Below are 56,606 nucleotides of genomic sequence, written 5' to 3' on the forward strand. Positions count from 1 at the left end.
GGACTTTTTGAAGCTAATGAAAAATCAACTCTTTAAAGCTATCTTCAATAAACCTATTAAACAACCTTATGAAACCTGTCTTTTATTCCTTATCGCCACTTTTCTACTATACTCGCGCGTTTAAAAGCCAAAAAATGGTACCCAACGACGGTAAGATTCAGTTGATGCCAAATACCATATAAAACGTGATAGCTTCGTTACTATAAAGGATACATTTTTCTGCGCAGGGTGTTTGACAGCGGGAAGCTTGTGCAACAAATATATATCGACACCAATCAAAATACACCCACTCGTAAATGGATTTGGGATTTAGATCATCAGGACTCTATTAATATAAAGAAATATCTCATCCATATAGCTAAAGGTAAACACCAACTGCAACACATCGAGCTACATAATTTCCCAACACAATGGCGGCCTGTATATGAATTTAGGAGTGACTATTAGGTGTACAACCCTTCGGATGGCGGATACAAAAGTACAATGATAGTTACAGATTCTTTAATGATACGTTATTACGGGTTTGATGGATATTATCCTATAGCTATAACATCATTTACCAAATGCCTTGATAATTCTGTTGTTATTAAATGTAAATACTACCCGGTTGCATAAGCGATGACCTTGAAAGAGGTAAATATATATGCGATACATAATCGTACAGGCTTGTCTATTTGGATTATGAACGACTCGCAATACGGCCGAGATACCATGTTAATGGTGCCTAAACAAGGAGAGAATAGCTATAATGCTATTACTAATGCTTGTTTTGAAGTAAGAGATGATGAATATGACTTCTCTGGAATAAATTTCAAAAAGCTACTTAGTAAATACCAGGAATACTAAACAAAAAAAGCCCTTCGATAACTCGAAGGGCTTTTTTGTTTTATGAATATCTTATTGATATTGAATATACATTGGGTAAGGCTTTTTCTTCAAAACCTCTTCAGGCGTCAACATATGATGTGGCGCTTTCTTGATATCGTTCTTATAAAATAATTTAAAGCCGGTAAACTGTACAGGTTCGTTATGAACAAAATAGCGCCAGGTGCCTTCTTTCAAATCTGGTTCGCCCCATCCATCCATATCTATCACTAACTGAATTTCCGGATGTAATTTGATGTTCTGGTAATTGGTTAGCATCTTTTTCGTAAAGCGGTGAACAATCAGGATTTTTGGCGGCAGGTTGTATTTTTTAACCAAACCAGCCAGATAACCTGATACATAGTTTACATCGGCGGCATCATAGGTGCCAATCTTTTTGCCTGGCAGGCTACCGTCTTTCATTGAAAATTCAGGATCCATACCGAAATGCACTTGCGGCATAATCAGGTACTTTTCTAACAATGGCAACTCGGCATGAATATTACTCAAAGCAACTTGCACGTCTAAAAACACAATTGCATGAGCCTTTTTGGCCAAGACCAATACACTGTCAATCTGTTTAAATGGCATACGGTTACGGTATTTACCGTCTTTGCCGGCATTGCCGCTAGCTACTACTGCTATATAATGTAAAGCAGGTTGTACTGGTGTTTGCGGATCAGCTTTTTGCCAATTTTTTACTTCGCCTTTTAACTTAGCGAGCATTTCGTTTGGAGGCAATTCTCCCAAAATCCCCATCTTTTTAGCGTATAGGTTTCCGTAAAAAGCAACCACACGTTTAAACGGTAAAATAGCTCCCGGCAATGGGTATGGTGCATTTTTTACCGGCCATTTACCAGTTGTATCACCGTGTGCCATGCGCTTCATCAATGAATCATATAGCTTTTTATCTAACGGAGGATAAACTACTTTAGTGGTCGTATCGCCAGGTGCTGTTGCTGCATTTTCGCCGGCCGTTGCTGCGGTTTTTGCTGTAGCGGCGGCAGCTTTGGCTGCAGGTTTTTGCGTGCAGTTAGAGAACAACCCTAACGATGACAACATTAATAATGTAGATAAAAATATATTTTTCATTTATGATTTATTTGCTTGTTATTATAGCGTTGTGAAGTATCGGCCCGATGGTATTGTACCAAGTACAAAATAACGCGATTTAATTTAGTCGATGGGGTTAAATTATCCACAAAACACCTATTTGTGTTTATAAAATTTGCCAAACACGCCCAGTGGTAATTTGATGCCCGATGTGGCTTGCAAATACAACTCGCCAATCTCCAGATTTTGAACTTTGGGAAATGCGCCTTTTATTAAATTTTCGACAATAACTGCCGAGAAACCAAGTGAATAAGTATTTAATATCAGGAAGTGTTCTTCGGGATCAAGTAGCTGTACTACGTCATGCATCATCTCGTTGATATGATCTTCCAATTTCCATTTTTCGCCGTTAGGGCCATGGCCATAAGCCGGCGGGTCGAGGATAATACCGTTATATTTTTTGCCTCGTTTTAATTCGCGTTTTACAAATTTCAAAGCATCCTCAACTACCCAGCGAATATCTTTTAAACCCGATAATTCCTGGTTCTCATTTCCCCAGGTAACCACCTGGCGGATGGAATCTACGTGTGTAGTATCAGCGCCGGCACCCCGGGCAATTAATGAAGCACCACCGGTATAGGCAAACAGGTTAAGAACCTTTGGATCGGGTGTTTTAAATTTTTTGATGTTTTGCGAAATATAATCCCAGTTTACAGCCTGCTCCGGAAAAATGCCCACGTGTTTGAAGGACGTTAGCGCTAATCTGAATTTTATGGCTGCCTCTGGATTTTTATATTCGACGTGCCAACGATCCGATGTCGATGGGCTTTTTTTAATCCACTCGCCCGAAGTTGCAGAACGACCTTTAAAGCGGATATGATGCAAACGCTGCCACTCAGTTTGGGGCAAAAGCTTATTCCAGACAGCTTGTGGCTCGGGGCGTATCAGTATTAAATTACCAAAACGCTCCAGCTTTTCAAAATCGCCGCAGTCAATCAGTTCATAATCTTTCCAGTGAGTGGGAGTAAGCAGTTGGATCATTGCCGTTTAGCAGTTAATAGATAATAATTTCGTGGCGCAAATATAGGCATTAAGGCCTACTTAATCGGCCTCGGGAGGGGGTATTTCTGAAAATGCTGAAAGCTAACTTGTAGTAACATGTTTGTTAGAATGAGCAAAAAATTTCTGTGCCAATAAGATGATCTGTATTTTTAATCTCTATTAATACCCAACGCTCGTGAAAATTTTAAATACATCTTTCAAACTGCTTTTGCCGGCTTTATTATTAACGGTTACAGCTAATGCACAGAAGCTGCCTAAAATACAAACCGCCAGTGTGCTTGCGCCTGCCAACACTAAAGTCGACGGCAAAACAACTGAATTTGGCAATAAATTCCAGGCTTTTAACCGCACTACCGAGGTATATTATACCCTATCAAACAGCGCGACTAAATTGTATCTAACCATACAATCAAATGAGCGCCGGATTGTAAAAAAAGTTATAGCAAATGGCATAACTTTAACTATCATGGCCGATCCGAAGCAAAGCAAAGATGGCTTAGCGGTTACTTTTCCTACCTATGGAAAATCTGAGCGGCCACCTTTTTATAATTTAAGAAACCCGTATTTGGAAGTAAAAGATACTACTGTTAATAACGCCATGGCCGACTCAGTTATGAATACTTACAATACAGATCTGACGTCAAGATTGAAAATGATCGGGGTTATTGGCGATCCCAATGTACCAGACAGTACCCTGTCTGTTTTTAATACTGAAGGCTTTAAAGCCGCCGGGCGTTTTGATCATAAACTGGCCTTTACTTTTGAGTTGGCTATACCGCTTAGCTTAATAAAGTTTGCTGCAGATAAGCCTGGCTATTTTAAATACACTTTGCAGGTAAATGGCCCTCCGGGCGATGTGCAGACCGATGGTAACAATCAATTATATTATATAGCCGGCGACGGTAGCCGGGTAAATATAGGCTGGCCGGGTCCTGATAACCTTGGTTTTTCTAATCCGACGAGTTTTTCGGGCGAATATACGCTGGCCAAATAACCCGTAAACAATTTGCCCGGGGAGCAGGTTAAATTAATGTGCGATAAATATTTTGTTTATGCCAATGCTTTATGTGTAAATTTAGTTTAACCAATTATCCCTCCAAATGGTGAAAATATCTAACTGTAAACTATTTAGTCTGCTGTTGCCTATGCTGCTTGTGTCTGCTTTTGTTAATGCTCAAAAGTTGCCGAATGTTCAAAAAGGCGGGTTACGTGCTCCTGCGAGCGTCAAAATAGATGGCAAAGCAACCGAGTGGAATAACGAATTCCAGGCCTATAATCACGCTATACAGGCATCGTACACTTTAAGTAACGATGATAATAAATTATATCTTGTTGTTAGCACTAACCGCAAAGAGATCATCAACAAAATAATAAACGGAGGGGTATCGCTGGTTATTAATAAAACTAAAAAAACTGTTGTTGACGCACCTTCAATTACCTATCCGGCTTATAACGATGATGAAAAGGCTATAATCCCGTTGAATGCGATATTTGATATACAACCCGGCGCCCCGAATGCTGATCATAAAATGGACTCGCTGGTAACCTCCAGCAATTCCACTTTAAATGATAAGACCAAATTTATACGCTTAAGCGGATTAAAAGAAGACGTAGACACACTAATATCGGTTTATAATAAAGACGGCATTAAAGCCACCAGTGCTTTTGATAACAACAAAACCTTTACGCTTGAAATGTCTGTCGACCTGAAACTGCTCGGGCTGTCTATAGACAACAAAACACCGTTTAATTACAATATAAGATTTAATGAAATTAAGCTGGACTATGTTCCGGGTGTTGACATTACCCGCAATACCGAAGGCGTAATTACCCAAATGAAAGTGAAAGATTTAAAACTCGCTAATTCTTACATCAGCGCCTTGTCTACTACCGATTGCTGGGGAACATACGTGCTGGCGAAGTAAGCTTTACAACTTAGCGCGCGCCGCCTGCATAAACTTGCTGGCGAACACGAAATCGTTTAACTCTTTATTGTCGGTTTTCGCAATGTCCTTGTTGCTGCCTTCCCACCATTTTTCGCCATTATGTAAAAAGATGATATGATCGCCTATGCCCATTACCGAGTTCATATCATGTGTAACCACTACGGTGGTCATGTTGTACTCGGTAGTTAATTCATTAATCAAATCATCAATTAAGATGGATGTTTTAGGGTCGAGGCCTGAGTTCGGCTCGTCCACAAACAAATATTTAGGCTGCATAGAAATGGCGCGGGCAATACCTACACGCTTTTTCATACCGCCGGATAGTTCTGCCGGATAGAGTTTATTTTTGCCGGCAAGATTAACACGTTCCAGGCAAAAATTAGCACGTTCCAGTTTTTCGGCATTGGTTTGCTTTGTAAATAAATTAAGCGGGAACATAATGTTCTCCTCAACGGTCATAGAGTCAAACAAAGCCGAGTTTTGAAACAACATACCTATGTGCGTACGGATAGGCACGCGCTGCTCAAAACTCATTTCGGTAAAGTTCTCGTTAGCAAAGTAAACAGCGCCTTTGGTAGGTTCATGCAAACCTACTATGCATTTAAGCAAAGTGGTTTTGCCCGAGCCGGAACCACCTATGATGAGGTTGTTTTTACCCTGCTCGAAAGTTGCAGAAATGCCTTTCAATACATGGTTCTCGCCAAATGTTTTATGAATGTCCTTAACTTCGATCATAGCATAATGCGGGTTATCACCAGATCGGCAAATAATATCATAACACAACTGTAAACCACGCCGCGGGTTGATGACTGACCAACCTCAAGGGCACCGCCCGAAGTATAAAAACCCTGGTAGGCACAAATAGAAGCAATGATAAATCCAAAAACTACCGCTTTAACTAAGGCTACTTGTACGGTTAGCGCATCAAAGCCATCACGCACACCTATCAGGTAATCATCTGGAGTAATGTCGCCAGATAAAACACAAGCTAAATAGCCGCCGCCAATACCTAAGCAGATGGACACTATAACCAACAAAGGCACCATAGTCATACTGGCAATGATTTTGGGCGATATTAAATAGCCGGGTGCATTTACGCCCATAATCTCCAAAGCATCGATCTGCTCGGTTACGCGCATGGTACCAATTTGCGATGCAATGCTCGAGCCTACGCGGCCTGCTAATACCAGTGCGGAGATAGTAGGACTAAATTCAAGAATGGTAGAGTCGCGCGCAATTTTACCTGCGATACTTGCAGATACCAGTGGGCTGCTTAACTGGAATGCTACCTGTATAGTAGTAGCCGCGCCTATAAAAATAGATATGATAGCAATAATGCCTAACGAGCCTAGGCCAATAGAAACCATTTCGCGCATAACCTCGGCCCAGTAAACACTAAATTTTTCGGGGCGACGGAAGCTTAATCGGAGTAAAAGAATGTATTTGCCTAAACTGTAAAACATGCTATCATAAGTAAACCGGGTTAAAAATACACTTAAAGTAGTTATTTAACGTAATGAGCGATTAATTGTTTAAAGCTAATTGCCGTATGTGAAATTTATCGGTAAAGTATAACTTACTCTAACAGCTACATTGTTCTTTTTACCGGGTAGCCAATTAGGCGATAATTTCATTACACGGATGGCTTCGTCAATATAGGCTTTTGGCGGCCCTGGTCGAGCCGCTATGCCTGATAAACTACCATCTTTTTCTATAACGAAATAAACAACTACTCTGGTTGAACCAGAACCATTGTTCGGAGCATTTAAATGCTTGCTTAAAAAACTTCCAAAAGCTTCCATACCGCCAGGAAATTGCGGCTGTTCGTCTATCTTTGAATATTCAAGTGGTTGATCTCCGAAATTGACATTGAAAATTATCGGCATGGTGTAAGCTACTCTAACCGGCTTATTGTCTTTTAAGCCAGGTGCCCAGGCTGGCGATGTTTCTAACACACGTTCCGCCTCATTTTTTAATGAAACACTGGGCCCAGACAACGCGTGTATCTTAGATAGTTGGCCGTCTTGCTCAACTACAAATTGAACATAAACTTTGCCTGACGTATAATTAGCCCTGTCAACTGCGGGATATTTGACATTGTCTGCTATAAACTTGCTGAATGTCTCTTGCCCATTAGCGAATACAGGGTCTATGTCTATGGTTCCGCTGGAATATATTTCGCCGGTTTTATCATATTCCCCATCCCGAACTTTGCGATTTAGATCTTCTGCGGGGTCTGTTACGTATACAATGCGTCTGCCGTTTGCAAGTGTATCAAAATGTAAATTTAAAGAAACAGGCACCCGCAGCGGACTATTATTTGCTGCTAACCCGGGTTTCCAGAGAGCTGATAGTCCAATCAATCTGGCCGCCTCGTCGCCAAACTCCTTTGAGGTGGCTTGTGTTGCTTTTAAATGCGTTAACGCACCATTTTTTTCTACAATTAAACTTACCTGGGCTTCTCCTTGATCCCTGTTTTTTACCACCTCATCAGGATATATTATATTTTCTTGTAAATATTGATCAAGCTCAGATGCATCACCTTTGTATGACGGGTTTGTTTTAGGATTAAGTATTAAAGAACCCGTTCTGTCATAAGTTGCGTAAGCGGTACTATCTTCATATGGTTTCCATTTGCCAAAAAGTTGTCCATCTTTAAGCGAAATTTGTCTTAATGGTATTTTTAGATCGGCATCGTAATCAATCAACCTGCCGTTGCCGTTTTTAGCAAAAGCGACACCAGTTGAATCCCAACATTCTACATATTTAAAAGTAAACGAAACCCTATGCTTAACTAAATAGGTTTTGCCGTTGGGAAAATATTCAGTTTCATCATCACCCTCATAACCGTTTTTATAGATATTTGATTTTGACTTGTTGCCATTGCTGAAATATTCAATCACTTCGCCATTGACCTTTCCATTTTGATAAGACATTGTTCTCATGCGATTACCGTTAGGGTAATAAGAAATTGCCGGCCCTTCTAACGTTAAATTTAGCGAATGAGATGTAGAAAATGCGGTCAGCTTAATTTTACCGTCTTTATAATATTCAAAAACAGGGTAACGATTGTTATCCTTTGCGCTTTTCGGCCATATCAATAATGAATACTCAGCACTATCCTTAACGGTAGCCCCGCCCTCGCCATTAAAATAATAAACAAGCGTATCAGATTTCGACTTCTGCGCGTCGGCATATTGGAACGCCATCAGCCCCAATAAAAAAACAGATAAGGTTTTGAACATAATATATTAAATACGCCTTTAATATAGCAGCAATTTTTCTTTTGATCAAGTAGTCTCAACCCCACCCAAATATTATTTCACCGACAATTATACCCCATTCCCCGAATAGTATAAACGCTATGTTTTAAATATATCTACTTTTATGATATGAAAAATGCATTAATAACCGGATCAACTAAAGGCATGGGCCGCGCAATAGCAATAGCATTTGCTAAAGAGGGCGTAAACCTGGCCATCAACTCGCGCAATGTTGATGACCTGGCCGCTTTTAAAACCGAGCTATTGCAGATTAACCCCAACATTAAAGTTTTTACCGCCGTTGCCGATGGCAGCAATCGCGAACAACTGTTACAGTTTGCAAACGGCACGCGAGAAAACTTGGGTCAGATCTCTATTATCGTCAATAACCTGGGTATGTATAAATATTCTAAAATATTGGCCGATGAGCAAGGATTGTTTGAACAGATGATCAATACCAACCTGATGCCTGCTTATGAGCTGTACCGCTTTTTCGGTGCAGACATGGTATCAGCACGTAGCGGTCATATCTTCAATATCTGCTCGGTAGCTTCTTTAAACCCGGTGGTTGAGGCAGGTATCTACAGTGTAACAAAGGCGGCGTTGCTAAGTCTCAACAACACCATGAGGCTGGAAATGCAGGAGCACGGCGTAAAAGTCACCGCGGTGATTCCCGGCTCGACATTAACAGACTCTTGGAAGGGCCAGGTGGTTGATAAAGACACCATGGTTTTACCAGAAGACATAGCATCGGCCATTGTAACTATTTATAAAATGAGTACAGGCGCCAATGTCGACCAAATAACTATAAAACCCGTAGGCGGGCAACTATAACCGATTTTAAAAATTACGATCATGGAAAAGAAATTAGAAAGAGACGAACAGCATAAAATGATTGCTGGTGTATGCTCTGGATTAGCAAACTATTTAAGCGTTGACATTACTATTATCAGAGCGGTATTTGTAATCTCAATGATATTACACGGCTCAGGTATCATCCCTTACATTATCCTCTGGATAGTGATGCCTAAAAAGAAATTTTACGGCTTTGGCCAGCCCGGCTTTGCGCCCGGTGTTGACTACACCGTGCCACCACAAAATGGCCCGGTTGACTATAGCGTGCCCAGTGGATTTGGCGCTGCGCCAATTGAAGCCCCACGCAGAAAACGCGATGCAAGCATTATTGTAGGATTAGCATTAGTTACATTTGGTGCGTTTTTCTTACTGGATAATTTTAATTTGCTGCCCGATTGGGATTTCGAGCGCCTGTGGCCGGTAGTGTTAATTGCACTGGGTGTTTTACTGGTGTTTACCCGCAGGGAAGCAAAACCATGGGAAAAAGCAGACTGGCAGGCTACAGAGCAACCAGCCACTGAAACTAAAACCGAAGAAAAAACAGAGGATACTCCTCCAACCGAATAATTATCATAAAAAAAGTAAGATCATGAGAAACGATAAAATAATTCCGGGCGTAGTCCTGATATTGATAGGAGCGATATTTTTGCTTCACAACTATGGTGTAATTCATTTTCATTGGGGTAACATCTTTCACCTGTGGCCAATATTTATTGTGATAGGTGGGGTAAACCTGATATTTGCCAACAACCGCACAGGCTGGGCTATGGTTATTAAATTAGGGGTAATCATTTTAGGCTTTGCGCTTATTGTGTTTGGTAACTTTGGCCGCCACACATTTTTCCCTGCTTATGTTTATTCTGACGACGATGACGACGATCATGGCAAAAGCATGATAACCAAAGTTTCTGGTAACAGCGAGTTTAACACACCGTTTGAGGCAAACGCCAAGGTAGTTACTTTAAATATTGAAGGTGGGGCCACCTCGTATCACCTTAGTGATACTACCGATCAGTTATTCAGCGCTTCTACCCGTGAGTTTGGCGGACGTTATGAATACAGCCACAGTAACGAAGATTCTTTATACACGCTAAACTTTAAAATGCGTGGTCATCATGGATTTAACCTTGACTTTGACTCTGAGAAAGAAAAAGGTAAGGACAGCACAAAAACCAATTCGGCTACTTTGAGATTGAATCAAAAGCCTGAGTGGAACATCAACTTGAACACTGGCGCTGCCGAAGTAAATTTCGACCTGTCAAAATTTAAAGTACGTTCGCTTAAAATAGACGGGGGGGCCGCAGAGTTTAATGTAAAAATGGGTCAGCCTTTAGAAAACACAAATGTCAGGGTAGAAACGGGCATGTCAGACGTTACAATTAGCGTGCCTACTACTGCTGCCTGCCATATAAAAAGCAGCACAGGTTTATCATCAACCAGTTACGACGGCTTTACCAAGGTATCTGACAATAATTATGAAACCCCGGGCTTTAGCACCGCGAAAAATAAAATGTTTATCAAGATTGATGGCGGCCTTGCCGACTTTAAAGTTAAGAGATACTAAGTCTCTTAACTTTATTTGGTTACAATAACATAGGTTTTAGCCAGGTTATCGTACCAGGCCTGACGGTGTATGCTAAAGAAAATACTCACAAAAGGTAACCAGATAGTGATAGACAACACTACGCCTAAATTGCGCAAAAACGCGCGGGGTACAGATAAACGCTGGCCGTCGATATCAACCACAGCTAATTTAAATATCTTTTTGCCGAGGCTGCCCTTTAAACCGGTGGCCTCGCAAATTGTATTATAGATTAAGAAACTACCCAGCAATATTAAAGACAGCTTGATCATTGAAGGGGGCACTTCCGAACCAAAGTTGTAGGTGGTTGGCAGTACAACAATGCCCGCACGGGTAGCAACATTCGCTACTATAATATACCAGCAAAAGTAGTCCACTAAAAATGCGCTTAGCCTTTTGCCAAAACTTGCCAGGTTATCTTCCGTAGGGAAATAAATTCCCTGTTGCTCAAAATAATCGTTAAGCTCGGGTAGTTCTGATGCATATTGTGGCGTATCGCTATCGCCGACAATGATTTCAGTATAGGTATCAATATCCAACTGCGATAGCTCATAAAACGTATATGGCCCTTTTTTCTCGTCGCCCTCAACCAGGTAATATTCTTTGTTCATGTTACTTGCAAAAATACAGCGAAAGGTAGATAAATAGTGCTATAATACTTTAGACTTTTAATTTTTACATTATCTGCAACAACATATTTGTAATTTTGCGTTTATGGATGCTTCTGCTATAAAATTATTGCCCGGCCGTTATTGTAATTCGTTAACCGAGTATTCGCGCTTTGTTACCCGTGAGGTAATGATTGGAGATGTTGGTATCGGGGGCGATAATCCTATCCGCATACAAAGCATGACCACTACCGATACCATGGATACCATGGGTACGGTAGAACAATCCATCCGTATGATTGAAGCAGGTTGCGAGTTGGTGCGGATTACTGCGCCGAGCATTAAGGAAGCTCAAAATCTTGCCGGAATAAAAAAACAACTACGCGATCGCGGTTATAACACGCCGCTGGTTGCTGATATCCATTTTACCCCTAACGCTGCAGAGGTTGCCGCACGTATTGTAGAAAAAGTACGCGTTAACCCGGGCAACTACGCCGATAAAAAGAAATTTGATCAGATAGATTATACTGACGCTGAGTATCAGGGCGAGTTAGACCGCATCTATAACAAATTTGCGCCATTAGTAAAAGTGTGTAAAGAGTACGGCACGGCCATGCGCATTGGTACTAATCATGGATCGTTGAGCGATAGGATCATGAGCCGCTATGGCGATACGCCGCAGGGTATGGTCGAGTCGGCAATGGAATTTATGCGGATGTGCGAGACGCTGAACTATTATAACCTGGTGATTTCGATGAAATCGAGCAATCCGCAGGTGATGGTACAGGCCTACCGCTTGTTGGTTGAAACCATGGTGGCCGAGGGTATGAATTACCCGCTGCACCTGGGCGTAACCGAGGCTGGCGACGGCGAAGATGGCCGTATCAAATCGGCCGTAGGTATTGGTACTTTGCTTGAGGATGGCTTAGGCGATACCGTCCGCGTATCCCTAACCGAAGAGCCCGAAGCTGAGGCACCGGTGGCGATTGCGCTGGTAGACCGGTATTCGAAGCGTAAAGCAGAAAGCGAAAAGCAAATAGCGAATAGAGAGCTTTTAGCTTTGGACTTTCAGCTTTCAGCTCATAACCCCTACGAATACAAAAAGCGAGAAACCTACGAAGCCAATGCCTTTATTGGCGGACACATGGTGCCGCGTGTGGTGGTTGATCTGTCCAGATCTAACTTAAAAGACGCTACTGTATTGGGCGATGCCGGCTATCTTTATTCTCCAATTTTGGATAAATATAACATGGCCGAGCAGTCGGTTGATTTTGTTTATTTCGGGGATGAACTGCCGTCGTTTAACCTGCCATCAAACTTAAAACAGTTATATAACTATTTTGCCTGGAAAAAGCTGGCCGATAAAACGCTATGCCATCCGGTATTTACTTTGCAGGAGTTTATTAAGGCCGACGATCAATCATCAGCCTTAAACCTGGTACGCTTAAAGCCTGCCGATATTGATTCGGATGCATTTGGATCATTGCCATTTAGCAACTCGCTCATTTTTGTTTTGGAGACCGATGCGCTGCATGGTATGGCTGATCAGCGATCGTTCTTTTTTAAGATGGAAGAACTCGGATTAGATGTACCTGTAATTATAAAAAGATCTTACACATTTGATACCCAAGACGCAGAACTTAAAACCCAGAACTTACAACTCTACGCCGGAACCGACCTGGGCGCTCTGCTGATAGATGGTTTTGGCGATGGCATCTGGATCGACGCTCCGGAAGTGGAAACCAAAGTAATTACTTCTACTGCTTTTGGTATTTTGCAAGCTACCCGATCACGTATTTCAAAAACGGAATATATATCGTGCCCAAGTTGCGGCCGCACGCTGTTTGATCTGATGGTTACCACGCAGATGATCCGCAGCCGAACCAGTCATCTTAAAGGATTGAAAATTGGTATCATGGGCTGCATTGTAAACGGCCCCGGCGAAATGGCTGATGCTGATTACGGTTATGTAGGATCAGGTACTGATAAGATCACGCTATATCGCGGTAAAGAAGCTGTAAAGAAAAACATCAGCGCCACCAATGCACTTGATGAGTTGATCGGTATTATTCGTGAGGATGGTAACTGGATTGAACCTGCGGAGGTTAATTAATCAACGGCAGCTACATTCGCCAGAGAGAAGCCTAATTTAAAGGCGTAAACTCTGCGAATAACTTGTCTGCTTCAGGGAGGCGGTTAAGCGGGGTATAAGTTGATACTTCTGCGTACTCACGCCACATTTGTTGCACCTGTGGGTGTTTATGTGCGGTTTTCATAGCCTGTTCAGATTTCCATTCAAAAACCTCTACTATGGTGCCGTCTTTTGTTTCTAATACAAATCCTTCTTTTTCTGTTGCTAAGCCAATTGTCCTCAAACAAGGCGAATGCTTCTTTATTAACGCTCGTAGCGTCTCTGCTTGGCCGGGGTTGGGCTTATAGGCAACTATTGCTACTCGTTCCATATATCTCTTCGTTGCTTTTTTTCAAAATTACGAATTTTAAAGCTAAGCGGTTGTTAAATTATTAATAAATTTAACGTTTCGTTGCAATAATAATGCCTAAATGACTTATTTATGTCATAAGTCATATTTTTTTAATGATTTTGTTTTAATCAGCTTAAATAACCTTTCCACCAATCAGAATTATAAGGTCCGTTAACTTCGGTAGGTTTACCGGGTTCGGGCACAAACAGTTCGATATTTTTCTGTTTAGCGTAATTTTCCAGTCGCTCAATGGGGTCAAACCAATTGTGCAGTGCCAGGTTAAATGTGCCCCAGTGTATCGGCATCATGAGCTTGCCTTTTAAATCCAGGAAAGCATTTGAGGCATGATCTGGCCCCATATGTATATCCGGCCAATACTCGCCGTAGGCGCCTATCTCCAGTATAGCCAGATCAAACGGGCCAAAGGTTTCACCGATATCTTTGAAACCTGGAAAGTAACCCGAATCGGCACCAAAAAATATGTTATGTTGTGACCCTTTGATTACAAAAGACGACCAGAGTGTTTCATTTCTTCCAAAGATGCCGCGACCGGAAAAATGCCTAGAAGGCGTTGCGGTAACCACCATATCATGATCAATCATGACGCTATCGCCCCAGTCTAGTTCGGTAATATAATTTCTAATAATGCCAAAGCGCTCCAAATGCCTACCAACACCTAACGAACAAAAGAAAGGTATTGTAGTTCCCTTAAAAAACTCGATGGTGGCTTTATCCAGGTGATCATAATGGTCATGCGAAATAATGATCGCATCCAAATGCGGCAATTCGCTCAGTTTAATTGGTGGATTAAAAAAGCGCTTTGGCCCCATCAGTTGCGTCATAGACACACGCTGGCTCCAAACCGGATCGGTTAAAATAGTATGCCCGTCAATCTCTATCAATAAACTGGAATGCCCCACCCAGGTAATACGCAAGCCATTTTTGGGCGGTGTTTGATAGCTGGATAAATCGGTTTTAAAGGGTCCGAGTGTTTTCTTAGGTACTACCTCATTTTTGTTGGAGGCATAAGCCTTGATCATCGGTATGATGTCGCCTGGCTTAACCTCGCCGGTTGGTATTGGATTTAAAAACTTGCGTCCTTGTTTCTTAGATGGAGATATCGGCATATTTTGATAGTAACGTCTTTAATAAATGAAAAAGCAGGGGACGAAGTTTTAATCTTTTCTGTTCAGTTTAATCGTTAAAGAATTGAATTGCCTGATCGCTAAAGTCGAGCAAGTGCGGTGGCAGACTATCTTTGCCATATGGATATGTACCGCCAAATGTGTGATCGCCGCCTTTTATAACAGAAAATTGGGCATCTGGTTGTGCTTTGTGTAATTCTTGGGCCTGACTAAGCGGCACAGTTTTGTCCTCGTCGCCATGCACAATTAACCATGGTTGCGTAATCTGTGTTGCCTTGGCATGGATATCCAGGCGGCCCGGGTTGCGATCCAAATCGTCCAACAAAGTTGATTTTAAGGGCATTTGCTGATTGGTCCTGCTGTTAAGCATATACATGATGCCTTGTAAGCGCCATTGCTCTTCAGCTTCTTTTGGCCAAAGGTTATTGAAACTTGATATAGAAGCCATAGTAACTAGCTTTTTGATGCGTTTATCTTCGGCAGTTTTAATAATGCTGATACCTCCACCCATACTATGCCCCATCAGGTAAACATGATGAGCACGAGAGATGGCTGTACCATTGCAGGCGAAGTCAATCACCGTATTCAGATCATCTAACTCGATGGAAAAAGTATTATCGGCGAAAGCTATAAGGTCGGTAAAATCGGTCGGGCTATCAGGAGTGGTGCCGTTATGGCTAAAGTTAAACTTTAAAAAGCGATAGCCATTTTCTGCAAAATGCCGGGCAAGCAGGTTATGCGTGCCCCAGTCTTTAAACCCTTTAAAGCCATGTGCAAAAATTACCAGCGGCGCAGTTTTGTGACGGCTGTCGAAGGTAAGGTCGGTTAACATAGCGCGGCCTTTACTGCCGGATAAGGTGAAGAATTCTTGTTTGATCATCGTATATAGTCAATATTACCACAATAGGTTGTATCAACCAAATTATAGACCATTTTTGATTGAGCTTGTTACAAATTACTTTTAGCGCTCCACCAAACCCAAACAATTAACACGGGTTGTAAAGCTAAACGGCCCCAGGCAACCAAAGGGCTAACCATTAACGTACCGAGTTTGACCGGTGCATCAATAACCATTTGTATGTGTACAGGCAAAAAGGCAATTAACATTAGGCCTATTGCCAGTGCAGCAAAACGACGGGTGATTTTGAAGATCAGCATTGCTCCAAACAATATTTCAAGAAACCCTGACAAATAATTGACAAAAACAGGAAATGGAATATAACGCGGAATAATACGGATGTAACCGGCGGGATGCAAAAAATGATTGCCACCTGCTATGATATAGGCAAGGATGAGAATTATGAGACTAATCTTTTTTGCCATTATTGTAAATTTGGTGGCTTAAGTGTACGGTTAGTTACGTTTTTGTTAGCTAAGCAGATGTTTAATTACAAACAAGGTAGTTATTTATAAACATTCTAAATACTACTGTATGACAAAGTCTTGACATAGGATGCAGATCAAGATGCTATTTTTGTTGGGTCAAATTTAAAAATGCTTTGAAGTATTTAAAGGTAATAGCTTTTACGCACAAACAGATAGAGCTGAAGGAACTGGGGAAGTTGGTGATCTGCGAGGAGAACTTAACGGATAAGCTTCACCAGGTTAAAGCCGAATTTGGTATTTCTGAACTTTTTTATGTAGCAACCTGTAACCGCGTTGAGTTTGTAATGCTTACTCCGCAAGTGGTTGACAAAGCATTTGCCCAGAAATTTATTGAGACATTAAATATCGGACTGTGCTCGCACCATACCGGGATATTTGTAGATGCCGCTTCTATTTATGAGGGCCGCGATGCATTGAACCACCTGCTGCGAATGTCATGCTCATTAGAAAGTTTGATCGTTGGCGAGAAAGAGATCCTTTCGCAACTACGAAAGGCGTACGACAATTGCCGTGAGGCAGGCCTAACCGGTGATGGATTACGAATGTTTATGAACTGCATCGTCAAAACTGCTAAAGAAGTTTACACCAACACCAACATCTCCAAAAATCCAATCTCGGTAGTATCACTGGCCTACCGCAAGCTTAATGACCTTAGGCTATGTTCAAATGCCCGCATCCTCATCATAGGTGCAGGCGAAACCAACCAAAACATTTCCAAGTATCTTCAAAAACATAAATTCAGCAATTTTGCTGTGTTTAACCGTACACTTTCAAAAGCTCAGAAGCTGGCTGCTGATCTGAACGGTGAAGCGTTTACACTAGATGCCTTAAAAGATTATAAAAAGGGCTTTGATGTGATCATTACCTGCACATCGGCAACAGAGCCTATTATTACTCCTGAGATCTACGCATCATTATTAGATGGCTGCACCACCAAAAAAACCATTGTCGATCTGGCTATACCTAACGATACCGCTCCCGAAGTTTTAGAGCAATTTCCGGTAAACTTTATCGAGGTATGTTCACTAAACGAAGTTGCTAAACGTAATATTCAGGAACGTTACCAGGAGCTTACCCACGCCGAAGCCATTATTGACGAAAACATTGCCGAGTTTTGCATCCAGCTTAAACAACGTAAAGTTGAACTGGCTATGCGCCAGGTGCCAGAGAAAATCAAAGAAATTCGCGACACCGCATTAAACACTGTTTTTGCAGAGGAAGTGCTCAATATGGACGCTCAATCGCGTGAGGTACTTGAAAAAGTAATTGCCTACATGGAGAAGAAATATATCAGCGTGCCTATGGTTATGGCTAAAGATATATTGATCAACAACAACTAATCTCCCTCCTTCCTTTCCAACATAAATTTTACTGATACCCTGGTGTTATGGCCATTATTTGCTTGTACATACCACAATTTGTAGCTGTTTTTGTGTGATATCCCATTACCGAATAAACTACCTGCGAATACCTGTAATGCTTAATGCACTTTCTTTTTCTGGACCTTTAAAAATGCCGGTGCTTACTCAGCACCGGCATTTTAATTTTTAATGAGCGGCAAATTGTCCCACCTGGTAACTGCCTCCCGGTACCCGGAATGCAATGTTGAGACGATTGTAAGTATTGATGGTGGTTGTAGCCAGCGTAATATCTATCAACTCCTCTTCAGAGAATTGTTGGCGGGCCTGCTCATAAACCTCCTCAGAAACTTCATTATTAGTTAAACGGGTAACGGCTTCGGCCCATGCCAGGGCAGCGCGCTCGCGGTCGGTGTACATAGGGCCCTCGCGCCATGCCGCCAGCATGTACAAACGTTGCTCGGTTTCACCTTCGGCACGCAGGTCCTTAGAATGCATATCCAGGCAATAGGCGCAACCATTTATTTGCGATACACGGAAGAGAATTAAATGTAAAAGTTTCTGCTCAACCGGCGATTTTGCCAGGTAGGCACCTAGTCCATATAATGCTTTCATAGCGCCCTGTCCTTTTTCAAAAAAATTAATACGTGGTTCCATTTGATATTTTTAATGATTTATACCACCATGACGACTAGTCTAGACAAGATTGGACAGGTATCAAAAAAAATACCGATTTTTTTAACAACTAATTCATGAAATCCATATTTTTAAAACCCTAAACCATCAGTAAATTAATTCGTTATCAATAGCCAATGAGCCTAAACCCTAAAAAATATGGAACTATTGTTAGATAAGTTAGACGCGCTGGAATACCTCATGGAAGAGATAAGAGAAAGCGCCCAACACATTGACGACCTCAGGTCAGACTTTTTATTAATGTCGGCCGATTATGAAGCAATCATTGCCTCGTTTAAAGATACCCGAAAAGTAAGGTTATATATCAATTACTATGAACGTTCGGTTCCGGCAGATTAACTGCTGCCTGCGTGTAGCACCTTTTCAAGTTTACAACTTCTTTTTATCGTTCCATGCATGATCGAAGTAGTATGCTGCACTGGCCAATTACTACCCGGCAATTATAGTGAGTTACCAGGCTACACTCAGCATTACAGCAAGCAAGTCAAAGCATCGCCAATCATCACATCTCCCAAGTTCCCTTTTTTTAAACAAACTGCATTTTCGCAGGTTATAATTTAAGCTTATAGCCCCTGATAAGCTTAACTAAACCAATACAGCTATGGGCTTTTTTGATAAATTGTTCAAGAAAAATGAACCGGAACATCCGGTTCAGGAAATAGACAAGGCAGCCGTCCCGGTGTATCCAATGATCAAGATGGGCGAGTGGCAGGGCATGTCTCTGGCAAAGTCACTACCTTTTGTAATGAATGGCGATCAGCTTGATCTGGCCATTGTATTTGCCCAGGATGCCGGCGACCGTTTCCAGTATATTTTAGAGACCGACCTGCAACAGCCTGACATAGCCGAGAACTTTAACCGCTGGCAACATAATATCAATGAGTATCCGTACGAGATTGAATTGGGCGACACCTTACAGAACCGGGTAATTTTCGCCTCGGGCGAGGATCATGCTTCCGAAAAAATACTGTCGGCTGCTTTTTTATCCGATGCCTGCCAGACCTTGAACACCGATAAGCTGGTTATCTCCATCCCGCGCCGCAGGTGTTTGATGATTACCCGTTACGACGAAGATTTTGAGCTGCTCGAAACTTTCTTCCGTCTGCATTTTATAGCCTGGCGCGAAGAAGACTATGGCAACGAGCCTATCACCGAAATGGTTTTTATAGCCGATAAAAACAAGGTACGATACGCAGTGCCCCTGGGTTTTCGCATAAATATCTATGAAAAAGACGGGCAGAAGGTGTTAAACTACGTCACTGCCGGCGAGTTGTTTGATGAAAACGACCAGATCAACTTCCAAAAGATAATGGAAAAGAACAAGATTCCGGTGTCGATTTAAAATATAGCCGCTGTTACCCCCACACAATGCCGCTATCGGTTTATTATTTTCTAAACGTATAAACAACATAAGCTGTTTTGTCACCTAAGGCAATTGGCGATTTTAAGGTCATGGAGCTTCCATCAACTTGCGCAACGTTTAGTTGGTAACCTTGCGCAATATGTTTCGCACTTTCGCCCTGAAACATCTTTTTAAACTGAAATATCGGGTTGTTTTTGTCTTGATCATTATAACTCCAGAATATGCTTTGCGAAGTGCCGTTAGCGAGGGTGTACGTACCGTTGCCGCTATTGGTAAGCTGCCATTTGCTATCAATAAAAGCTGCCGGTGGCGCCTGGTCAAATACATTTTGTACGGCACCCGGTAACAGGCCATCATAACTGATGTTAGTTAATGTCCAGGTACCGTTGATATGGCCGTGGTCTGCACCCACCAGGCTTTTTGTGGTTGAGCAAGCTTGTAAAATGAATACAAGAGATAAAACGCCAAGCGTTAATGTTATGATCTTTTTCATCCTGATTGTGTGTATTTAGATAACTTTAACATAAATCTTGCCAAGTAGTGTGGATACTATATTATTTCATCTCCAACCTGGTAATGTAGTCGCTGCGCCTTTGTTGGTGCTAACACCATAGGTGTTTGGAAGATCTATTTTTGTCATTTTGAGCATAGCGAAAAATCTTATACGTGCGATATAAACGCCGGAAAAGTATAGTGGAGCCTACCAATTATATAAGATTCTTCACTCCGTTCAGAATGACAAAAGGTTTTTTTTGAGTCTTCCGAACACCTGCGGTGCTAACACTAGCAAAAAACCAAAATGCGGGTGATCCAAAAAGACTTAAAAGTCAGAAAAAATGATCCAAAGTGATCCAACTGTTAAAATAGTTTTCTTTTAATTGATTGATTTTTAATGCAATATATTTTTAAAGTGATCCAATTGATCCACACTATTGCGTGGATCACCGCGTTAGGGATAGGAGCGGATACCGGCCCTGCGCCTTAAGGCCTTGAGCAGTATGAGCGGATAGCCCGGCCCGCTTCTATCAGCGGGAACGCGCCATGGTAATAAACCGGCAAAAACCACCATTAGCTTACTCAAAATTCACCTAATCTCTAATCACCAATCATTAATCTCAGGCCCCACTTGTCACTATATTTTCATAACATCAATTAATATGACAAACCTGCCTTTAAAAAATTAAATTTGCGGTTGCAAATAGATTAACCCTCTTGGACAGAACATTAATTATAGGAACACGCGGAAGCGAACTGGCGCTATGGCAGGCCAATTTTGTGAAGGATAGCCTGGCGAAAGCTGGTATAAACGCTGAGTTAAAGATCATTAAAACCCAGGGCGACCGTATATTGAACTTAAGTTTTGATAAGTTGGAGGGTAAGGGCTTCTTTACCAAAGAGTTGGAAGAGGAGCTATTGGCAGGCACTATTGACCTGGCTGTACATAGCCACAAAGATTTGCCGACCGAGAACCCACCCGGGTTGATCATTGCTGCCGTTTCTGAGCGCGAGGATCCGTCTGAGCTGCTATTGATATTGAAGGATTGTGTGGATGTGAAGCAAAAGCTGTCGGTTAAATATGGCGCTATCGTGGGCACCTCGTCTAACCGCCGTAAGGCGCAGCTGCTGGCTTATCGCCCTGATCTGGAGATTGAGGATCTGCGCGGCAACGTGCCTACCCGCATTAACAAACTGCGCGAAGAGAACTACGATGCTATTATGCTGGCCAAAGCCGGTGTGAGCCGTTTGGGTATCGATTTGAGCGAGTTTCATGTAGAAGAACTGACCCCTAACGAAATCGTTCCTGCGCCTGCGCAAGGGGCGCTGGCCATACAGATTCGCGAAAGCGACACCGAGTTATTTGAGGCGCTGCAAGTACTGCATCATGCTGATGTAGCCGAGCAATTGGCTGTGGAGCGCACCGTGCTGAAACTGTTTGGCGGTGGTTGCCATTTGCCTTTGGGCTGCTATTGCCGTAAAGAGGATGGTAGGTTCCAGGTGTTCACCTCGAAAGCCGAGGAAGGCGACCAGTTCCCAGACCGTTTATTCTTAGAGGCAGATAAAAGCGAAGGCTTATCTGAGCAGATTGTGGCTAAGTTTAACCCGGAACGTAAGTTGCCCGGCAGCGTATTTATATCGCGCGAGGTGAATGAGCAAAGCTACTTTAGACGCGCCCTGGAGAAACACAACATACAGATTGACGGCCGATCGCTGATCCGTACCGTGCCGGTGATTACCAAGCTGGATTCATACATATTAAAACATATCGACTGGGTATTCTTCTCGAGCAAGAACGCTGTGGAGTACTTCTTTCACCTGGACCCGCTATTGCCTAAAGACGTTAAGTTTGGCGTGATGGGCGCAGGCAGCGAAGAGATGCTGCGTCGCAAAGGACATTTTGCTGATTTTACCGGCTTGGGTAATGATTCGGCCGATGTGGCTGAGGAGTTTGCCAGGCTAGCTAATGGCACACAGGTGCTGTTCCCGGGTGCTGAGGAATCGTTAAGAAGCGTGCAAAAAGGTTTGTCTGCGGATACTAAAGTCATTGACCTTGCGGTTTATGAAACAGTATTAGAAGAGGAAATAGAAGGCTCTGGCGCAGATGTGCTGGTATTTACCAGTCCGTCAAACGTTGACGCCTATTTTGCCGAGAATTTATTGGATCCATACCAAAAAGTTATTGCTATCGGTAAATCAACCGGTGCCAAATTTGATGAAATGGGTGTGAAATACACGCTGCCTTTCTCGCCCGACGAAGTAGGGCTGGCAGAGGCGGTGTTTGGGCTGTAAGCAGCCCAGTCAATAGTCCATGGTCGATAGTCCATAGACTTTTATTTTAATTAAGATATTCAAACTATGGACCGTCGACTATGGACCATGGACTAAAATTATGTTACAACGACCAAGAAGAAATCGCAAGAGCGAAGTGATACGCCAGATGGTTCAGGAAACGCATGTGAATGCGGCTAATCTGATCTTCCCGCTGTTTATAGTGGAGGGGAACAACCAAAAGACGGAAGTAGCTTCGATGCCCGGAATCTACAGATACTCGATAGATAACTTGCTGCGCGAGGTGGAGAGCTGCATGAAATTGGGCTTGAACGCGTTTGACTTGTTCCCCAACATCAGCGAAGAGCTTAAAGATAAATACGCTACCGAAAGCCACCGCGAGGAAGGTTTGTATCTGCGCGCTATCCGCGAAGTGAAGAAAAACTTCCCCGAAGCTTGTGTGGTAACCGACGTAGCGATGGACCCTTACAGCAGCGATGGGCATGATGGTTTGGTAGAGAATGGTCACATTTTAAATGACGAGACTTTAGAGATCTTGGGCAAGATGTCATTGGCCCAGGCGCAAGCAGGCGCCGATATCATTGCGCCAAGCGATATGATGGATGGCAGAGTAGGCTATATCCGCAATGTGCTGGATAAAAACGGGTTTACTAACGTGTCGATTATGTCGTATTCGGCTAAATATGCCAGCGCGTTTTATGGTCCGTTTAGAGATGCGTTGAACTCGGCGCCTAAGTTTGGTGATAAAAAGACCTATCAGATGAACCCGGCTAACCAGCGCGAAGCGTTGATTGAAGCCAGATTAGACGAAGAAGAAGGCGCAGACTTCCTGATGGTAAAGCCGGCTTTGGCTTACCTGGACGTGATTAAACTGATAAAAGACGATACCGAATTACCGGTAGCAGCCTACAACGTAAGCGGCGAGTACGCCATGCTAAAGGCAGCCGTACAAAAGGGGTGGTTAAACGAACAGCGTGCGGTAACCGAGGTGCTTACCAGCATCCGCCGAGCCGGCGCGACAGCGATTTTGACCTATCATGCTAAGGAAGTGTTGGAGAATAAATGGTTATAGAGCTTAAAGCTAAAAGAATAAAGCTGAAAGCCTAACCAAGGAATAAATATAATAAAAACAAGCTTTAAGCTTTGCGCTTTCGGCTTTATGCTAATAAAATGCTTGACTCAATAAAAAAGATGTTTTCGAATGAGGGTGAAATGCCTGTAAGTACTACAGGTAAGCCGGATATCAGCAGGGAAAAATCAGCCGAGTTGTATGCTAAGGCTAAGACGTATTTCCCGGGCGGGGTAAACTCGCCGGTGAGAGCGTTTAAGTCGGTTTATGGTACACCGCTTTTCATCAAAAAAGGCGATGGCAGCCATATCTGGGATGCAGACGACAACGAGTTTATTGACTTTTGCTGCTCATGGGGGCCGTTGATTTTGGGACACAATCATCCAAAGGTTAAAGAGAAAGTAATCGAGGTAATGCAGAACGGTATGTCTTTCGGCGCGCCAACAGCACTGGAGAATGAACTGGCTGAACTGATTCTCAAAAACAATAAATATATCCAAAAACTGCGTTTTGTAAGCTCGGGTACGGAGGCTGTTATGTCGGCTATTCGTTTGGCTCGCGGCTATACCAAGCGCGATAAGATCCTTAAGTTTGAGGGGTGCTATCATGGCCACTCAGATTCGTTATTAGTAAAAGCAGGTTCGGGCCTGGTTACTTTTGGTGAGACATCTTCAGCAGGCGTACCTAAATCATTTGCCGACGAAACTATCGTCATTGGCCTGAATGATACCGAAGCTTTACAAAAAGCATTTGCCGAGTTCAAGGATCAGATAGCCGCTGTTATCATAGAGCCTATCCCGGCTAACAATGGCTTACTGTTACAAACCAAAGAGTATTTACAAGCGCTGCGGGATATCTGCACGGCCAACGGCACGTTGCTGATATTTGATGAAGTGATCTCAGGTTTCCGCGTGGGGTTTGAGGGCGCAGCAGCTTACTACCGGATCCAACCTGATATCATTACTTACGGTAAGATCATCGGTGGTGGTTTGCCGGTAGGTATGTATGGGGCATCTGCAGAGATCATGGGCCATATCTCGCCCGATGGTGGAGTTTACCAGGCTGGTACCCTATCGGGTAATCCGGTTGCTATGGCTGCGGGTATCGCTCAGCTGAGTGAGCTATTGCGTATGGGTTTCTATAAAGATCTGCACAAAAAAACAGAAGAATTTACCGAAGCCATCCAGCGTTTTGCTACCGCCAAAAGCTATAAATTTAAAGTGTTTAGTATTGGGTCGATATTTTGGTTTGCCTTTACAGATAAAGCAACTATTAGTACCGCTGACGAGATAGACCCAACCAGCATGGAGAAATTCAAGGTAATGCACCGGGAGTTGATCAATAGAGGTATCTATTTAGGTCCGTCTGGTTATGAGGTTGGTTTTATATCGTCGGCCCATACTAAGATTGATTTGGAGAAAGCAAAAAGAGCTATATTTGATAGTCTTGATTTGGTATTTAAGAAATAAGGTATGAAACGCTCTTTTGTAATCTTTTACGCACTGATAACTTACGCTTTGGCTGAGTTAGTATGGTGGGGGTATATGCTGGTAAAATATCAGCCTGACCGTATAGGTATGATCATGGGCGAGGGCATGGTGTTCATATTCGTTTTTGCTGTTGGCGCCGTCTATTTGCATAAATCATTTAGGCGCGAAAAGAGACTACAGGAGCAGAAAAAGAATTTCCTGTTATCGGTTACGCACGAATTGAAATCGCCGTTGGCTTCCATTAAGTTATTATTACAAACAATCCAAAAACGTGACCTGAACAAAGCACAGATCCTGGATTTTATAGATAAATCATTACTGGATATTGAGCGTTTGGACGATATGGTAGAGAACATGCTGCTGGCCTCAAAAATTGAGAATAGCTCGTACACTTTCCCTAAAGCGCATTTTAGTTTATCAGTTTTGGTAGATAGCATTGTCAATCGTTTACAGATAACCAAATGCGACGGTAATCAGCAGATTATCAATGCCGAGATTGAACCGAAGATTGAGATCGACGGCGATAAATTTGCGTTGACATCGGTAGTAACCAACCTCGTAGAGAATGCTATTAAGTATTCAAAACCTTGCGAAACGGTTGATGTGAAGTTATTCTCTAAAGATAATAAGGTTTACCTGCAAGTGGCAGATCATGGTATCGGTATTGCCGACGAGGAGAAACCCCGTATTTTTGAAAGATTTTATCGCGTGGGTAGCGAAGATACCCGCAATACTAAAGGAACCGGCCTTGGCTTATACATTGTAAAACAAGTATTAGATAAGCACGAGGCAAGCATCAGGGTCAAAGACAATCGCCCTGTTGGAAGTATATTTGAGGTTGTTTTTGCACTTACTTAAATCACAATATAATGCCTGGTAGAAAAAGAATTTTACTGGCCGAAGATGAAGAACATCTTTTAGAAGCCATTAAGCTTAACCTTGAGTTAGAAGGTTACAAAGTATCAACCGCTAATAACGGTAAAAAAGCTTTGCAAATATTTAAAGAAGAACGTTTTAACTTAGTTATACTGGACGTAATGATGCCCGAGATTGACGGTTTTGTGGTTGCCGAAACCATCAGACTGGAAAACTCTGAGGTGCCTATTATGTTCCTGACTGCTAAAAACACCAATGAGGACAAAATTGCCGGCCTTAAAAAAGGTGCCGACGATTACCTGACCAAGCCTTTTAACCTGGAAGAGCTGATTCTGCGTGTTAATAACCTGGTAAAACGTAGCTTAAAAGGCGATGATCTAAAAGAGTTTAACAGCTACAAGATCGGCGATAAAACTATCCATTTCAACTCGTTCGAATTAGTTAATGGTGATGGCAGCATCACTCCGTTAACTAAAAAGGAAACCATGTTGTTAAAGCTGTTGATCGAGCGTCGTAATGATGCCGTATCGCGCGAGCAAATATTGGAGACAGTTTGGAATTATGATGTTTATCCATCAACCCGTACTATCGATAACTTTATCCTGACTTTCCGTAAATACTTTGAACCAGATCCTAAAAACCCGGTTTACTTCCACTCAATACGCGGCGTTGGCTATAAATTTACAGATCAGCACTAATTAATGTTTACCAACAGGGCACGCATACTGGTTATAGGCGCTTTTATAATTATGCTGGCAGTTGGCATTCAACTGCACGTTTATGAAATAGCTGCTGCAATTGGAATGTTTATTTTACTGCTGATATGGGGCTACTTTAAACAGGGTACTATAGTACTGGCGGCAAAGGCTTTCCATAATAAGGAATACGAAAAAGCCGAAGTGTTGTTGCAACAGGTACCTAACCCCGTTTGGTTAAGCAAACGCCGCCGTGGCTTTTATGAGTTTATTTACGGCGGGATATGCATGCAAAAGCAGGATTTTACAGAAGCCGAAAGACATTATGAAATAGCTGCGCAATATCCTTTGCGAAATGTAAATGACCATGTAGCAGCATTGGTACATGTTGCTAACCTGAGTATAAGGCATGATGATTTTGACAAAGCAAAAGCTTATTTATCATTGGCAGATAAGCACGAAGAGAAAATAACCGCTAAATTGAAGGATGTAATTAAACGGCTTCATCAGGAACTTGATAAAAAATAGAATCAAGAGTCAAGAATCAAGAGACAAGACGAAAGGTCGCTCTTGATTCTTGACTCTTGGTTCTTGACTCTAAAAAATAATGAACGATTTATTCTTAAAAGCAGCATTTTCACAAAAAACCGAACGCCCACCCGTTTGGATGATGCGCCAGGCCGGCAGATTTATGCCGCAATACTGGGAAATAAAAAATAAGTACTCTTTCCTGGAAATGTGCAAAACCCCAGAGATTGCCGCAGATGTAACCATGCTGCCGGTTGATCTGCTAGGTATTGATGCTGCCATATTATTCTCTGATATTTTGGTTACCGGTGAAGCTATGGGCGGTAACTTAAGCTTTGAGCAAAATGTTGGTCCGCGGTTTGCAAACCCGGTACGTACTCAAAAGGATATTGATAATCTGAATACAGATTGCCTGGATAAGCTGCAATATGTGGCCGATGCCATTAAAGTTATTCAGCAACGCTTAAAGGGCAGTATCCCGTTGATTGGTTTTGCTGGTGCACCGTTTACGGTGATGAGCTATCTGGTGGAAGGTGGATCGTCAAAAGACTTTAAACTGACCAAACTGATGCTGCACAACGAGCCTGAAATGGCGCATCGGCTTTTATCAAAGATTGCTACGGTTACAGCGGATTATCTGAACTTGCAAATCGCTGCAGGTGTTAATGCTGTACAGATCTTTGATAGCTGGGCGCAAGCATTGGCTTGGGACGATTATACAGAATTTTCGCATCGTTATATCGTCGAGATCATCAGTAAACTAAATAGAAAAGATATCCCGGTTATTTCGTTTTGTAAAGGCAGTTCGGTTTTCGCGCCGTTAATGGCCGAAGCTAAACCGGATGTTATTTCTATCGACTGGAACGTTGACTTGCTGGATATCAAAAAGCGTTTACCGCAAGGTATTGCTGTGCAAGGTAACCTTGACCCGCATATTTTATATGCTGATAAGAAAGTAATCAAAGAAAGAATTTACCGCCTGTTCGACCGTATGAAAGGCGAGAACGGCTTCATATTTAACCTGGGTCACGGTATTATGCCCGATATCCCGTTTGATAATGTGAAGTATGCGGTAGAGGTGATAAAAGAGTTTAAATACTAATAAACTGTCATTGCGAGCGTAGCGTGGCAATCGCAAATATTGCATCCTTGCGATTGCTTCGTCGTCCCTCCTCGCAATGACAAATAAAAGTGATGTACCAATACGTATTAGCCATACATATCATCTTTGTAGTCTGCTGGATGGCGGGGCTATTTTATATGGTACGCCTGTTTATTTATCATACCGAAGCGCAGGAAAAACCCGAACCTGCACGTGCTATCCTTTCAGAACAATTCGAGATCATGGAGCGCAAGCTGTGGTGGATCATCGCCACACCGTCTATGTACCTGGTATTGGCCGCCGGTATTACCATGATTTGCCTGATGCCGGGCTGGCTGCAAATGGGCTGGTTGCATATTAAATTACTGTTTGTGGTTGGATTGATCGTCTACCATTTCATCTGCCAAAACAAAATGAACCAGATGCGACAAGGCATTTACAAATGGACCTCTACCCAATTGCGCCTTTGGAATGAATTGGCTACGCTTATCCTATTTGCCATTGTTTTCCTGGCGGTATTAAAAAACTCATTGAACTGGATTTTTGGGGTGGTGGGTATTGTTGCCTTCTCTGTTATCTTGATGATGGCGGTGAAAATCTACAAGAGGTTTAGAGAGAAGAAATAAGCACGCCGCCCGGCGCTTCCAGTCATAATTTCCTTCATTTTACCTATATTAAATAATTATTAAAAAATAATTGTAATCCCATGCAACCATTTGCGCCTAACTATCATCTTACCTGCAAATGATGTTATTGAAACCTACTTATACAATTGATGAATTAATAGCCCGAAGCAAGGCGGGCGAACGCAAGGCGCAGGAGCTGCTGTATAAGCAGCTTGCTTCGAAGATGCTGGGCGTTTGCATGCGCTACGCAACGGATAAGATGGAGGCCGAGGATATGTTGCAAAACGGGTTTGTTAAAATGTTTAAAAAGCTGGACGATTACAGGGGCGAGGGTTCTTTTGAAGGATGGGTAAGACGAATAATGGTACACAGCTCGATAGAGTATTACCGCAAACACCACAAAATGGTACAGGTAATGGATGTAACCGAAATGAGTAACGAACCCTCGGTTAACCCGGCAGCAATGGCAAACATGGGTGTGCAGGATTTAATGAGACTGATCAATCAACTGTCGCCGGGTTACAAAATGGTGTTTAACCTTTATGCTATTGAAGGTTATTCGCACCGCGAGATTTCGGAGATAGTGGGCATTACCGAGGGTGCTTCGAAGTCGCAGTTATCAAGGGCCCGCGTAATTTTAAAGGATTTGGTTTTAAAAATGGATGAAAAGAAATATGGATATGCAGGATAAGGATTTTGACAAGATATTTAACTCGAAGTTTGAGGATTTCGAGGTAGAACCATCACCAATGGTGTGGGACAACATAGCCGACGAACTAGACAATAAAAAAGGCAAACGCTCATGGATGCCTTACTTAAGCATAGCCGCATTATTAGCGGTGATATGTACTGCCGGTTTGTTGCTTTTACAAAAAGAAACAACTGGTGAACATCACCATAGCTATGCTAATTCTACCCGCCACGATACGGTGAAATCGCTTACGCAAACAGCTGCCCCAGTGGTAAAACAACCTGAGCCTGTTGTAGTTGACAGATCGGCTACTGACAGGGTTGCCTCAAACAGCAATCATCAGCATAAAAATGTATCGCCGGTAACTCATATAACTGAGCAGGTTACAGCTAAGAAAGAGGACGCTGTTAATAACGTACAAGCACCGAAAGCAAACCCACAACTAATTGCGCAAGTAACTGCGCCAATAAACGACCCGGTAAAGCCTATTATGCCCGATGTGCAACTGGCGCCAAAAACAATAGACATTGCTGCAACTCCGGTTGAAAGACCTGCGGTTATGGCTTCGGCGGGAAATCAGGAAAACGAGCCGGTTAAAAAGCGAGGTATCCACAACTTAGGCGGCCTGATCAATGTGCTGGTAGCTAAAGTAGATAAGCGCCAGGATAAACTGATTGAGTTTAGTGATGACGCTGATGATGACGCGGAAACAAGTGTTACCGGGGTGAACATAGGCCCTTTGAAAATTAAAAAACAATAATCAACACATATATATAAAGAACACAATCTAAATACGTACACAATATGAAACGTCTACTAATAGCTGCATTACTATGCAGCGCGGCAAGCCTCAGCTTTGCACAAAAATCAATAAACGTAACTACAACAACCGTTAATGGTAAGAAAACTACTACCACAACAAGGGTTAATGGTAATGATACTACTACCACAACAACAGTTAGCAGTACAGACAGCACCAAAACCAAAAGCCTACTTTATAGACACAAAGCCTCAAAATCATCGGGTTTTAACTTCGGTCTTACTTTTTCAAGATTTGATTTGGGCTTGACTACCTTGATTGATAACGGCAGTTTTACGCTATCGCCCAAAAACGATTTCCTGAGCTATCGTTCATGGAAGACAAGCGATGTAGGTTTTGATCTATTGCAATTTGGTTATCGCTTTAACCCTGGCTTCAAAGTGTATTTATCAGCGGGTTTCGACTGGACATTGATCCGCCTGCGTAAAGACATCACCATACAAAGAAACGCACCTGTATTGACTTACGTTACAGACAGTATTCACTTTAGCAAAAACCGGTTCTCATCTACTTACCTGCGTCTGCCTTTATCGTTCGAGTTTAGAACCCGTGAGTATAGCGATGGCAAACGTTTTCGTTTCATTGTTGGTCCGGAAGCTGGTTTATTGCTAGGTGGTCGTGTTAAGCAAATTAGTGATGAAAACGGTAAACAAAAGTTTGACGACGACTATCACTTTACCAAAGTACAATACGGAGCTTTTACCCGCATAGGCTATGGCTCGGCAGGTTTGTTTGCCAAGTATTACTTTAACGATATGTTTGAGGATAGTCCAGAACAAGCTGGCTTGAAGAAATTTGCGATAGGCTTAACCTTTGGCTTCTGATATTGAAAATAATCAACCCTGCATATATAAAACGAGAGGCGATTCAATGGATCGCCTTTTGTTGTTGATAATAATATATAAGCCATAACTCAAAGGCTTCTATCTTTGCCCTATGAGCGATATGTCTTTCTTACAAGCTTTAGCGGTTACCAAAACATATCCCGGCCAGCGTGTGGCAGGGGTAAAACGGATCAGCCTTAATATAAAGCCCAATAAGATCACCGCCATTATAGGCGAAAGCGGCAGCGGTAAGAGTACCCTGTTGCGTTTGCTGTATGGTTTGCTATCGCCGGATGAAGGTAGGGTGCAGTTTAAGGGCGAGCGCATCTGGGGACCCGAGGAAAAGCTGATCCCCGGCCATGATGCCATGCGCATGGTAACCCAGGACACCGACGGACTAAACGTTTACGCCAAAGTGTGGGACAACATTGCCGTGCTGATGCCCAATACCGACATAGCCGCCAAAGAAGAGCGTACCACGCAGGTACTGCAGCAACTCAATGTTTTAAAGCTGGCCGACAAGCAAGCCATTTTTTTAAGCGGTGGCGAAAAGCAACGCGTGGCTATTGCCCGTGCCTTAGTAACGCAACCCGAAGTTTTATTACTTGACGAACCCTTTAACCAGGTGGATACCTCGTTTAGAGAAGGGCTGCAGCAGGATATTCGCCAAGTGGTGCATGACACCGGGTTAACCGTGATCATGGTATCGCATGACCCGGCCGAAGTGCTTTCTATGGCTGACGAGCTGATTGTACTGAAAGATGGCGAGGTCATTGAAGCCGGCCACCCTAAAGAATTATATCAAAATCCGCAGAACCTATATACCGCTAAACTGCTGACCAATTGCAATGTATTGAGCCAGGACGAGGCCAGGCAATGCGGTATTAACACCAAGGCTGCCGATGTTGTGATTTACCCCGAATGGGCCACGCCAACCAACAGTTGGACGCGCAAGGACTGGACCGTTAAGCAAGTGCTTTTTAAAGGCAGTTATGAAGATCTGTTAGTTACCAAAGATGATATTACCCTGCGTTTATTAAACGACGAACCGGATAAATACAAGGCAGGCGATAAGGTGCATGTCAAGATCAACAGGTACCTGGAGTTTTAAGGACAAGTGATCCACGTGAGAGTGTGGATCAGTTTGGATCAGCTGGATCACCTTGAAAATGCAAATCATTGAAAACCAGTATATAGTATTAAAACTAGTTTAATAGTTGGATCATTTTGGATCAGTTTGGATCACTTTTCATGACTTTTATGTCTTTTTTGGATCGCCCTATTTTTTGTTTTTTTCGCAGTGATACTTTAGACCAGGCGCCCGTTACCCCCTTTTTTTCCAGACGCTAATATCCGGGTAAAATAGGTTATTCTTTTTTAAAAACGCTTTAAAACAGTTTAAAACGTTTAAAAACATTTTAAATATACGGGTTGATCAAAGCAACAAACCCATCCACATCATCAATCATCATTACCACCCGCGTCACTGCTTTAGGCTTGCGGTAAATGCGTTCAATGTTTACTGGTTCTTTAAAGGTAAGCAAGACATTATACGTGCTTTTCATTGGTCCGCCTTTAAAGCAATGTTCGTCGGGGGTGTAGCTGTCCATTATTTTTTCTGCGGATTGGATATTGTTCAGGTCTATTAATGCCCGCCAGCGGATGCCGATGCGTAATAATAGTTGCTGATTTAAAACTAGTACCGGGCTTTTTACCATGGCAGAAAAATCGCCGATGATCAATATAAAACTGTAAACAGTTAAAGCCGTCACTATGATGGCCCAGGTATGGCTGTAATGATTTAAAAACAAGTGGAACGCCACCGTTTCTATAATGCCTACACACAATATTACACCAAACAAGGCACCATAGCCGCTCTCACGGTGATTGCTGAATGGTTTAATTTCTGACGATACTGCTTGTGGCTTCATCCAAAACAATAGCCCGAAGCGTAACATGGTAACTTCTGTCGCCAGGAACTTTACAGCGGGATGATTGCCCAGCGCCGCACCCATGCTTTGCTTTAAGTTATACGCGAAGTCAGGGATTTGATTTTGTAACGCTCTGTATTCTCTTTTTATCTGGCGAATCTTACTGAGTGCGTAAACAATTACGCCGATTTCCAGTCCGGCGCTTAGTTTTCTGAGTTGAATAATATAAGTACGCTGATGTGCGGGTAAAATTAGATAGGCTACACCGCAACAAATGCTAAACACTAAAACAATGCTCCACTTTCTGACCTTACCGGGGCGAATCAATAAAAAATAATAGATCACTGGGATAGTAAATACAATGTCGCCCAAAAATGCCGTGGCAACCAGGTCGCGTTTGATGGGATCTACATGATGCACTATAAATGAACCGACAATTAGTACAGCGAGTGCAGCTAACAAGGTAAACCAAACGTTTTTGTGAATAGTGTTAATGGATAGTGTCATACCACCGAATTTTGAGTGTTGATGCAAATATGGTGAACAATGCAACAGGGACAAAAACAAATCTACTTAAACCTATATTATATCTATAAACAAACACTTTACCACTATGAAAAACAAATTGTTACGTCTGTTACTGCTTGGAGCAGTAATCGGCATTTTGGGCACCAGTTGCGGCGCACCGCGCCCGCTGGCTGCACCACCTGCGCCGCCGGCACATCCGGCACCGTAAATAGAATGTCCGCTTTGTTAGCTACAGGGCGGACATTTTGGTTTCAGGACGTTAAATATTTGCCTAACTTCATTTAACCATGAAAAACCTTATCCTTCCATTATGTCTAATTTGCCTTTTTGCCGGCATCGCGCATGCTCAAACTACAAATACCGATACTGCTTTAAAATTCAACTTTTATGTTACAGCTTTTGAAAACCACTGGGTGGTATTAAAAAAGCCTGATACAGCACGCTATTACACTTTTGGATATGTTTATATAGAAAGCAAAAAAGGCTTTATGTTTAAGCCGGCCGGGCAGTTTGAAATTAATAAACGGCATAAATACATATTACATCCCGGCAAAATAGGCCGGTATATGTTTAGCCCGGGCGAGATAGATCAATCTTTTGCGCCTCGGATAATCCGGCATCAGGATACCCTTGGCATACAGAATAACAGGCAAATATGGCCCACGCTCGCCGCTATTTTACCTGCAAAGCACTTTAAGGAACTTAAAATAGAAGTCACACCAAAATGGATAAAACCTTATTATACTTATTCCGATACACTTGAGCATAACTACCGCTGGGGATGTTATCACACAGAGGAGATTGACCCTGCTGTCGGAATCGATTATTTGGAAAAAGTTTATAAAGTTTCGCCTCATTACAAAGGCGTAAAGGTGCCTATGGATAAAGTTTCCTGGATCAATCACCAGGGGATTGAAATGAAATTGGGCCAGGCTTACAATGATACACAACAATACGGTAAGGCTATTAACTTATTGAATACGGCCATATTAAACGATCCGACTTACATCCCTTTTTATCAGGAGCTAATCAATACCTATTTTAAAAAAGAAGATTGGAATATGGTTATAGCAACTGCTAATCGAGGACTATCAACTTTGACAGCGGTCGAAAAATCAGATCAAAAACGCGACTTAGCAGCATGCATAGCTAAAAGTTACGAAGAATTGAAAAACGATGAACAAGGTAAATATTGGCGTGCAAAAAGTTTGGAATATAGTCTATGCCCCGGTTGTGTTTATTAATTGTGGATTTGCGTTAAGGATAGAAGCGGATACCGGCCCGTGATTAACACCTGTGGCGTATGAGCGGATAGCCTGGCCCGCCTAAAGGCGGGAACGCCATTATTGATCACTATCCACCTGGTGTATAAGCTTCTTCCCTATGCCGGGGTAACAAATCATTCCTGTATTACATAGCCACTCGTTTATCTACCTAAGGTAAAAGACGCAAAATATTGCGTCTCTACATAGTCTATATAATTGCAAAACCTCATTTCTGTTTAACTTAATCTACCCATCCCAAAAAATATCAAAACTTTTTTAGCCTAACCACTTGAATATCATAAAATAACTCCGTACTTTTGCAGTCCCGAAAACTGCCCACCAATGTAGGTGGCGGCGGGGTAAGAAAACAAAAACATAAGAAAGCAAGAATGCCTACTATCAATCAATTAGTTAGAAAAGGTAGAGTAGCTCTGGTTGACAAGAGTAAGTCGCCAGCGTTGGACAGCTGTCCACAGCGAAGAGGAGTATGCACCCGCGTGTATACCACTACCCCTAAGAAACCAAACTCAGCAATGCGTAAAGTTGCCCGTGTGCGCTTAACCAACGGTAAAGAAGTAAATGCTTATATCCCTGGAGAAGGTCACAACTTACAAGAGCACTCTATTGTGTTGATCCGTGGCGGTCGTGTTAAAGACTTACCAGGTGTACGTTACCACATCATCCGTGGTGCATTAGATACTTCTGGTGTTGCAGGTCGTAACCAACGTCGTTCAAAATATGGTACTAAACGCCCTAAACCAGGTCAAGTTGCGGCTGCACCTACAAAGGGTAAAAAGAAATAATTAAAGGAGGATAGTAACAATGAGAAAATCGAAACCAAAAAAAAGAATCCTTCTTCCTGATCCAAAATTCAATGATATTTTGGTAACCAGGTTTGTAAATAACATGATGTTTGACGGTAAAAAGTCTACCGCTTATACTATATTTTATAACGCAGTTGACATTGTTGAGAAAAAAACCAGCGAAAGCGGTTTAGATACCTGGAAAAAGGCTCTTAACAACGTTATGCCTGCAGTTGAAGTTAAAAGCCGCCGTGTTGGTGGTGCTAACTTCCAGGTACCTACCGAAGTTCGTCCGGAGCGTAAAATCGCTTTGGGTATGAAATGGTTAATCAGCTATGCTCGTAAACGTGGTGAAAAAACCATGATGGAGAAATTAGCCGGCGAGATCATCTCAGCAGCTAAAGGTGAAGGTGCAGCAGTGAAAAAGAAAGAAGATACGCACAAAATGGCTGAGGCTAACAAAGCGTTCTCTCACTTCAGATTCTAAAAAACTAATGAATGAATTAGTGAATTAGTGAATGAGTGATTTGTTGAAAAGGTAACATTATCCTAATCATTAAATTGCTTATTCGCTAATTCACTCAATCACTCATTCAGTAATTAAAAAAACAATATGTCAAGAGATCTTAGATATACAAGAAATATAGGTATTGCCGCTCACATTGATGCGGGTAAAACAACTACCACCGAGCGTATTCTTTACTATAGCGGCGTTAGCCACAAAATAGGCGAGGTACACGAAGGTGCAGCAACCATGGACTGGATGGCGCAAGAGCAGGAGCGTGGTATTACCATTACTTCGGCTGCTACTACAGTTGGTTGGAAATACAGAGGCCATAACTACCATATCAACATTATTGATACCCCGGGACACGTGGATTTTACCGTAGAGGTAAACCGCTCGTTACGTGTATTGGATGGTTTGGTTTTCCTTTTTAGTGCGGTTGACGGTGTTGAGCCTCAGTCTGAAACTAACTGGCGCCTGGCTAACAACTATAACGTTGCCCGTATTGGCTTTGTTAACAAAATGGACCGTAGCGGTGCAGACTTTTTAAATGTTGTAAAACAGGTAAAAAGTATGTTAGGCAGCAACGCAGTGCCTTTGCAGTTACCAATTGGTGCTGAAGAGAACTTTAAAGGTGTGGTTGACTTAATTAACTGGAGAGGTATTGTTTGGAATGAGCATGATAAAGGTATGACCTTTACTGAAGTGCCTATCCCTGACGATATGATCGAAGAAGCTACCGAGTGGAGAGAAAAATTGTTAGAATCAGTAGCTGATTATGATGAGTCTTTAATGGAGAAATTCTTTGAAGACCCTGCTTCAATTACCGAGCGCGAGATTTTAGATGCATTGCGTAAAGCAGTGTTAGATGCTAAGATTGTTCCTATGGTTTGCGGTTCGTCTTTCAAAAACAAAGGTGTACAAACTATGCTTGATTATGTGATGGAATTGCTTCCTTCACCTATGGACGTTGAAGGTATTATTGGTACTAACCCTGATACCGGCGAAGAAATTTTGCGTAAACCATCAGAAAAAGAGCCGTTTGCAGCTTTAGCATTTAAAATTGCAACCGATCCTTTCGTAGGTCGTCTATGCTTTATCCGTGTTTACTCTGGTAACTTAGAAGCAGGATCATACATACACAACATGCGTTCTGACAGTAAAGAGCGTATCTCTCGTATATTCCAAATGCACGCTAACAAGCAAAACCCAATCCCTAACGTAGGTGCTGGTGATATTGCTGCGGTAGTAGGCTTTAAGGATATTAAAACAGGCGATACCCTTTGCGACGAGAAATTCCCGATCATATTGGAGTCTATGAACTTCCCTGATCCGGTTATCGGTTTAGCTATTGAGCCTAAAACTCAGGCTGATGTTGATAAATTAGGTATCGCTTTAGGTAAATTATCTGAAGAGGATCCTACGTTCCACGTAAAATCTGACGAAGAAACCGGCCAAACTGTAATTTCAGGTATGGGCGAGCTTCACTTAGATATTATCATGGACCGTTTAAAACGCGAGTTTAAAGTTGAGGTTAACCAGGGTGCGCCACAGGTAGCTTTCAAAGAAGCTATCACAGGTTCTGTACAACACCGCGAAACATACAAGAAACAAACCGGTGGTCGTGGTAAATTTGCTGATATACAAGTTGTATTATCACCAAATGACGACGGTAAAGAAGGTTTAACCTTTATCAACGAAATCTCAGGTGGTTCAATCCCTCGTGAGTTTATTCCATCTGTACAAAAAGGCTTCGAAGCTTCTTTGGCAAATGGTGTGTTGGCAGGTTACCCGCTAACCGGCTTAAAAGTACGTTTGATAGATGGTTCATTCCACGCTGTCGATTCGGATGCATTGTCATTCGAGTTAGCTGCTAAGATGGCTTACCGCGAGGCTTTGCCACGTTGTAAACCGGTATTGCTTGAGCCGATCATGAAAATTGAGATCTTAACTCCTGAAGAAAACATGGGTGACGTTATTGGTGACATGAACCGTCGTCGTGGCCAGCTTTTGGGTATGGACAGCCGTGCAGGTGCTCAAGTAATTAAAGCTACTGTACCACTTTCAGAAATGTTTGGTTATGTAACCCAGTTACGTACCATTACATCTGGCCGTGCTACTTCAACCATGGAGTTTGATCACTATGCTGAAGCGCCACGTAACGTACAGGACGAAATTGTTGCTAAAGCAAAAGGCAGAAAAGCTGCTGGTAATAACTAGTAATAAAATTAGTTGATTGGCGATTAGAGATTTTCGCCAATCAATTATTAAATAAATAAACAACCGGTCGCCCTAACAAATAGCTCTTAGGATTGACCTCAACAAAAAACAAAATGAGCCAAAGAATCAGAATCAAATTAAAATCTTACGATTACAATCTGGTTGATAAATCAGCTGAGAAGATCGTAAAAACAGTAAAGCCAACAGGCGCTGTAGTTAGCGGACCACTTCCGTTACCAACCGAAAAGAAAATTTTCACTGTTTTGCGTTCACCGCACGTAAACAAAAAAGCACGTGAGCAATTCCAATTATGCTCTTACAAAAGACTATTGGATATCTACAGCTCAAATTCAAAAACTGTAGATGCGCTGATGAAACTTGAATTGCCTAGCGGCGTTGAAGTGGAGATCAAAGTGTAACTGTACCGGAAGATCCGAAATTAGAATCGAGAGTTTAGAATCAAGATTCAAGATAAAATTAAGCCATCCGATTTTCGGGTGGCTTTTTTGCTGGATGACACTTTTATAATTAAAATTGAAAATTTGTATATTTGATTATGAGCACTTATTTAATAACACCGACCGCGGAACAGGAAAAGCTTATAGCTGCTTTCTTAGAAGAACAACACATCCCTTTTTTCAAAGAAGATGAAACATTACCGCAGCATGTTTTAGATGGTATAGAACGTGGACAGAAAGATTTTGAAGCAGGGCGATTTATACCATTTGATGATTTTAAAAAAAAATATCCAGCCGAATAATTAATGACGTTTAATGTAGTTTTCACCAACGAGGCGGATGATACATTTGATTCAATAGGGCGTCAAATATTGGAGCGATTGGGCAAGCCGGAAGTTCTGAAATTTAGAAGTCGCGTTTATAAAGTTGTAGAGACTGTACGCCGGTCTCCCTTGATTTTTCAAGTTGCTGGAAATACGGATAAAGTACGGAAAGCGGTTATACACGGAAATTGCTCTATGTTTTACCAGGTGAAAGATAACTTAATATCAATTCTGTTCTTTTGGGACAACAGGCAAGACCCAATATTAAAATAAGTATTCTTGGATTACCCCATTCCCACCAACAGCCAGCAAACCATTGCCCCTGTAAACGTATTCAAAAAATTAACCAGGTTATTGCCAATTAAACCACGCCGTTCTAATGCGGCGCCTAAAACAGAATCTATCAGATTGCCAACTGCACCCGCCAGGGCGATCCAACAAAACACTACACTCCACCCTAAACTTATCGAATAAATTGCCGCTATCAGCATCGCACCAATCAAACCAATCAGCGTACCTTCTATGCTGACTACGCCATCCAGTCCGCGGGTATCTTTTTTAAAGGTTAGGATATTGAAAAACCTTCGGCCGTAAACTGTCCCGAGCTCTGAAGATAAAGTATCAGCAGTAGCCGCGGCTAAGCTGCCGGCAATCATTACCTGTACAAACACCGAGTGCGCTGGCGACTGCCATGCCATTAACCCCAATATAGCTGATATGCCGCCATTGGCCAAAACCTGCCATGCGGTACGCCTGCCTTTATTTTTTTCGGCAACGCCTGTTAACGTCTTTTTGTCGATTTGCCATTTGGTGGCCCATAAACCTAGTATGAAAAATGCAGCTAATAAGATAAGCCCTGTAACGCCGGCACCTTTATAGATAAACACACCAACGATATCGCCAACTACCGCCCCCGTTCGTGTTAACTTACCGGTACGATAGCTCAATACAGCCGCAATTAACAGGATTGTATAAACTGAAACGTCAGCTAGTGTCATAGGTCTAGTTTTCGTAAAAATATCTATTAATGATATATCTTTAGAAAAATAAAACAGAGCTTCTGGGTTTATTCTGGTTTAAAACAGCTACGTGCCGCACACAATGAATTTTCGTAACAAGCTTCTCGCCCCAATTACAACGGTGCCTGCTGCATTGCAAAACGCACATTTCGCTTCACTGGATGGACTTAGGGGAATAGCAGTTTTAATTGTGGTGTTTGCACACCTGGGAGGCAATCATTTACTTAAACCATTTCATTTGTCGGTAAATAGCCGCACGGGTGTTGATCTGTTTTTTGTTTTAAGCGGATTCTTAATCACTAGTATTTTACTCAAAGAACGAGTAGCCAAAGGAAGTGTGTCTTTGCAGCGGTTCTATATTAGGCGCATTTTTCGTATTGTTCCTGCGGCTTATGCGTTTCTTTTCCTAGTGTGCCTGTTAAACCTCTTTCTACCCTTGCACATCGGATTAAGAGATTTTCTCGCGTCGCTTTTTTTTCTGAAAAACCTGCCGATGCCGAATGAGCCTTTTACCGCGCATTTTTGGTCGCTTGCTGTCGAGGTTCAATTTTATATCATATTCCCTTTTTTGCTGGTAACTAACATTAACCGCTATATAATCATTGCCTTGACTTTAGTTATTGGGATCACTGTAATAGCTATCTGCGCCGAGCATATTTCTATAACAGCTCAATATCCCGAAATTAGGTGGTTAGTTAAACTTAGCCGGTATGCTTTCTGGAAAGGGCCTGTTATCATTTTAATAGGCTCACTGCTTTCCATACTAATGTTTAAGGGCATCATTAATATCAAAGCAATATCGAAACCTGACCTTATTGCAGCTTTACTAATCATGATGGCTTTAGTAATTACAGCAAATAGCTTTGTCTCTTACACCAGATATCTTTCTGAGATTGTGGCCGCTCTATTATTTGCAATAACTATTTTGATAAGTCTGAAAGGAGGTTGTTTTTTGTCCTCGACCTTCTTAGTCAAGGTGGGTGTCATGTCTTACAGTATTTATATATGGCAAGAATTATTTATTGGCACCCATGCCTGGCAACCCTGGCTAAAGTTTATGGCCGGGTATCCGGTGGCAGAGCTGATAATAATAAAGCTGGTATTGTTAGCGGCATTAAGCTTTCTATCGTATTACTTTATCGAACGGGTTTTCCTCCGTATCAAAACCAAATTCGAATAACTAATATTCGTCGCTGTTTTCAAGAAAGTCTTGCCATACGCCCTCCAGTTCGTGTACCAACTCGGGGCGAATGGATATGCCCGATGCCTGCGGTGTCCAGGTTTGTGCAGCCAGGTTGCCGGTTTTCAATATCTCAAGAGTAAGTATGGGTTCTTTCTCAGGATTGAGCAGAGTATCAATGGCAATAGTAATACGATGATAATGCCGCCCTTTACGAAAAGCCAGGTAAGGCTCTGAAGCAATGATACCAGACGCAAAAATACCTTTAGGCTCAACACCTACCCGAACGATGTAGGCACGGTCGCCGGGCTGAATGGTTTTGTGGCTGGCCACGCTCCAGTTATCTTCGAGTTTGCCGGTGTCTTTAAGTTTTTGGATATCGGCATCGATGTCGGCCCACTCAAATTTGATGGGGTTCCATCCAAAAAGATAGGCTTTCATTTTGGCGATTTATATGAGAACTTATCCGCGTCCGGTTAGCTCGTCCAACTTATTGCGCTCGGTCTGCAGTTCGCGCGCCAGTTTCTTTTCCTTTTCGTTGGCTTTTGCCTTGAAGGTTTTAAACTCTTCTTCCAGCTCGTTATATAAGGTAGTACGGTAAACAGCTTCTTTACGGTAACCGCCAGATTGCGAAATAACCACACCCGCAATAATAGCAATGATGAGTACCAAACCCCACATAACAATATTATACGTGCCTTTTGCAAACGCCATTCCCAGGAAACTGATCGAGTCGGTTTGAGAAAGTGCTTGCTCTTTTGACGCTACGTCTGCTTGTAAACCGGTGGTGGTTTTGGTTTGATCGGCAATTTTATCGTTTGCTGCTTTTAATTGGTTGCGGACACTATGCAGCGTATCTGTATAACTCTTCCACATAGCAGCAACAAAAGGTTTTTGGTAATTATAGACTTTAGTTAGCAGGTATTGATATTGACCATAAAGGCTTTTGTCAATTTTGGGTGTAGCCTGCGTAGCTACCGTGTCAGGTTTTGCAGCAGGTACAGGCGCTGCAACCTTTACCGGAGCGGCGGCTACAGATGCCGCTCCCTTGGCAGGCGTTGTAGTAAGTCGTTTCAGGCTATCGGCTTTTTGTTGGGCGCGATATGTTTTGGCATAAGCGCCATAGCCATATCTTGAGTAAGGTTTACCGGTTTTAGGATTGATAGGGACACTCCCCGGTTTGGCAGTGATTACAGGCTTTGTAGCCGGCACTTTTTTAACAACTGTTCTTTTAACACTGTCCTGGGCTTGAGCGGTGGCTAAATAACCAACCAGCATCAGTAATACCAATGGTAGTTTTAACATGAAATAGTTCTTCATAAGGGTAAAATTATGCAATGATATATTAAAAACACAGTAAAAAAGCGCTTTTATTGCAGGTTTCGAGCATTATACGTATGATGAATGCAATCCTTTGTACGCATTTTTGCTGCGCTTAGTTATATTAGCAGCATGAATATCGGAATAATAGGCTTGGGGGATATGGGGCGGTTATATGCCAGGGCTTTTGCAAAAGCCGGCTATACGGTTACCGGGTGCGACTTACCCGCCAACAGGCAGCAATTAGAGCAGGAGCTTACGCCTTTTAACATTAAAGTGTTAGATAGCGGCAAAGAAGTATCGCAAATTAGCGACCTGATTGTCTATTCGGTGGAAGCCGAGCGGATTGAGAAGGTGGTGGCCGAATACGCCCAATTCACCAAGCCGGGTGCCATTGTTGCCGGGCAAACGTCGGTGAAAACACCCGAGATCCTGGCTTTTGAAAAGTACCTGCCTCAAAGCGCACAGATCATTACCTTTCATGGGATGCATGGCCCGGGCTTTGAGCCTAAGGGGCAGACATTGATACTGATTCCGCATAGGGCCGATGCTGCAGCACGGCAACGGATGATTGACCTGTTTACTGCCATAGGTTCTGAAATAGCCGAGATGGCCGACTACCACGAGCACGACAAGATTGTTGCCGATACCCAGGCAGTAACCCACGTAGGTTTTGAAAGCATGGGCACCGCCTGGAAAGAAGCCGGTTTCTTCCCCTGGGAGAATGCGTCGTACATTGGTGGCATTGATAATGTGAAGATCCTAACCACCCTGCGCATATTCAGTTACAAGGCGCACGTGTATGCCGGCCTGGCGATATTGAACCCATACGCCCGCCAGCAGGTAAGGCAGTATGCGGTATCTGAGTCGGAGTTATTTAAGCTGATGATCCAGGAGGAGGAGGCCGCGTTCCGCGAACGTTTATACCGTGCGCGCGACTTTGTGTTTCACGAAAGCCGCAAGCCTATTATGTTAAATGATAAGGTAATGAAAGAGTTCTCGCTTGGGAAAGATCATGATAAGCAGAAGCCAAACTCGCACTTAAGTATATTGAGTATGGTTGATGCCTGGTATCATTTGGGCGTTAATCCCTATGATAACCTGATCTGCCAGACCCCACCGTTCCGGCTACGATTGGGTATTGCAGAATACCTGTTTAAAGACGAACAACTATTGGAGGAGTCTATCCAGGCCGCGCTGTATGACAAAACCATCCGTGGCGATGATCTGGAGTTCCACTCTGCGGTGCGTGAATGGTCGTCTATTATAGGTTATGGCGATATGGAGGGCTACAAGAAGCACTTTAATGATGTACAGGCTTTCTTTAAGGACCGACTGCAGGAAGGCAATCGCCAAAGCGCCGAGCTGATCAGAAGGTTAATGACCGAGTAGCACTGTTTTGTTTCACGTGTGTATGCAACAGATGAAACAAGTGAAACAATGTTTTTGATCAATGTATTGATAAGCAGTATTTTGCGAAAATACAGTGAAACAAAATGAAACAACAAAAATGACTTATCGGTCATTTTTTGTTTCACGATTGCGATTTTTTTGAACGATAAATACCTAAACCATGAATAAGTTTAACGAGAAATTTAAGCTGATATTCGTCCCTTTTTTTCTGATTGGTGCGCTTACTATTGCGGGATACACTTTTTTGCATTGGCTGTTATGCATTAAAACAACAATAGTTACAGTAGATGAAGATGTAACCAATTTTTTTATTCCGTTTGCACTACCATGGATCCCGATGCTGATCTGGTTAATGCCGAAACTAAAATTACTTAACCTCAAAAATAAGAGCGGAAAAGGCGACCCGCTTATGGGCTACCTGATGGTGGCTTGGTTTGCCATCGGGCTACCTACAATTATAGCTCAGGAATATCTTATTACTGCTACCGGAACGCTGACTAGTATCGACAACATCGGGCAGATCAATCAACAGCCGTTAACTAAGTATTACACACTTAAACATTACTATATCGATAAAAGGTTGGTGAGGGTAAAACCGGTATTTGAAGTTAGTGGCAAATACAATGAACATTTTGACATGAGCATATATGCGCCATGCCCTATTTATGATAAAAATTACCATCCGGCATCTTATACAATAACAAACAAAACCCAGCAAAACAGAGACACATCGTTTAAAAAGATACCGGCTAACCTGCTAATCATAGTTAATGGCAAACCAACATCGAGGGAAGAGTTCGTATCTATCCCTCCGAATGAGATTCAAACAATAAATGTATACAAAGGAGCGGCAGCAGTTGCTTTATATGGCGATGCAGCTAAGAACGGCGTACTCACTGTAAGGCTTAAAACCAATAATTTTGAACCACTGGTCGAAAAGAATATGCCCGCCCCCTTGGCATGGTTAGCTGTTAAATATCAAAAGACCATCAGCAATAGACTATCGTCACAAGAAAAAGACGATAGTTATAAACAGTTTGCTAAGAAAAGCCAGGATGATTTTAGTTCAAAGCAATTAGAAGACTTTGTTTACCTGGATAGAATTGGCGCAGGTAAAGATTTGAGAAACTATATAAAAGCAGTTAAATTGGGAGCCTCGGATAACATACCGCTAATCATTTTATCGCCGGTAAATGAGCCGTTTGCCAGCAGAAACGGCAGCAAATTGCCGTGGATATTTGGTTCTTTCGGTATCGGCGCAGCTTTGTTCCTGATGGGCTTGCTGTTTAAACCATTAAAATCGGGCGATTTGGTTACAATAGCAGAGAAAGAACGCAAAAGGTCCAAATTAGATCTTCAATTCTTTAAGATTTTTTGGCCCCAAAAGACTCATTTTGCTACCTCGCTTATTATTGATATCAATTTAGCGATATTTATTATAATGGCTTTATCGGGCTTAGGTTTTATGACCTTTAGCGGTGATGACCTTTTAAAACTCGGCGCCAACTATCGGCCGTATGTAATTGATGGCCAGTACTGGCGATTGATAACGAATATGTTTTTGCATGGCGGTTTCATGCATGTGTTTTTTAATATGTATGGATTACTCTTTGTCGGGATATTTTTGGAGCCTTTACTGGGGCGTAACAAGTTTGTGTTGACTTATCTAATCACAGGGATAATAGCAAGCTTCGCCAGTATATTGTGGCATCCCAATACGGTGAGTGTGGGTGCCTCAGGCGCTATATTTGGCATGTATGGTATTTTCTTTGCACTGCTTACTACTAGTTTATTTCCGAAGGATTTTCAAAAGTCTTTCCTCATAAGCACTTCGTTTTTTATAGGCTATAACTTATTATACGGGCTGACTGGGGGCATCGACAACGCTGCACACATAGGAGGCCTGGTAAGCGGATTCGTCATCGGCTATATCCTATATCCCGGGTTGAAAAGCAAATCGACAGAAAAAGATACGGAACAGCTGCTGGATGAGTTGACGGGTAAAAAGAAGGTGGAGACAGTGGATGGGGAGTAGATTCAGCCTACCGCAAGCTAACTTATAATCCGCGTCATGCCGAACTTGTTTCGGCATCCCATCAGGTACAATAAAGTATTGTTATCATTTACTTTTCAAGTGGGATGATGAAACAAGTTCAGCATGACTATTCCTTCAGCACGCTCACTTACTCCCGCAACCGCTCATCCGTATAAGTAATCTCCGTACGGCCGTGCTTTATGGGTTTGCCACTCTCGTCAACTGCTACAAATACAATTTTGTCTATCGTCAGGATGGTTTTCTGGGTGATTTTGTTGCGTACGGCGCAGGTTAGGGTGATAGAGGTGTGCCCAAAATGAATAGCCTTAATGCCCAGCTCAACAATATCGCCCTGGCGCGCCGAGTTGATGAAATTAATTTCAGACATATACTTGGTAACGCAGCCGGTGGTGCCCAGCTGTATAATGCTGTAAATAGCGGCTTCTTCGTCAATCCAGGCCAGCAGGCGGCCGCCAAATAATGTGCCGTGTGCGTTCAGGTCTTCGGGCTTAACCCATTTACGTGTATAAAAATTCATGTGGTACTAATTATACCGCAAATATAGCTAGTTATCGTCATCATCCATATCTACATCCTTGCCCGTGGCAGACCATTCTACCCTCAAATCATTGATAGTTTGGGTGGTGGCGCCTATCTCGGCGCGGTATTTTACCTGGTCGCGGTCTCTAAACTCCTTATATAATAATATATACAACTTACACTCCTGTAATATCAGCTTTGATTTAATAACGGCTATTTGCTTCTTTTTTTTAGGCAAGGTAAGCCTGGCAAAACGGTACGCTATGCCTTTAAGTGTATCAATTTGTGGCAGCGCTTTCTGGTTAAGCGTCATCAATACGGTATCATGGCCAATGTTATGGTTGCCATAAAAGTCGCGTTCTATATCGTCAGACAGTCTTTGAGTTTCATGGGTCAGCGCTCTCATTTCCCTGAGCTGGTAAATGGGAGCAAAGGCCAGGCAGCAACCGGTATAAATTACAGTGACAGCCGTAGCTGCCAGCGTTAATACATTTTGCTTCTGATTTTTCAAACCCAGGTAGGCCAGCCAGCCAAATAAATAACCCGATATCAACCCACCAAAATGTGCCGCATGGTCCACTTGTTTTCCAATAGGGATAATACTGTAGGCTACAAATATCGAGGTGCTTATCAATAACGCCCTGCGCGCACTGGCTTCGTAAAATTTAGTGCTTAGTAAAGCCAGTAAGATCCCAAACAAACCAAATATAGCGCCCGATGCACCAGCCGCCACGCCGTGGTCATGCCATACTACCGATGTTATGCTGGCGCAGATACCGGTGAGTAAATACAAGATCAGGTAATTCCATTTGCCCAGCTTTACTTCAATGAGCGAGCCAATGTAAATCAGCACCACCATATTACCGGCAAGGTGTAGTAATGAGAAATGCGAAAATATGCTGGTAACCAACCGCCAAACCTGCCCGCTTAAAACCGGGTTGCGGCTGCTAAAGCCAACCGATAGGTACAGGTTTTCGATGGTATCATTAAGGTGTCTGAAATAATGAAAGTTTCCGTTAAGACCGCTATGGTGCCGCGCTGCATTAAACAAGCCCGCATAAAACAAGGCTATCATAATTATACGCGTCAAAAAGAATGCTGCAATATTAACCAGTACTAAAATGGGCGTTATAAAATATCTTGACCGGGGCGTAAAAGCCGCGAAGAAATCGCGTAATTTTTCCTTATAACCCATAGGCGGGTCGGTAAGCGAGATAAACTGATTGTCGGGGATGCTATCTATCAACTGCTGGGTGGTTTCCTGCAGCGTATCTTTTAAGTGATATTCTACATACTCAATTTCGCCGTTTAGCAGCAACTCCAGGTTTTTGGCGTTTTTACCATAGTCGGTAAAAAACATCTGGTAGCCTACGCATTCACTTTTAATAACCACGTTATTGCCAACCATGCGGGCAGAAACCTCTTCGGCATAGCTTTCCCATGATATTGGCGTGTAGCCTATAATGCCGTCGTGGTCAAAATAGCCAATGCGCCAGCCCAGGTTATTGAATGCATGGTATAGTAAGGTTAGGTAGTAATCGGCGCTATAGTCGCCCAGCGGAATGGTAATTACTTTACGTGGTGATATGCCCCAGCCTATTCCTGAATCGCTGTGCGGAATGGTAATTAATTTACGTGGTGATACGACCCTGGCCATAATTGGTTAGTGACAACTTTGATAAATATAACTGATTTGGCTTGTTGTGCAAAGGCGTAGCGGTGATTTTAGAGAATGTTGAATTAGGGCGTTTCCGCTGATAGAAGCGGGCGGGCTTTCCATTCATACGCCTGCGAGGCCTTAATCACGGGCCGGTATCCATTTCAATCCCTAACGCAGGGGGACTCACCCCGACTACGCTGCGCTGGTCAACCCTCTCTTCCGCAAGCGGGAAAGAGGGTTTTTTTAATATCGAATAATGAATTTTGAATATCGAAATTACCCCTTCATTATTCATTATTCAACATTCGGTATTCGATATTTCAACCCTCTTTCCGACGAAGTCGAAGAGAGGGTGGTCGAGCGAAGCGACGACCGGGTGAGTCCCCCGCGTTAGGGGTAGCAGCGGATACCGGCCCGTGACTAAGGCCTGCGCAGTATGAGCGGATAACCCGGGCCGGAGGCAACGTCATGGTAGAGATAGATAATGTTGTCATTGCGAGCATAGCGTGGCAATCGCAAGGAAGTAGGCTGTAGCGCGTGCGATTGCTTCGTCGTCCCTCCTCGCAATGACAATAGTATTATTAATGGTTTCACCAAACTTTTTCACCCACACATTTAAAACCCCGACATTTCCGCCGCCAATTACTTAACAAGCCTTGTTAAATAGTGATGCTTTATGGGTGCCAACCCCTCATATAATCAACTTTTTAAAGCTTTTAAATATTTATGAAAAAATAACTTGGTAACTATTTGACAATTAAAGTAAAGTTGCTATCTTTGCCGTCCCTTTACGGGGGAAATAATATGCCTTGAACGAAGCCCTACTGCTTCGATGGGCAATAACACATAAAGAAATGTCAGGAATAATTGGTAAAAAAGTAGGAATGACCAGCATATTCGACGACTCAGGGAAAAACATCCCTTGTACAGTTATCGAAGCTGGCCCTTGCGTAGTAACACAAGTAAGGTCTGTTGAAACAGACGGTTATGCAGCTATACAGCTTGCATATGGCGAGAAAAAGGAGAAAAACACTTCAGCTCCGTTAAAAGGCCATTTCCTTAAAGCCGGAACAACCGCAAAACGTAAACTTGTTGAATTTAAAACTTTCGAAGATGAAAAAGCTTTGGGTGACACTGTTACCGTAGAGATTTTTGCTGAGGGAGATTTTGTCGATGTAGTGGGTACGTCAAAAGGTAAAGGTTTTCAAGGTGTGGTTAAGCGTCACGGTTTTGGTGGTGTGGGTATGCAAACTCACGGTCAGCACAATCGTTTACGTGCTCCGGGTTCATTAGGTGCTTCATCTTGGCCATCAAGAGTATTCAAAGGTATGCGTATGGCAGGCCAAATGGGTAATGAGCGCGTTAAAATTCAAAACTTAGAAGTATTGAAAGTATACGCAGAGCAAAACCTGTTAGTAGTTAAAGGTTCCATCCCAGGGGCTAAGGGTTCATTCGTTATAGTGGATAAATAAGATGGAAGTTAAAGTATTAAACGTATCAGGTAAAGAAACAGGTGCCAAGGTGCAGCTTCCTGAAGCTATATTCGGTATAGAGCCCAATGATCATGCAATCTACTTAGACGTTAAGCAATTTTTAGCTAACCAACGTCAGGGTACGCATAAATCAAAACAACGTAATGAAATTGCAGGTTCAACCCGCAAATTATATAAACAAAAAGGTACAGGCGGCGCCCGTGCCGGTAGTGTAAAATCTCCATTATTTAATGGTGGTGGCCGTGTATTCGGTCCGCAGCCCCGCGATTACAGTTTCAAATTAAACAAGAAACTTAAAGTGTTGGCTCGTTACTCTGCCTTATCATACAAAGCTCAGGAGAGCAATGTATTGGTTTTAGAAGATTTTAGCTTTGACTCGATCAAAACTAAAAACTACATAAACCTGGTTGCAGGTATTAACGCTACTGATGTGAGAACATTATTGGTATTGCCTACAGCAAATAACAATGTGTATTTATCAAGCAGAAACCTTAAAAAGACCAAGGTTATTACAGTTGACCAAATTAACACTTATGATGTGTTAAACGCTGGTAAACTAGTGTTGACAACCGGTGCTGTTAAAATTTTGGAGGAAGCATTAGCTAAGTAATATGGAAATTTTAAAGAAACCCTTACTTACTGAAAAAGTAGCTCAATTAACTGAGAAGCTTAACCGTTATGCTTTTATAGTTGACCCGCGGGCTAACAAAATTCAGATCAAAACAGCAATCGAAGCCATGTATGGCGTTAATATTACTGCTGTTAACACAATGAGATACGTTGGAAAACTGAAAAGTCGTAACACAAAAGCTGGTCCTGTTTCAGGTCGCTCTGCTACTGTGAAAAAAGCGATCATCACGTTGAAAGACGGTGAAACAATAGATTTTTACAGCAATATATAATTAAGACATGGCAGTAAAGAGATTTAAACCGGTTACCCCGGGTACCCGCTTCAGAGTTGATGTATCTAACTCGGATATTACAACAAACGTTCCTGAAAAGTCGTTGGTTGTATCGGTTAACACCAGATCAGGTGGTCGTAACCACAGCGGTAAAATGACTATGCGCTACCTGGGTGGTGGCCATAAACAAGCATACAGATTAATTGATTTCAAACGCAATAAATTTGACATCCCTGCAAAAGTTGCTACTATCGAGTATGATCCTAACCGTTCTGCACGTATAGCCCTGCTACACTTTGTAGACGGTGAAAAAAGATATATGATCGCTCCGGAAGGTTTAACCGTTGGCATGACCGTAGTGTCAGGCGAATCGGTAGCACCAGAAGTGGGTAACACCATGCAATTAAAGTCAATACCTCTGGGTTCAATCATTCATAATATTGAATTGAATCCTGGTCAGGGTGGTGTGATAGCACGCTCTGCAGGTACTTACGCACAGCTTTCAGCACGTGATGGCAAATACGCTATCATCAAATTGCCTTCAGGCGAAACCCGTATGATCTTAGCTACTTGTTTAGCTACTATCGGTACCGTTTCAAATGGCGAAAGAGCAAACGCAGTATTGGGTAAAGCTGGTCGTAACCGTTGGTTAGGCCGTCGTCCAAGAGTTCGTGGTGTAGCCATGAACCCGGTAGATCACCCTATGGGTGGTGGTGAGGGTAGAGCCTCAGGTGGTCATCCACGCTCACGTAAAGGTTTGTTAGCTAAAGGCTACAAAACCCGTGACAAGAAAAAAGGGTCTGATCGTTATATCATTGAAAGAAGGAAGAAATAATAATGGCACGTTCAATTAAAAAAGGACCTTATATTGACCATAACCTAGACAAAAAAGTCTTGACGTTAAATGAGTCAAATAAAAAATCGGTTGTAAAAACATGGTCACGTCGTTCCATGATTTCTCCTGATTTCGTTGGTCATACATTCGCGGTACACAACGGTAACAAATTTATACCTGTGTATGTAACAGAAAATATGGTTGGTCACAAGCTGGGAGAGTTTGCGCCGACCCGTACATTCCGCGGTCACGCAGAAAAGAAAAAATAAGCAATGGAAGCAACAACTAAAATCAAAAAGTCTGTATTGATCAGACAACGCAAGGAGCAAGAGAAGGCTCAGCAAGGTGGCGCTTCTGTTGCGAAACTGCAGAATTGTCCAACTTCACCACGTAAAATGCGTCTGGTGGTTGACCTTATCCGCGGTATAGAAGTTGAAAAAGCGTTAAACACTTTGAAATTTCTGAATAAAGAAGCTGCAATTCGTGTTGAAAAACTTTTAGTATCAGCCATCAAAAACTGGGAAGCTAAAAACGAAGGTCAACGCGTTGAAGACAGCAACTTAATTGTAAAAGAAGTATCAGTAGGCGGTGGTCGTCAAAACAAAAGAATGCGTCCGGCTCCTCAAGGTAGAGGTTACCGTATCCGCAAACGTTCAAACCACGTAACGCTAATTGTAGGCTCTAAAAACGATATCAACTAATAAAATGGGACAGAAAGCACATCCAATAGGTAACAGATTAGGAATCATCAGAGGTTGGGATTCTAACTGGTTCGGTGGCAACAACTACTCCGATAAATTAGTTGAAGACGAAAAGATCCGCAAATACTTATCAGCGCGTATTAATAAAGGTGGCGTATCTAAAGTAGTTATCGAACGTACTTTAAAACGCATCACGGTAACAATCCACACTGCCCGTCCGGGTATCGTGATTGGTAAAGGTGGTACCGAAGTTGATAAAATCAAAGAAGAGTTGAAAAAACTGACTAAAAAGGAAGTTCAGATTAACATCTTCGAGATTAAACGCCCAGAGCTTGATGCACAACTAGTTGCAGAAGGCATAGCAAAACAACTTGAAGCACGTATCTCTTTCCGTCGTGCCATGAAAACTACAATTGCTTCAACCATGAGAATGGGTGCAGAAGGAATTAAAGTAATGACATCAGGCCGTTTAGGTGGCGCTGAGATGGCACGTAGCGAACAATATAAAGAAGGAAGAATTCCATTGCACACTTTCCGTGCAGACATTGACTATGCATTGGCCGAAGCCTTAACTACTTATGGTAAAATAGGTGTTAAAGTATGGATTTGCAAAGGCGAAGTTTATGGCAAACGCGATCTATCTCCAAACATTGGTGGTACAAGCAGCGCCAGCGGTAAAGGTGGACGCCCTGAAGGTGGTGCCGGTTTCGGTAACGATCGCAGAGGTGGCAATGAAAGAGGTGGAGAACGTGGTGGAGAGCGCAGAGGCGATCGTAAACCAGGTGGTAACAACAACCGCCCAGGTGGTGGTGGCCCAAACAGAGGTGGCAATAATAACAGCCGCCCGGGTGGTGCTCCAAGAAGATAATAACAGAAGTTAGAATTAATATATCGAATACGATATAAAAGCTTAAGAAAATGCTACAGCCAAAAAGAACGAAGTTCAGAAAGATGCAAAAAGGCAGAATGAAAGGTTTAGCCACTCGTGGTGCCGAACTGTCATTTGGATCTTTCGGTGTAAAATCACTCGAAGCCGCCTGGATCACCAGTCGCCAGATCGAGGCTGCACGTATTGCTGTAACACGTTACATGAAACGTGAAGGCCAGGTGTGGATCAGGATATTCCCTGACAAACCCGTAACCAAAAAACCAGCAGAGGTACGTATGGGTAAAGGTAAAGGTGCTCCGGAATATTGGGTAGCGGTAGTTCGCCCCGGAAGGATCATTTTTGAAGCAGAAGGTGTGCCTTTAGAAGTTGCAAAAGAGGCATTACGCCTGGCAGCTCAAAAGCTACCGGTACAAACAAGATTTGTTGTACGTAACGATTATGTACAAGCATAAATAAAGATTGTTGTAGGTTATAAGTTGTGAGTTATAAGTGATTATAAGATTCTTACAACATACAACTGGCAACTTGTAACTGATAATAATAATTGAAAATGAAGAACTCAGAAATTACAGGCCTCGCAACTGAAGAGTTGGTTGCAAAATTAGGAGAGGAAAGAGCAAATCTAACCAAGCTTAAATTTGCACATGCGGTTTCAGCGATTGAGAATCCAACCCGTATTACAAAAGTGCGCAAGGATATTGCTCGTTTAAATACTGAATTAACTAAGCGTAAGGCAGCGCAAGCTTCTGAACAAAATTAATTTTTTACGCGTCGAGGAAAATGGAAAGAAATTTAAGAAAAACACGTACCGGACTGGTAGTAAGCAATAAGATGGAAAAATCTATTGTAGTATCAGTAGAGCGGAAGGTGAAGCACCCAATCTATGGTAAGTTTATTAAGAAAACTACCAAGTTTATGGCTCATGACGAAGACAATACCTGTGGTATCGGTGATACGGTACTGATCATGGAAACTCGTCCACTGAGTAAGAGCAAAAATTGGAGATTAGTTCAAATTATAGAAAGAGCTAAATAAGATGGTACAACAGGAATCAAGATTAAATGTAGCTGATAACAGCGGCGCTAAAGAAGTTTTAGTGATCCGTGTGTTAGGCGGTACCGGTAAAAGATATGCCTCTATAGGTGACAAGATTGTAGTAACTGTAAAAAGTGCGCTGCCATCTGGTAACATTAAAAAAGGTACAGTATCTAAAGCCGTTGTGGTTAGAACCAAAAAAGAGATCCGCAGAAAAGATGGCTCGTACATCCGTTTCGATGATAACGCGGCCGTTTTGTTAAACAACCAGGATGAGCCGAGAGGCACACGTATCTTTGGCCCTGTTGCAAGAGAATTGCGTGAGAAACAATTTATGAAAATTGTATCACTAGCTCCGGAGGTATTGTAACATGGGAAATAAGACACAAACACAAGGAAAATTAAAGATCCGTAAAGGAGATTTAGTTAAAGTTATAGCCGGCGATTCAAAAGGATCTCAAGGTAAAATAGTTGAAGTAATAATAGCTAAAAACAGAGCTATTGTTGAAGGTGCTAATATGGTATCAAAACATACCAAACCTAACGCAGCTAACCCTAACGGTGGTATTATTAAACAAGAAGCTGCTATACACATTTCAAACCTGGCTTTGGTTGATCCAAAATCTGGCGTTGCAACACGTGTTGGCCGTAAATTGAATGATGCCGGTAAACTGGTAAGAGTAGCTAAAAAATCAGGGGAGGAAATCAAGTAATGGAATACACACCACGATTAAAATCGAAATATAAAGCAGAGATACGTACTGCGCTGAAAGATAAATTTCAGTACAAAAGCGTAATGCAAGTTCCAAAACTGGAAAAAATTGCAATTAACCAGGGTGTTGGTGGTGCTACTACCGACAAGAAACTGATTGAAAACACAATCACTGAGTTAACTACAATCACCGGCCAGTTAGCGGTTTCTTCGAAATCTAAAAAAGATATCTCAAACTTTAAATTGCGTAAAAATATGCCGGTAGGCGTACGTGTAACTTTACGCGATAATACCATGTATGAGTTCTTAGATCGTTTGATCTCTGTTGCTTTACCACGTATCCGCGATTTCAAAGGTATCAATGATAAAGGTTTTGACGGAAGAGGTAATTATACTTTAGGTATTACCGAGCAAATCATCTTCCCTGAAATCAACATTGATAAAATTAACAAAATTCAGGGTATGGATATTACCTTTGTAACCTCTGCAACCAACGATGTTGAAGCATTAGAGTTACTTAAGCAATTTGGTTTACCATTTAAAAATCAAACTCCAACTAACAATGGCTAAAGAAGGTGTAAAAGCACGCGAAGTAAAACGTGCTAAGTTAGTAGCAAAATATGCTGAAAAAAGAGAGGCTTTAAAAGCAGCTGGTGATTATGTAGGTTTAGATGCGCTTCCAAAAGCGTCGTCACCGGTAAAACTACACAACCGTTGTAAATTAACAGGCCGCCCTCGTGGTTATATGCGCCAGTTTGGTATTTCGCGTGTTACATTCCGCGAAATGGCATTAGCCGGCAAGATCCCGGGAGTGAAAAAAGCTTCTTGGTAATAAGCGTAAAGCTGAAAGACTAAAGCAAAAAGCTTTGAGCCTTCGGCTTTTTGCTTTAAGCTTAAAAAAAAAGAATTAACAGACGGCAGGTCGTCCCGAAGGGTTCGAGAAGGAAACCACCATCACAAACAATAGATAATGAATACAGATCCAATCGCAGATTATCTTACCCGTGTAAGAAATGCTATTAAAGCCAACCACAGGGTTGTTGAGATTCCTGCATCTAACCTGAAAAAAGAAATCACTAAGGTTCTTTTTGACAAAGGTTACATTGCAAACTACAAGTTTGAAGAAAACGGTCCGCAAGGCACTATTAAAGTAGCTTTAAAGTACCACCCAATCACCAAAATTTCTGCTATCCGTTCTATCGACCGTATCAGCAGACCTGGTTACAGAAGATATGCAGGCACCAGCAATATGCCACGCGTATTAAATGGTTTAGGTATCGCCATCCTGTCAACTTCTCACGGCGTAATGACCGATAAAGAAGCACGTCAGCAAAATGTGGGCGGCGAAGTTTTATGCTACGTTTATTAATCAGAGGAGGAACAAGCAATGTCAAGAGTAGGAAAATCACCAATACCAGTACCGGCAGGCGTTACTGTTACTGTATCTGCAGATAATGTAGTTACTGTAAAAGGCCCTAAAGGCGAGCTGCATCAAGCGGTGGACACAGATATAAAAGTTGTTCAAGAAGGTTCTGAACTATTAGTTCAACGCCCAACTGAGCAAAAACGCCACAAAGCATTACACGGTTTATACCGCGCTTTGATAAACAATATGGTTGTTGGCGTAACAACCGGTTACAAAATTGAGCAAGAGTTAGTAGGTGTGG

General features: G+C 42.4%; 66 protein-coding genes (1 of these 66 running past the window's edge). 48 read left to right on the forward strand and 18 right to left on the reverse strand.

The features are described from left to right. The first annotated feature begins 681 nt into the window (after nt 1–681). Nucleotides 682–846 carry a hypothetical protein gene (locus HB679_RS07075; RefSeq protein WP_214071267.1) on the forward strand — a complete coding sequence of 55 codons (165 nt, stop codon included), beginning with the start codon at nt 682–684 and terminating at the stop codon, nt 844–846. 51 nt (nt 847–897) lie between these two features. Here the strand turns inward: HB679_RS07075 and HB679_RS07080 are convergent, their stop codons facing one another. After that, a complete protein-coding gene (locus tag HB679_RS07080) occupies nt 898–1,956 on the reverse strand; it encodes a hypothetical protein (protein ID WP_214071268.1) in 1,059 nt (352 codons plus the stop codon). Nucleotides 1,957–2,073: 117 nt separating this feature from the next. Then, on the reverse strand, nt 2,074–2,958 hold the full coding sequence (locus tag HB679_RS07085) for a class I SAM-dependent methyltransferase (protein ID WP_214071269.1): 885 nt from the start codon (nt 2,956–2,958) through the stop codon (nt 2,074–2,076). A gap of 196 nt (nt 2,959–3,154) precedes the next feature. Here HB679_RS07085 and HB679_RS07090 point away from each other — a divergent pair, with 196 nt between their 5' ends. Then, on the forward strand, nt 3,155–3,973 hold the full coding sequence (locus HB679_RS07090) for a hypothetical protein (RefSeq protein ID WP_214071270.1): 819 nt from the start codon (nt 3,155–3,157) through the stop codon (nt 3,971–3,973). A 106-nt stretch (nt 3,974–4,079) separates the two neighbouring features. Beyond that, nucleotides 4,080–4,904, forward strand: coding sequence for a hypothetical protein (locus tag HB679_RS07095; protein WP_214071271.1), 825 nt, complete (start codon nt 4,080–4,082; stop codon nt 4,902–4,904). 3 nt (nt 4,905–4,907) lie between these two features. Here HB679_RS07095 and HB679_RS07100 read toward each other — a convergent pair whose 3' ends face one another. From HB679_RS07100 to HB679_RS07110, 3 genes are all read right to left on the reverse strand, one after another. After that, complete coding sequence (locus tag HB679_RS07100) at nt 4,908–5,660, reverse strand: ATP-binding cassette domain-containing protein (protein WP_214071272.1); 753 nt, start codon at nt 5,658–5,660, stop codon at nt 4,908–4,910. Further along, nucleotides 5,657–6,388, reverse strand: a complete 732-nt coding sequence (locus HB679_RS07105; RefSeq protein WP_214071273.1) for an ABC transporter permease — start codon at nt 6,386–6,388, stop codon at nt 5,657–5,659. The genes HB679_RS07100 and HB679_RS07105 overlap by 4 nt, the downstream gene beginning before the upstream one ends. Before the next feature lie 75 nt (nt 6,389–6,463). Further along, nucleotides 6,464–8,170, reverse strand: a complete 1,707-nt coding sequence (locus tag HB679_RS07110) for an energy transducer TonB (RefSeq protein WP_214071274.1) — start codon at nt 8,168–8,170, stop codon at nt 6,464–6,466. Between the two features lie 147 nt (nt 8,171–8,317). Between HB679_RS07110 and HB679_RS07115 the strand changes: the two genes are divergently transcribed. From HB679_RS07115 to HB679_RS07125, 3 genes are read left to right on the forward strand one after another with little or no spacing between them, the layout of a single operon-like run. Beyond that, nucleotides 8,318–9,022: an SDR family oxidoreductase gene (locus HB679_RS07115; RefSeq protein ID WP_214071275.1), complete on the forward strand. Its 705-nt coding sequence runs from the start codon at nt 8,318–8,320 to the stop codon at nt 9,020–9,022. A 21-nt stretch (nt 9,023–9,043) separates the two neighbouring features. Further along, entirely contained in the window at nt 9,044–9,610 is a 567-nt protein-coding gene (locus tag HB679_RS07120) for a PspC domain-containing protein (protein WP_214071276.1), read from the forward strand. Between the two features lie 22 nt (nt 9,611–9,632). Then, entirely contained in the window at nt 9,633–10,607 is a 975-nt protein-coding gene (locus HB679_RS07125) for a DUF5668 domain-containing protein (protein WP_214071277.1), read from the forward strand. A gap of 11 nt (nt 10,608–10,618) precedes the next feature. Here the strand turns inward: HB679_RS07125 and HB679_RS07130 are convergent, their stop codons facing one another. Further along, entirely contained in the window at nt 10,619–11,236 is a 618-nt protein-coding gene (locus HB679_RS07130; RefSeq protein ID WP_214071278.1) for an RDD family protein, read from the reverse strand. A 103-nt stretch (nt 11,237–11,339) separates the two neighbouring features. Here HB679_RS07130 and ispG point away from each other — a divergent pair, with 103 nt between their 5' ends. After that, a complete protein-coding gene (gene ispG / locus HB679_RS07135) occupies nt 11,340–13,346 on the forward strand; it encodes a (E)-4-hydroxy-3-methylbut-2-enyl-diphosphate synthase (protein ID WP_214071279.1) in 2,007 nt (668 codons plus the stop codon). Nucleotides 13,347–13,377: 31 nt separating this feature from the next. Here the strand turns inward: ispG and HB679_RS07140 are convergent, their stop codons facing one another. From HB679_RS07140 to HB679_RS07155, 4 genes are all read right to left on the reverse strand, one after another. Beyond that, nucleotides 13,378–13,695: a hypothetical protein gene (locus HB679_RS07140; protein ID WP_214071280.1), complete on the reverse strand. Its 318-nt coding sequence runs from the start codon at nt 13,693–13,695 to the stop codon at nt 13,378–13,380. 149 nt (nt 13,696–13,844) lie between these two features. Then, nucleotides 13,845–14,843 carry an MBL fold metallo-hydrolase gene (locus tag HB679_RS07145; protein ID WP_214071281.1) on the reverse strand — a complete coding sequence of 333 codons (999 nt, stop codon included), beginning with the start codon at nt 14,841–14,843 and terminating at the stop codon, nt 13,845–13,847. A 67-nt stretch (nt 14,844–14,910) separates the two neighbouring features. Further along, nucleotides 14,911–15,741, reverse strand: coding sequence for an alpha/beta fold hydrolase (locus HB679_RS07150; protein ID WP_214071282.1), 831 nt, complete (start codon nt 15,739–15,741; stop codon nt 14,911–14,913). A gap of 68 nt (nt 15,742–15,809) precedes the next feature. After that, nucleotides 15,810–16,184, reverse strand: a complete 375-nt coding sequence (locus HB679_RS07155; RefSeq protein ID WP_214071283.1) for a DoxX family membrane protein — start codon at nt 16,182–16,184, stop codon at nt 15,810–15,812. 176 nt (nt 16,185–16,360) lie between these two features. Here HB679_RS07155 and hemA point away from each other — a divergent pair, with 176 nt between their 5' ends. Next, a complete protein-coding gene (hemA, locus tag HB679_RS07160) occupies nt 16,361–17,587 on the forward strand; it encodes a glutamyl-tRNA reductase (RefSeq protein WP_214071284.1) in 1,227 nt (408 codons plus the stop codon). A 207-nt stretch (nt 17,588–17,794) separates the two neighbouring features. On the opposite strand, the gene HB679_RS07165 is transcribed toward hemA, so the two are convergent. Beyond that, nucleotides 17,795–18,262: a carboxymuconolactone decarboxylase family protein gene (locus tag HB679_RS07165; RefSeq protein ID WP_214071285.1), complete on the reverse strand. Its 468-nt coding sequence runs from the start codon at nt 18,260–18,262 to the stop codon at nt 17,795–17,797. A 177-nt stretch (nt 18,263–18,439) separates the two neighbouring features. Here HB679_RS07165 and HB679_RS07170 point away from each other — a divergent pair, with 177 nt between their 5' ends. Continuing rightward, on the forward strand, nt 18,440–18,640 hold the full coding sequence (locus tag HB679_RS07170; RefSeq protein WP_214071286.1) for a hypothetical protein: 201 nt from the start codon (nt 18,440–18,442) through the stop codon (nt 18,638–18,640). 262 nt (nt 18,641–18,902) lie between these two features. Then, complete coding sequence (locus HB679_RS07175) at nt 18,903–19,643, forward strand: DUF1444 family protein (protein ID WP_214071287.1); 741 nt, start codon at nt 18,903–18,905, stop codon at nt 19,641–19,643. A gap of 43 nt (nt 19,644–19,686) precedes the next feature. Here the strand turns inward: HB679_RS07175 and HB679_RS07180 are convergent, their stop codons facing one another. Then, the gene (locus tag HB679_RS07180; RefSeq protein ID WP_214071288.1) at nt 19,687–20,157 is read right to left on the reverse strand and encodes a hypothetical protein; all 471 of its coding nucleotides are present in this window, start codon (nt 20,155–20,157) and stop codon (nt 19,687–19,689) included. A gap of 719 nt (nt 20,158–20,876) precedes the next feature. Here HB679_RS07180 and hemC point away from each other — a divergent pair. From hemC to HB679_RS07240, 12 genes are all read left to right on the forward strand, one after another. Next, nucleotides 20,877–22,451, forward strand: coding sequence for a hydroxymethylbilane synthase (gene hemC, locus HB679_RS07185; RefSeq protein WP_214071289.1), 1,575 nt, complete (start codon nt 20,877–20,879; stop codon nt 22,449–22,451). 100 nt (nt 22,452–22,551) lie between these two features. Beyond that, a complete protein-coding gene (gene hemB / locus HB679_RS07190; RefSeq protein WP_214071290.1) occupies nt 22,552–23,523 on the forward strand; it encodes a porphobilinogen synthase in 972 nt (323 codons plus the stop codon). Between the two features lie 98 nt (nt 23,524–23,621). Further along, on the forward strand, nt 23,622–24,989 hold the full coding sequence (gene hemL / locus HB679_RS07195; RefSeq protein WP_214071291.1) for a glutamate-1-semialdehyde 2,1-aminomutase: 1,368 nt from the start codon (nt 23,622–23,624) through the stop codon (nt 24,987–24,989). A gap of 3 nt (nt 24,990–24,992) precedes the next feature. Continuing rightward, nucleotides 24,993–25,868, forward strand: a complete 876-nt coding sequence (locus HB679_RS07200) for an ATP-binding protein (RefSeq protein WP_214071292.1) — start codon at nt 24,993–24,995, stop codon at nt 25,866–25,868. An 11-nt stretch (nt 25,869–25,879) separates the two neighbouring features. Then, on the forward strand, nt 25,880–26,584 hold the full coding sequence (locus tag HB679_RS07205) for a response regulator transcription factor (protein WP_214071293.1): 705 nt from the start codon (nt 25,880–25,882) through the stop codon (nt 26,582–26,584). 3 nt (nt 26,585–26,587) lie between these two features. Further along, nucleotides 26,588–27,109, forward strand: coding sequence for a tetratricopeptide repeat protein (locus HB679_RS07210; protein WP_214071294.1), 522 nt, complete (start codon nt 26,588–26,590; stop codon nt 27,107–27,109). 79 nt (nt 27,110–27,188) lie between these two features. After that, nucleotides 27,189–28,211: a uroporphyrinogen decarboxylase gene (gene hemE / locus HB679_RS07215; protein WP_214071295.1), complete on the forward strand. Its 1,023-nt coding sequence runs from the start codon at nt 27,189–27,191 to the stop codon at nt 28,209–28,211. Between the two features lie 92 nt (nt 28,212–28,303). Next, nucleotides 28,304–28,837 (forward strand): CopD family protein, encoded by a 534-nt coding sequence (locus HB679_RS07220; protein WP_214071296.1) that lies wholly within the window; start codon nt 28,304–28,306, stop codon nt 28,835–28,837. A 118-nt stretch (nt 28,838–28,955) separates the two neighbouring features. Beyond that, nucleotides 28,956–29,528 (forward strand): sigma-70 family RNA polymerase sigma factor, encoded by a 573-nt coding sequence (locus HB679_RS07225; protein WP_346345139.1) that lies wholly within the window; start codon nt 28,956–28,958, stop codon nt 29,526–29,528. Continuing rightward, nucleotides 29,500–30,288 (forward strand): hypothetical protein, encoded by a 789-nt coding sequence (locus HB679_RS07230; RefSeq protein ID WP_214071297.1) that lies wholly within the window; start codon nt 29,500–29,502, stop codon nt 30,286–30,288. Before HB679_RS07225 ends, HB679_RS07230 begins: the two co-directional genes overlap by 29 nt. 44 nt (nt 30,289–30,332) lie before the next feature. Further along, the gene (locus HB679_RS07235; RefSeq protein ID WP_214071298.1) at nt 30,333–31,172 is read left to right on the forward strand and encodes an outer membrane beta-barrel protein; all 840 of its coding nucleotides are present in this window, start codon (nt 30,333–30,335) and stop codon (nt 31,170–31,172) included. A 121-nt stretch (nt 31,173–31,293) separates the two neighbouring features. Further along, a complete protein-coding gene (locus HB679_RS07240) occupies nt 31,294–32,283 on the forward strand; it encodes an ABC transporter ATP-binding protein (RefSeq protein ID WP_255547557.1) in 990 nt (329 codons plus the stop codon). A gap of 307 nt (nt 32,284–32,590) precedes the next feature. Here HB679_RS07240 and HB679_RS07245 read toward each other — a convergent pair whose 3' ends face one another. After that, nucleotides 32,591–33,610, reverse strand: a complete 1,020-nt coding sequence (locus HB679_RS07245) for a hypothetical protein (RefSeq protein WP_214071300.1) — start codon at nt 33,608–33,610, stop codon at nt 32,591–32,593. Nucleotides 33,611–33,716: 106 nt separating this feature from the next. On the opposite strand from HB679_RS07245, the gene HB679_RS20590 reads away from it, so the two are divergent. The 7 genes from HB679_RS20590 (at nt 33,717) to HB679_RS07275 (ending at nt 39,184) form a co-directional block, all read left to right on the forward strand. Continuing rightward, a complete protein-coding gene (locus HB679_RS20590; protein WP_255547558.1) occupies nt 33,717–33,839 on the forward strand; it encodes a hypothetical protein in 123 nt (40 codons plus the stop codon). Nucleotides 33,840–33,918: 79 nt separating this feature from the next. Beyond that, complete coding sequence (locus HB679_RS07250; RefSeq protein WP_214071301.1) at nt 33,919–34,875, forward strand: hypothetical protein; 957 nt, start codon at nt 33,919–33,921, stop codon at nt 34,873–34,875. Between the two features lie 410 nt (nt 34,876–35,285). Further along, complete coding sequence (gene rpsL, locus HB679_RS07255; RefSeq protein ID WP_214071906.1) at nt 35,286–35,699, forward strand: 30S ribosomal protein S12; 414 nt, start codon at nt 35,286–35,288, stop codon at nt 35,697–35,699. A 19-nt stretch (nt 35,700–35,718) separates the two neighbouring features. Further along, the gene (rpsG, locus tag HB679_RS07260; protein ID WP_214071302.1) at nt 35,719–36,186 is read left to right on the forward strand and encodes a 30S ribosomal protein S7; all 468 of its coding nucleotides are present in this window, start codon (nt 35,719–35,721) and stop codon (nt 36,184–36,186) included. Nucleotides 36,187–36,312: 126 nt separating this feature from the next. Next, nucleotides 36,313–38,424: an elongation factor G gene (gene fusA, locus HB679_RS07265; RefSeq protein ID WP_214071303.1), complete on the forward strand. Its 2,112-nt coding sequence runs from the start codon at nt 36,313–36,315 to the stop codon at nt 38,422–38,424. A gap of 113 nt (nt 38,425–38,537) precedes the next feature. Continuing rightward, the gene (gene rpsJ / locus HB679_RS07270; RefSeq protein WP_022830652.1) at nt 38,538–38,843 is read left to right on the forward strand and encodes a 30S ribosomal protein S10; all 306 of its coding nucleotides are present in this window, start codon (nt 38,538–38,540) and stop codon (nt 38,841–38,843) included. Between the two features lie 137 nt (nt 38,844–38,980). Beyond that, nucleotides 38,981–39,184, forward strand: coding sequence for a hypothetical protein (locus HB679_RS07275; protein ID WP_214071304.1), 204 nt, complete (start codon nt 38,981–38,983; stop codon nt 39,182–39,184). 305 nt (nt 39,185–39,489) lie between these two features. On the opposite strand, the gene HB679_RS07280 is transcribed toward HB679_RS07275, so the two are convergent. Further along, complete coding sequence (locus tag HB679_RS07280; protein ID WP_214071305.1) at nt 39,490–40,203, reverse strand: DUF92 domain-containing protein; 714 nt, start codon at nt 40,201–40,203, stop codon at nt 39,490–39,492. Nucleotides 40,204–40,306: 103 nt separating this feature from the next. Here HB679_RS07280 and HB679_RS07285 point away from each other — a divergent pair, with 103 nt between their 5' ends. Further along, complete coding sequence (locus HB679_RS07285) at nt 40,307–41,404, forward strand: acyltransferase (protein ID WP_214071306.1); 1,098 nt, start codon at nt 40,307–40,309, stop codon at nt 41,402–41,404. Here HB679_RS07285 and HB679_RS07290 read toward each other — a convergent pair whose 3' ends face one another. Both HB679_RS07290 and HB679_RS07295 read right to left on the reverse strand, forming a co-directional pair. Further along, entirely contained in the window at nt 41,405–41,845 is a 441-nt protein-coding gene (locus tag HB679_RS07290) for a hypothetical protein (RefSeq protein ID WP_214071307.1), read from the reverse strand. Between the two features lie 21 nt (nt 41,846–41,866). Beyond that, nucleotides 41,867–42,724: a hypothetical protein gene (locus HB679_RS07295; RefSeq protein ID WP_214071308.1), complete on the reverse strand. Its 858-nt coding sequence runs from the start codon at nt 42,722–42,724 to the stop codon at nt 41,867–41,869. Between the two features lie 132 nt (nt 42,725–42,856). Here HB679_RS07295 and HB679_RS07300 point away from each other — a divergent pair, with 132 nt between their 5' ends. Beyond that, nucleotides 42,857–44,116, forward strand: a complete 1,260-nt coding sequence (locus HB679_RS07300; RefSeq protein WP_214071309.1) for a prephenate dehydrogenase — start codon at nt 42,857–42,859, stop codon at nt 44,114–44,116. 181 nt (nt 44,117–44,297) lie between these two features. Beyond that, nucleotides 44,298–46,172, forward strand: a complete 1,875-nt coding sequence (locus HB679_RS07305) for a rhomboid family intramembrane serine protease (protein ID WP_214071310.1) — start codon at nt 44,298–44,300, stop codon at nt 46,170–46,172. 148 nt (nt 46,173–46,320) lie between these two features. Here the strand turns inward: HB679_RS07305 and HB679_RS07310 are convergent, their stop codons facing one another. Together HB679_RS07310 and HB679_RS07315 are read right to left on the reverse strand one after the other, a co-directional pair. Beyond that, a complete protein-coding gene (locus HB679_RS07310; protein ID WP_214071311.1) occupies nt 46,321–46,710 on the reverse strand; it encodes a hotdog domain-containing protein in 390 nt (129 codons plus the stop codon). A 27-nt stretch (nt 46,711–46,737) separates the two neighbouring features. Further along, nucleotides 46,738–48,369: a rhomboid family intramembrane serine protease gene (locus HB679_RS07315; RefSeq protein ID WP_214071312.1), complete on the reverse strand. Its 1,632-nt coding sequence runs from the start codon at nt 48,367–48,369 to the stop codon at nt 46,738–46,740. An 857-nt stretch (nt 48,370–49,226) separates the two neighbouring features. On the opposite strand from HB679_RS07315, the gene rplC reads away from it, so the two are divergent. The 16 genes from rplC to rplF form a co-directional block, all read left to right on the forward strand. Further along, nucleotides 49,227–49,844 carry a 50S ribosomal protein L3 gene (rplC, locus tag HB679_RS07320; RefSeq protein ID WP_214071313.1) on the forward strand — a complete coding sequence of 206 codons (618 nt, stop codon included), beginning with the start codon at nt 49,227–49,229 and terminating at the stop codon, nt 49,842–49,844. A 1-nt stretch (nt 49,845) separates the two neighbouring features. Next, a complete protein-coding gene (gene rplD / locus HB679_RS07325; RefSeq protein WP_214071314.1) occupies nt 49,846–50,475 on the forward strand; it encodes a 50S ribosomal protein L4 in 630 nt (209 codons plus the stop codon). A 1-nt stretch (nt 50,476) separates the two neighbouring features. Next, nucleotides 50,477–50,767 (forward strand): 50S ribosomal protein L23, encoded by a 291-nt coding sequence (gene rplW, locus HB679_RS07330; protein ID WP_214071315.1) that lies wholly within the window; start codon nt 50,477–50,479, stop codon nt 50,765–50,767. Between the two features lie 7 nt (nt 50,768–50,774). Continuing rightward, nucleotides 50,775–51,602 (forward strand): 50S ribosomal protein L2, encoded by an 828-nt coding sequence (gene rplB / locus HB679_RS07335; protein ID WP_214071316.1) that lies wholly within the window; start codon nt 50,775–50,777, stop codon nt 51,600–51,602. Between the two features lie 2 nt (nt 51,603–51,604). Beyond that, nucleotides 51,605–51,871, forward strand: a complete 267-nt coding sequence (gene rpsS, locus HB679_RS07340) for a 30S ribosomal protein S19 (RefSeq protein ID WP_194107141.1) — start codon at nt 51,605–51,607, stop codon at nt 51,869–51,871. Between the two features lie 3 nt (nt 51,872–51,874). Beyond that, nucleotides 51,875–52,303, forward strand: a complete 429-nt coding sequence (rplV, locus tag HB679_RS07345; RefSeq protein ID WP_214071317.1) for a 50S ribosomal protein L22 — start codon at nt 51,875–51,877, stop codon at nt 52,301–52,303. A 4-nt stretch (nt 52,304–52,307) separates the two neighbouring features. Continuing rightward, nucleotides 52,308–53,171 carry a 30S ribosomal protein S3 gene (rpsC, locus tag HB679_RS07350; RefSeq protein WP_214071318.1) on the forward strand — a complete coding sequence of 288 codons (864 nt, stop codon included), beginning with the start codon at nt 52,308–52,310 and terminating at the stop codon, nt 53,169–53,171. A 50-nt stretch (nt 53,172–53,221) separates the two neighbouring features. Further along, the gene (rplP, locus tag HB679_RS07355; RefSeq protein ID WP_214071319.1) at nt 53,222–53,644 is read left to right on the forward strand and encodes a 50S ribosomal protein L16; all 423 of its coding nucleotides are present in this window, start codon (nt 53,222–53,224) and stop codon (nt 53,642–53,644) included. A gap of 98 nt (nt 53,645–53,742) precedes the next feature. Then, nucleotides 53,743–53,952 carry a 50S ribosomal protein L29 gene (gene rpmC / locus HB679_RS07360; protein WP_214071320.1) on the forward strand — a complete coding sequence of 70 codons (210 nt, stop codon included), beginning with the start codon at nt 53,743–53,745 and terminating at the stop codon, nt 53,950–53,952. A 20-nt stretch (nt 53,953–53,972) separates the two neighbouring features. Beyond that, nucleotides 53,973–54,227, forward strand: a complete 255-nt coding sequence (rpsQ, locus tag HB679_RS07365; RefSeq protein ID WP_214071321.1) for a 30S ribosomal protein S17 — start codon at nt 53,973–53,975, stop codon at nt 54,225–54,227. Nucleotide 54,228: 1 nt separating this feature from the next. Continuing rightward, a complete protein-coding gene (rplN, locus tag HB679_RS07370; protein WP_066006038.1) occupies nt 54,229–54,597 on the forward strand; it encodes a 50S ribosomal protein L14 in 369 nt (122 codons plus the stop codon). 1 nt (nt 54,598) lies between these two features. Continuing rightward, complete coding sequence (gene rplX, locus HB679_RS07375; protein WP_214071322.1) at nt 54,599–54,940, forward strand: 50S ribosomal protein L24; 342 nt, start codon at nt 54,599–54,601, stop codon at nt 54,938–54,940. Further along, the gene (rplE, locus tag HB679_RS07380) at nt 54,940–55,509 is read left to right on the forward strand and encodes a 50S ribosomal protein L5 (RefSeq protein ID WP_214071323.1); all 570 of its coding nucleotides are present in this window, start codon (nt 54,940–54,942) and stop codon (nt 55,507–55,509) included. The genes rplX and rplE overlap by 1 nt, the downstream gene beginning before the upstream one ends. Next, nucleotides 55,502–55,771 (forward strand): 30S ribosomal protein S14, encoded by a 270-nt coding sequence (gene rpsN / locus HB679_RS07385; RefSeq protein WP_214071324.1) that lies wholly within the window; start codon nt 55,502–55,504, stop codon nt 55,769–55,771. The genes rplE and rpsN overlap by 8 nt, the downstream gene beginning before the upstream one ends. Before the next feature lie 135 nt (nt 55,772–55,906). After that, complete coding sequence (gene rpsH, locus HB679_RS07390; protein ID WP_346345146.1) at nt 55,907–56,308, forward strand: 30S ribosomal protein S8; 402 nt, start codon at nt 55,907–55,909, stop codon at nt 56,306–56,308. 18 nt (nt 56,309–56,326) lie between these two features. Then, on the forward strand, nt 56,327–56,606 hold the 5' portion of the coding sequence (gene rplF / locus HB679_RS07395; RefSeq protein ID WP_214071326.1) for a 50S ribosomal protein L6. It continues 278 nt past the right edge of the window; 280 of the gene's 558 nt are visible here — the first part of the coding sequence; it begins with the start codon at nt 56,327–56,329; its stop codon lies beyond the right edge, outside the window.

Source organism: Mucilaginibacter sp. dw_454 (assembly GCF_018449775.1).
Lineage (GTDB): Bacteria > Bacteroidota > Bacteroidia > Sphingobacteriales > Sphingobacteriaceae > Mucilaginibacter.

Bases quoted from the DNA above. Each gene is read 5' to 3' on its own strand.
- HB679_RS07075 (WP_214071267.1), top strand. From the start codon at position 682: ATGAACGACTCGCAATACGGCCGAGATACCATGTTAATGGTGCCTAAA.
- HB679_RS07080 (WP_214071268.1), bottom strand. From the start codon at position 1,956: ATGAAAAATATATTTTTATCTACATTATTAATGTTGTCATCGTTAGGG.
- HB679_RS07085 (WP_214071269.1), bottom strand. From the start codon at position 2,958: ATGATCCAACTGCTTACTCCCACTCACTGGAAAGATTATGAACTGATT.
- HB679_RS07095 (WP_214071271.1), top strand. From the start codon at position 4,080: ATGGTGAAAATATCTAACTGTAAACTATTTAGTCTGCTGTTGCCTATG.
- HB679_RS07100 (WP_214071272.1), bottom strand. From the start codon at position 5,660: ATGATCGAAGTTAAGGACATTCATAAAACATTTGGCGAGAACCATGTA.
- HB679_RS07105 (WP_214071273.1), bottom strand. From the start codon at position 6,388: ATGTTTTACAGTTTAGGCAAATACATTCTTTTACTCCGATTAAGCTTC.
- HB679_RS07110 (WP_214071274.1), bottom strand. From the start codon at position 8,170: ATGTTCAAAACCTTATCTGTTTTTTTATTGGGGCTGATGGCGTTCCAA.
- HB679_RS07115 (WP_214071275.1), top strand. From the start codon at position 8,318: ATGAAAAATGCATTAATAACCGGATCAACTAAAGGCATGGGCCGCGCA.
- HB679_RS07120 (WP_214071276.1), top strand. From the start codon at position 9,044: ATGGAAAAGAAATTAGAAAGAGACGAACAGCATAAAATGATTGCTGGT.
- HB679_RS07125 (WP_214071277.1), top strand. From the start codon at position 9,633: ATGAGAAACGATAAAATAATTCCGGGCGTAGTCCTGATATTGATAGGA.
- HB679_RS07130 (WP_214071278.1), bottom strand. From the start codon at position 11,236: ATGAACAAAGAATATTACCTGGTTGAGGGCGACGAGAAAAAAGGGCCA.
- ispG (WP_214071279.1), top strand. From the start codon at position 11,340: ATGGATGCTTCTGCTATAAAATTATTGCCCGGCCGTTATTGTAATTCG.
- HB679_RS07140 (WP_214071280.1), bottom strand. From the start codon at position 13,695: ATGGAACGAGTAGCAATAGTTGCCTATAAGCCCAACCCCGGCCAAGCA.
- HB679_RS07145 (WP_214071281.1), bottom strand. From the start codon at position 14,843: ATGCCGATATCTCCATCTAAGAAACAAGGACGCAAGTTTTTAAATCCA.
- HB679_RS07150 (WP_214071282.1), bottom strand. From the start codon at position 15,741: ATGATCAAACAAGAATTCTTCACCTTATCCGGCAGTAAAGGCCGCGCT.
- HB679_RS07155 (WP_214071283.1), bottom strand. From the start codon at position 16,184: ATGGCAAAAAAGATTAGTCTCATAATTCTCATCCTTGCCTATATCATA.
- HB679_RS07165 (WP_214071285.1), bottom strand. From the start codon at position 18,262: ATGGAACCACGTATTAATTTTTTTGAAAAAGGACAGGGCGCTATGAAA.
- HB679_RS07170 (WP_214071286.1), top strand. From the start codon at position 18,440: ATGGAACTATTGTTAGATAAGTTAGACGCGCTGGAATACCTCATGGAA.
- HB679_RS07175 (WP_214071287.1), top strand. From the start codon at position 18,903: ATGGGCTTTTTTGATAAATTGTTCAAGAAAAATGAACCGGAACATCCG.
- HB679_RS07180 (WP_214071288.1), bottom strand. From the start codon at position 20,157: ATGAAAAAGATCATAACATTAACGCTTGGCGTTTTATCTCTTGTATTC.
- hemB (WP_214071290.1), top strand. From the start codon at position 22,552: ATGTTACAACGACCAAGAAGAAATCGCAAGAGCGAAGTGATACGCCAG.
- hemL (WP_214071291.1), top strand. From the start codon at position 23,622: ATGCTTGACTCAATAAAAAAGATGTTTTCGAATGAGGGTGAAATGCCT.
- HB679_RS07200 (WP_214071292.1), top strand. From the start codon at position 24,993: ATGAAACGCTCTTTTGTAATCTTTTACGCACTGATAACTTACGCTTTG.
- HB679_RS07205 (WP_214071293.1), top strand. From the start codon at position 25,880: ATGCCTGGTAGAAAAAGAATTTTACTGGCCGAAGATGAAGAACATCTT.
- HB679_RS07210 (WP_214071294.1), top strand. From the start codon at position 26,588: ATGTTTACCAACAGGGCACGCATACTGGTTATAGGCGCTTTTATAATT.
- hemE (WP_214071295.1), top strand. From the start codon at position 27,189: ATGAACGATTTATTCTTAAAAGCAGCATTTTCACAAAAAACCGAACGC.
- HB679_RS07220 (WP_214071296.1), top strand. From the start codon at position 28,304: ATGTACCAATACGTATTAGCCATACATATCATCTTTGTAGTCTGCTGG.
- HB679_RS07225 (WP_346345139.1), top strand. From the start codon at position 28,956: ATGATGTTATTGAAACCTACTTATACAATTGATGAATTAATAGCCCGA.
- HB679_RS07230 (WP_214071297.1), top strand. From the start codon at position 29,500: ATGAAAAGAAATATGGATATGCAGGATAAGGATTTTGACAAGATATTT.
- HB679_RS07235 (WP_214071298.1), top strand. From the start codon at position 30,333: ATGAAACGTCTACTAATAGCTGCATTACTATGCAGCGCGGCAAGCCTC.
- HB679_RS07240 (WP_255547557.1), top strand. From the start codon at position 31,294: ATGTCTTTCTTACAAGCTTTAGCGGTTACCAAAACATATCCCGGCCAG.
- HB679_RS07245 (WP_214071300.1), bottom strand. From the start codon at position 33,610: ATGACACTATCCATTAACACTATTCACAAAAACGTTTGGTTTACCTTG.
- HB679_RS20590 (WP_255547558.1), top strand. From the start codon at position 33,717: ATGAAAAACAAATTGTTACGTCTGTTACTGCTTGGAGCAGTAATCGGC.
- HB679_RS07250 (WP_214071301.1), top strand. From the start codon at position 33,919: ATGAAAAACCTTATCCTTCCATTATGTCTAATTTGCCTTTTTGCCGGC.
- rpsL (WP_214071906.1), top strand. From the start codon at position 35,286: ATGCCTACTATCAATCAATTAGTTAGAAAAGGTAGAGTAGCTCTGGTT.
- rpsG (WP_214071302.1), top strand. From the start codon at position 35,719: ATGAGAAAATCGAAACCAAAAAAAAGAATCCTTCTTCCTGATCCAAAA.
- fusA (WP_214071303.1), top strand. From the start codon at position 36,313: ATGTCAAGAGATCTTAGATATACAAGAAATATAGGTATTGCCGCTCAC.
- rpsJ (WP_022830652.1), top strand. From the start codon at position 38,538: ATGAGCCAAAGAATCAGAATCAAATTAAAATCTTACGATTACAATCTG.
- HB679_RS07275 (WP_214071304.1), top strand. From the start codon at position 38,981: ATGAGCACTTATTTAATAACACCGACCGCGGAACAGGAAAAGCTTATA.
- HB679_RS07280 (WP_214071305.1), bottom strand. From the start codon at position 40,203: ATGACACTAGCTGACGTTTCAGTTTATACAATCCTGTTAATTGCGGCT.
- HB679_RS07285 (WP_214071306.1), top strand. From the start codon at position 40,307: ATGAATTTTCGTAACAAGCTTCTCGCCCCAATTACAACGGTGCCTGCT.
- HB679_RS07290 (WP_214071307.1), bottom strand. From the start codon at position 41,845: ATGAAAGCCTATCTTTTTGGATGGAACCCCATCAAATTTGAGTGGGCC.
- HB679_RS07295 (WP_214071308.1), bottom strand. From the start codon at position 42,724: ATGAAGAACTATTTCATGTTAAAACTACCATTGGTATTACTGATGCTG.
- HB679_RS07300 (WP_214071309.1), top strand. From the start codon at position 42,857: ATGAATATCGGAATAATAGGCTTGGGGGATATGGGGCGGTTATATGCC.
- HB679_RS07305 (WP_214071310.1), top strand. From the start codon at position 44,298: ATGAATAAGTTTAACGAGAAATTTAAGCTGATATTCGTCCCTTTTTTT.
- HB679_RS07310 (WP_214071311.1), bottom strand. From the start codon at position 46,710: ATGAATTTTTATACACGTAAATGGGTTAAGCCCGAAGACCTGAACGCA.
- HB679_RS07315 (WP_214071312.1), bottom strand. From the start codon at position 48,369: ATGGCCAGGGTCGTATCACCACGTAAATTAATTACCATTCCGCACAGC.
- rplC (WP_214071313.1), top strand. From the start codon at position 49,227: ATGTCAGGAATAATTGGTAAAAAAGTAGGAATGACCAGCATATTCGAC.
- rplD (WP_214071314.1), top strand. From the start codon at position 49,846: ATGGAAGTTAAAGTATTAAACGTATCAGGTAAAGAAACAGGTGCCAAG.
- rplW (WP_214071315.1), top strand. From the start codon at position 50,477: ATGGAAATTTTAAAGAAACCCTTACTTACTGAAAAAGTAGCTCAATTA.
- rplB (WP_214071316.1), top strand. From the start codon at position 50,775: ATGGCAGTAAAGAGATTTAAACCGGTTACCCCGGGTACCCGCTTCAGA.
- rpsS (WP_194107141.1), top strand. From the start codon at position 51,605: ATGGCACGTTCAATTAAAAAAGGACCTTATATTGACCATAACCTAGAC.
- rplV (WP_214071317.1), top strand. From the start codon at position 51,875: ATGGAAGCAACAACTAAAATCAAAAAGTCTGTATTGATCAGACAACGC.
- rpsC (WP_214071318.1), top strand. From the start codon at position 52,308: ATGGGACAGAAAGCACATCCAATAGGTAACAGATTAGGAATCATCAGA.
- rplP (WP_214071319.1), top strand. From the start codon at position 53,222: ATGCTACAGCCAAAAAGAACGAAGTTCAGAAAGATGCAAAAAGGCAGA.
- rpmC (WP_214071320.1), top strand. From the start codon at position 53,743: ATGAAGAACTCAGAAATTACAGGCCTCGCAACTGAAGAGTTGGTTGCA.
- rpsQ (WP_214071321.1), top strand. From the start codon at position 53,973: ATGGAAAGAAATTTAAGAAAAACACGTACCGGACTGGTAGTAAGCAAT.
- rplN (WP_066006038.1), top strand. From the start codon at position 54,229: ATGGTACAACAGGAATCAAGATTAAATGTAGCTGATAACAGCGGCGCT.
- rplX (WP_214071322.1), top strand. From the start codon at position 54,599: ATGGGAAATAAGACACAAACACAAGGAAAATTAAAGATCCGTAAAGGA.
- rplE (WP_214071323.1), top strand. From the start codon at position 54,940: ATGGAATACACACCACGATTAAAATCGAAATATAAAGCAGAGATACGT.
- rpsN (WP_214071324.1), top strand. From the start codon at position 55,502: ATGGCTAAAGAAGGTGTAAAAGCACGCGAAGTAAAACGTGCTAAGTTA.